Source organism: Fulvivirga imtechensis AK7, from assembly GCF_000331535.1.
GTDB classification, from domain to species: Bacteria; Bacteroidota; Bacteroidia; order Cytophagales; family Cyclobacteriaceae; genus Fulvivirga; species Fulvivirga imtechensis.
This window is the reverse complement of the sequence record NZ_AMZN01000047.1, coordinates 1-57,671: the sequence shown is the minus strand read 5'-3', so window position 1 is coordinate 57,671 and position 57,671 is coordinate 1. Positions and strand designations below refer to the sequence as shown.

56 protein-coding genes (1 of these 56 running past the window's edge) are annotated in these 57,671 nt (G+C 42.6%); 27 read left to right on the top strand and 29 right to left on the bottom strand.

The window, feature by feature from the left end:
* The 4 genes from C900_RS31025 to dnaK form a co-directional block, all read right to left on the bottom strand.
* Positions 1–5 carry the 5' portion of a pinensin family lanthipeptide gene (locus C900_RS31025; RefSeq protein WP_221408136.1) on the bottom strand. 199 nt of this gene lie to the left of the window's left edge, so the window shows 5 of its 204 coding nt (coding positions 1–5); the start codon lies at positions 3–5; the stop codon falls past the left edge of the window.
* Positions 6–341: 336 nt separating this feature from the next.
* Entirely contained in the window at positions 342–1,673 is a 1,332-nt protein-coding gene (locus C900_RS13940) for an aspartate kinase (RefSeq protein WP_009580619.1), read from the bottom strand.
* Between the two features lie 98 nt (positions 1,674–1,771).
* On the bottom strand, positions 1,772–2,692 hold the full coding sequence (locus C900_RS13935; RefSeq protein ID WP_040496798.1) for a DUF4382 domain-containing protein: 921 nt from the start codon (positions 2,690–2,692) through the stop codon (positions 1,772–1,774).
* A gap of 426 nt (positions 2,693–3,118) precedes the next feature.
* Positions 3,119–5,041 (bottom strand): molecular chaperone DnaK, encoded by a 1,923-nt coding sequence (gene dnaK, locus C900_RS13930; RefSeq protein ID WP_009580617.1) that lies wholly within the window; start codon positions 5,039–5,041, stop codon positions 3,119–3,121.
* 233 nt (positions 5,042–5,274) lie between these two features.
* Between dnaK and C900_RS13925 the strand changes: the two genes are divergently transcribed.
* The 3 genes from C900_RS13925 to C900_RS13915 are packed head-to-tail and all read left to right on the top strand — an operon-like array spanning position 5,275 to position 7,848.
* Positions 5,275–6,855 (top strand): peptide chain release factor 3, encoded by a 1,581-nt coding sequence (locus tag C900_RS13925; RefSeq protein ID WP_009580616.1) that lies wholly within the window; start codon positions 5,275–5,277, stop codon positions 6,853–6,855.
* A 7-nt stretch (positions 6,856–6,862) separates the two neighbouring features.
* The gene (locus C900_RS13920; protein WP_009580615.1) at positions 6,863–7,543 is read left to right on the top strand and encodes an RluA family pseudouridine synthase; all 681 of its coding nucleotides are present in this window, start codon (positions 6,863–6,865) and stop codon (positions 7,541–7,543) included.
* Entirely contained in the window at positions 7,543–7,848 is a 306-nt protein-coding gene (locus C900_RS13915; RefSeq protein WP_040496797.1) for a DUF6787 family protein, read from the top strand. The genes C900_RS13920 and C900_RS13915 overlap by 1 nt, the downstream gene beginning before the upstream one ends.
* Positions 7,849–7,926: 78 nt before the next feature.
* Here the strand turns inward: C900_RS13915 and atpC are convergent, their stop codons facing one another.
* From atpC to C900_RS13855, 12 genes are all read right to left on the bottom strand, one after another.
* On the bottom strand, positions 7,927–8,181 hold the full coding sequence (gene atpC, locus C900_RS13910; protein ID WP_009580613.1) for an ATP synthase F1 subunit epsilon: 255 nt from the start codon (positions 8,179–8,181) through the stop codon (positions 7,927–7,929).
* A gap of 58 nt (positions 8,182–8,239) precedes the next feature.
* Entirely contained in the window at positions 8,240–9,748 is a 1,509-nt protein-coding gene (gene atpD / locus C900_RS13905) for a F0F1 ATP synthase subunit beta (protein ID WP_009580612.1), read from the bottom strand.
* Positions 9,749–9,859: 111 nt separating this feature from the next.
* Entirely contained in the window at positions 9,860–11,074 is a 1,215-nt protein-coding gene (locus tag C900_RS13900) for a sensor histidine kinase (protein WP_009580611.1), read from the bottom strand.
* 102 nt (positions 11,075–11,176) lie between these two features.
* Positions 11,177–12,454 (bottom strand): ABC transporter permease, encoded by a 1,278-nt coding sequence (locus C900_RS13895; protein ID WP_009580610.1) that lies wholly within the window; start codon positions 12,452–12,454, stop codon positions 11,177–11,179.
* The gene (locus tag C900_RS13890) at positions 12,451–13,362 is read right to left on the bottom strand and encodes an ABC transporter ATP-binding protein (protein WP_009580609.1); all 912 of its coding nucleotides are present in this window, start codon (positions 13,360–13,362) and stop codon (positions 12,451–12,453) included. Before C900_RS13890 ends, C900_RS13895 begins: the two co-directional genes overlap by 4 nt.
* A gap of 181 nt (positions 13,363–13,543) precedes the next feature.
* Positions 13,544–14,437, bottom strand: a complete 894-nt coding sequence (locus C900_RS13885) for a hypothetical protein (RefSeq protein WP_040496796.1) — start codon at positions 14,435–14,437, stop codon at positions 13,544–13,546.
* Between the two features lie 109 nt (positions 14,438–14,546).
* The gene (gene dnaJ, locus C900_RS13880) at positions 14,547–15,656 is read right to left on the bottom strand and encodes a molecular chaperone DnaJ (RefSeq protein WP_009580606.1); all 1,110 of its coding nucleotides are present in this window, start codon (positions 15,654–15,656) and stop codon (positions 14,547–14,549) included.
* Between the two features lie 179 nt (positions 15,657–15,835).
* Complete coding sequence (locus C900_RS13875) at positions 15,836–16,462, bottom strand: nucleotide exchange factor GrpE (protein ID WP_009580604.1); 627 nt, start codon at positions 16,460–16,462, stop codon at positions 15,836–15,838.
* 86 nt (positions 16,463–16,548) lie between these two features.
* Positions 16,549–17,556, bottom strand: coding sequence for a GTPase ObgE (obgE, locus tag C900_RS13870; RefSeq protein WP_009580602.1), 1,008 nt, complete (start codon positions 17,554–17,556; stop codon positions 16,549–16,551).
* A complete protein-coding gene (locus C900_RS13865) occupies positions 17,557–18,144 on the bottom strand; it encodes an adenylate kinase (protein WP_009580600.1) in 588 nt (195 codons plus the stop codon).
* 46 nt (positions 18,145–18,190) lie between these two features.
* Positions 18,191–18,718, bottom strand: coding sequence for a hypoxanthine phosphoribosyltransferase (hpt, locus tag C900_RS13860; protein WP_009580598.1), 528 nt, complete (start codon positions 18,716–18,718; stop codon positions 18,191–18,193).
* A gap of 87 nt (positions 18,719–18,805) precedes the next feature.
* Positions 18,806–19,717 carry a M20/M25/M40 family metallo-hydrolase gene (locus C900_RS13855; RefSeq protein ID WP_009580596.1) on the bottom strand — a complete coding sequence of 304 codons (912 nt, stop codon included), beginning with the start codon at positions 19,715–19,717 and terminating at the stop codon, positions 18,806–18,808.
* Between the two features lie 139 nt (positions 19,718–19,856).
* Here C900_RS13855 and upp point away from each other — a divergent pair, with 139 nt between their 5' ends.
* The 3 genes from upp (at position 19,857) to C900_RS13840 (ending at position 21,952) form a co-directional block, all read left to right on the top strand.
* Complete coding sequence (gene upp, locus C900_RS13850; protein ID WP_009580594.1) at positions 19,857–20,501, top strand: uracil phosphoribosyltransferase; 645 nt, start codon at positions 19,857–19,859, stop codon at positions 20,499–20,501.
* A 7-nt stretch (positions 20,502–20,508) separates the two neighbouring features.
* Positions 20,509–21,462, top strand: coding sequence for a calcium/sodium antiporter (locus C900_RS13845; protein WP_009580593.1), 954 nt, complete (start codon positions 20,509–20,511; stop codon positions 21,460–21,462).
* Positions 21,463–21,541: 79 nt separating this feature from the next.
* The gene (locus tag C900_RS13840) at positions 21,542–21,952 is read left to right on the top strand and encodes a hypothetical protein (protein WP_245558435.1); all 411 of its coding nucleotides are present in this window, start codon (positions 21,542–21,544) and stop codon (positions 21,950–21,952) included.
* Here the strand turns inward: C900_RS13840 and sdaAA are convergent.
* The 3 genes from sdaAA to rho form a co-directional block, all read right to left on the bottom strand.
* Entirely contained in the window at positions 21,942–22,856 is a 915-nt protein-coding gene (gene sdaAA, locus C900_RS13835; protein ID WP_009580591.1) for an L-serine ammonia-lyase, iron-sulfur-dependent, subunit alpha, read from the bottom strand. The genes C900_RS13840 and sdaAA overlap by 11 nt on opposite strands.
* A gap of 118 nt (positions 22,857–22,974) precedes the next feature.
* Positions 22,975–23,784: a sulfite exporter TauE/SafE family protein gene (locus C900_RS13830; RefSeq protein ID WP_009580590.1), complete on the bottom strand. Its 810-nt coding sequence runs from the start codon at positions 23,782–23,784 to the stop codon at positions 22,975–22,977.
* A gap of 199 nt (positions 23,785–23,983) precedes the next feature.
* On the bottom strand, positions 23,984–25,636 hold the full coding sequence (gene rho / locus C900_RS13825; protein ID WP_009580589.1) for a transcription termination factor Rho: 1,653 nt from the start codon (positions 25,634–25,636) through the stop codon (positions 23,984–23,986).
* Between the two features lie 324 nt (positions 25,637–25,960).
* Between rho and serS the strand changes: the two genes are divergently transcribed.
* The gene (gene serS, locus C900_RS13820) at positions 25,961–27,235 is read left to right on the top strand and encodes a serine--tRNA ligase (protein WP_009580588.1); all 1,275 of its coding nucleotides are present in this window, start codon (positions 25,961–25,963) and stop codon (positions 27,233–27,235) included.
* Here the strand turns inward: serS and C900_RS13815 are convergent.
* Positions 27,228–27,962, bottom strand: coding sequence for a tryptophan-rich sensory protein (locus tag C900_RS13815; protein WP_040496795.1), 735 nt, complete (start codon positions 27,960–27,962; stop codon positions 27,228–27,230). The two genes, serS and C900_RS13815, sit on opposite strands and share 8 nt — an antisense overlap.
* A gap of 371 nt (positions 27,963–28,333) precedes the next feature.
* On the opposite strand from C900_RS13815, the gene C900_RS13810 reads away from it, so the two are divergent.
* Positions 28,334–30,475 carry a prolyl oligopeptidase family serine peptidase gene (locus C900_RS13810; protein WP_009580585.1) on the top strand — a complete coding sequence of 714 codons (2,142 nt, stop codon included), beginning with the start codon at positions 28,334–28,336 and terminating at the stop codon, positions 30,473–30,475.
* A 79-nt stretch (positions 30,476–30,554) separates the two neighbouring features.
* Positions 30,555–31,004, top strand: coding sequence for a GNAT family N-acetyltransferase (locus tag C900_RS13805; protein WP_009580584.1), 450 nt, complete (start codon positions 30,555–30,557; stop codon positions 31,002–31,004).
* A gap of 16 nt (positions 31,005–31,020) precedes the next feature.
* On the opposite strand, the gene C900_RS13800 is transcribed toward C900_RS13805, so the two are convergent.
* Both C900_RS13800 and C900_RS13795 read right to left on the bottom strand, forming a co-directional pair.
* Positions 31,021–31,398: a DUF1987 domain-containing protein gene (locus tag C900_RS13800; RefSeq protein ID WP_040496794.1), complete on the bottom strand. Its 378-nt coding sequence runs from the start codon at positions 31,396–31,398 to the stop codon at positions 31,021–31,023.
* 133 nt (positions 31,399–31,531) lie between these two features.
* Entirely contained in the window at positions 31,532–31,837 is a 306-nt protein-coding gene (locus tag C900_RS13795; RefSeq protein ID WP_009580582.1) for a DUF4286 family protein, read from the bottom strand.
* Positions 31,838–31,943: 106 nt separating this feature from the next.
* On the opposite strand from C900_RS13795, the gene C900_RS13790 reads away from it, so the two are divergent.
* Positions 31,944–33,422: an MltF family protein gene (locus tag C900_RS13790; RefSeq protein WP_245558434.1), complete on the top strand. Its 1,479-nt coding sequence runs from the start codon at positions 31,944–31,946 to the stop codon at positions 33,420–33,422.
* A gap of 51 nt (positions 33,423–33,473) precedes the next feature.
* A complete protein-coding gene (locus C900_RS13785; protein WP_009580580.1) occupies positions 33,474–33,923 on the top strand; it encodes a hypothetical protein in 450 nt (149 codons plus the stop codon).
* On the opposite strand, the gene C900_RS13780 is transcribed toward C900_RS13785, so the two are convergent.
* From C900_RS13780 to C900_RS13765, 4 genes are read right to left on the bottom strand one after another with little or no spacing between them, the layout of a single operon-like run.
* Positions 33,912–35,252, bottom strand: a complete 1,341-nt coding sequence (locus C900_RS13780; RefSeq protein ID WP_009580579.1) for an FAD-dependent oxidoreductase — start codon at positions 35,250–35,252, stop codon at positions 33,912–33,914. The two genes, C900_RS13785 and C900_RS13780, sit on opposite strands and share 12 nt — an antisense overlap.
* Positions 35,252–36,541, bottom strand: coding sequence for a kynureninase (gene kynU, locus C900_RS13775; protein ID WP_009580578.1), 1,290 nt, complete (start codon positions 36,539–36,541; stop codon positions 35,252–35,254). Before kynU ends, C900_RS13780 begins: the two co-directional genes overlap by 1 nt.
* Positions 36,542–36,546: 5 nt before the next feature.
* The gene (locus C900_RS13770; RefSeq protein WP_009580577.1) at positions 36,547–37,029 is read right to left on the bottom strand and encodes a methylated-DNA--[protein]-cysteine S-methyltransferase; all 483 of its coding nucleotides are present in this window, start codon (positions 37,027–37,029) and stop codon (positions 36,547–36,549) included.
* Positions 37,030–37,557 carry a 3-hydroxyanthranilate 3,4-dioxygenase gene (locus C900_RS13765; protein ID WP_009580576.1) on the bottom strand — a complete coding sequence of 176 codons (528 nt, stop codon included), beginning with the start codon at positions 37,555–37,557 and terminating at the stop codon, positions 37,030–37,032.
* Positions 37,558–37,726: 169 nt separating this feature from the next.
* Between C900_RS13765 and C900_RS13760 the strand changes: the two genes are divergently transcribed.
* Together C900_RS13760 and C900_RS13755 are read left to right on the top strand one after the other, a co-directional pair.
* A complete protein-coding gene (locus tag C900_RS13760) occupies positions 37,727–38,515 on the top strand; it encodes an SDR family oxidoreductase (RefSeq protein WP_009580575.1) in 789 nt (262 codons plus the stop codon).
* Between the two features lie 68 nt (positions 38,516–38,583).
* A complete protein-coding gene (locus tag C900_RS13755) occupies positions 38,584–40,026 on the top strand; it encodes an aldehyde dehydrogenase (protein WP_009580574.1) in 1,443 nt (480 codons plus the stop codon).
* A 79-nt stretch (positions 40,027–40,105) separates the two neighbouring features.
* Here C900_RS13755 and C900_RS13750 read toward each other — a convergent pair whose 3' ends face one another.
* Both C900_RS13750 and C900_RS13745 read right to left on the bottom strand, forming a co-directional pair.
* On the bottom strand, positions 40,106–40,852 hold the full coding sequence (locus C900_RS13750; protein WP_009580573.1) for a tetratricopeptide repeat protein: 747 nt from the start codon (positions 40,850–40,852) through the stop codon (positions 40,106–40,108).
* A gap of 1 nt (position 40,853) precedes the next feature.
* Positions 40,854–41,432 carry an RNA polymerase sigma factor gene (locus C900_RS13745; RefSeq protein WP_009580572.1) on the bottom strand — a complete coding sequence of 193 codons (579 nt, stop codon included), beginning with the start codon at positions 41,430–41,432 and terminating at the stop codon, positions 40,854–40,856.
* A 283-nt stretch (positions 41,433–41,715) separates the two neighbouring features.
* Between C900_RS13745 and C900_RS13740 the strand changes: the two genes are divergently transcribed.
* From C900_RS13740 to C900_RS13715, 6 genes are all read left to right on the top strand, one after another.
* Positions 41,716–42,534, top strand: a complete 819-nt coding sequence (locus tag C900_RS13740) for a hypothetical protein (RefSeq protein ID WP_157494028.1) — start codon at positions 41,716–41,718, stop codon at positions 42,532–42,534.
* Between the two features lie 30 nt (positions 42,535–42,564).
* Entirely contained in the window at positions 42,565–43,548 is a 984-nt protein-coding gene (locus C900_RS13735; RefSeq protein ID WP_009580569.1) for a collagen-like triple helix repeat-containing protein, read from the top strand.
* A 79-nt stretch (positions 43,549–43,627) separates the two neighbouring features.
* Complete coding sequence (locus C900_RS13730) at positions 43,628–44,221, top strand: hypothetical protein (RefSeq protein ID WP_040496792.1); 594 nt, start codon at positions 43,628–43,630, stop codon at positions 44,219–44,221.
* On the top strand, positions 44,221–46,614 hold the full coding sequence (locus C900_RS13725; protein WP_009580567.1) for a tetratricopeptide repeat protein: 2,394 nt from the start codon (positions 44,221–44,223) through the stop codon (positions 46,612–46,614). The genes C900_RS13730 and C900_RS13725 overlap by 1 nt, the downstream gene beginning before the upstream one ends.
* Positions 46,544–47,212: a CHAT domain-containing protein gene (locus tag C900_RS13720; RefSeq protein ID WP_157494027.1), complete on the top strand. Its 669-nt coding sequence runs from the start codon at positions 46,544–46,546 to the stop codon at positions 47,210–47,212. The genes C900_RS13725 and C900_RS13720 overlap by 71 nt, the downstream gene beginning before the upstream one ends.
* Before the next feature lie 85 nt (positions 47,213–47,297).
* A complete protein-coding gene (locus tag C900_RS13715) occupies positions 47,298–48,377 on the top strand; it encodes a hypothetical protein (protein ID WP_009580565.1) in 1,080 nt (359 codons plus the stop codon).
* 121 nt (positions 48,378–48,498) lie between these two features.
* Here the strand turns inward: C900_RS13715 and C900_RS13710 are convergent, their stop codons facing one another.
* On the bottom strand, positions 48,499–48,918 hold the full coding sequence (locus tag C900_RS13710; protein WP_040496791.1) for a nucleoside-diphosphate kinase: 420 nt from the start codon (positions 48,916–48,918) through the stop codon (positions 48,499–48,501).
* 191 nt (positions 48,919–49,109) lie between these two features.
* Between C900_RS13710 and C900_RS13705 the strand changes: the two genes are divergently transcribed.
* The 8 genes from C900_RS13705 (at position 49,110) to C900_RS13665 (ending at position 57,535) form a co-directional block, all read left to right on the top strand.
* Entirely contained in the window at positions 49,110–50,138 is a 1,029-nt protein-coding gene (locus C900_RS13705) for a DHH family phosphoesterase (protein ID WP_009580563.1), read from the top strand.
* Positions 50,139–51,092: an FKBP-type peptidyl-prolyl cis-trans isomerase gene (locus C900_RS13700; RefSeq protein ID WP_009580562.1), complete on the top strand. Its 954-nt coding sequence runs from the start codon at positions 50,139–50,141 to the stop codon at positions 51,090–51,092.
* On the top strand, positions 51,079–51,939 hold the full coding sequence (locus C900_RS28480) for an FKBP-type peptidyl-prolyl cis-trans isomerase (RefSeq protein ID WP_009580561.1): 861 nt from the start codon (positions 51,079–51,081) through the stop codon (positions 51,937–51,939). The genes C900_RS13700 and C900_RS28480 overlap by 14 nt, the downstream gene beginning before the upstream one ends.
* A gap of 8 nt (positions 51,940–51,947) precedes the next feature.
* Positions 51,948–52,532, top strand: a complete 585-nt coding sequence (locus tag C900_RS13685) for a non-canonical purine NTP diphosphatase (protein ID WP_009580560.1) — start codon at positions 51,948–51,950, stop codon at positions 52,530–52,532.
* Complete coding sequence (locus C900_RS13680) at positions 52,533–53,153, top strand: uridine kinase family protein (RefSeq protein ID WP_157494029.1); 621 nt, start codon at positions 52,533–52,535, stop codon at positions 53,151–53,153.
* Positions 53,154–53,204: 51 nt separating this feature from the next.
* The gene (locus C900_RS13675; RefSeq protein WP_009580558.1) at positions 53,205–53,567 is read left to right on the top strand and encodes a hypothetical protein; all 363 of its coding nucleotides are present in this window, start codon (positions 53,205–53,207) and stop codon (positions 53,565–53,567) included.
* A 102-nt stretch (positions 53,568–53,669) separates the two neighbouring features.
* A complete protein-coding gene (gene secDF, locus C900_RS13670; RefSeq protein WP_009580557.1) occupies positions 53,670–56,729 on the top strand; it encodes a protein translocase subunit SecDF in 3,060 nt (1,019 codons plus the stop codon).
* A 245-nt stretch (positions 56,730–56,974) separates the two neighbouring features.
* Positions 56,975–57,535: a transposase gene (locus tag C900_RS13665; RefSeq protein ID WP_245558433.1), complete on the top strand. Its 561-nt coding sequence runs from the start codon at positions 56,975–56,977 to the stop codon at positions 57,533–57,535.
* Positions 57,536–57,671 lie beyond the last annotated feature (136 nt).

Here is a 57,671-nt window from a genome sequence, read left to right as displayed (position 1 = left end):
TTCATTTTTCTTACGTTTTGGTTGTTATGCGTCAGAAACAAAATTGGTTGTTAAAGCTTTGTAAGTAAATCCCCATTCAGAGCTATATTCAAATTTCACTGAAAACGGCCATTCTCAAAACGGCAGCTCAGCTTTCATTTTTGATTATCAGAAAGGGGCAGGGGAGTGTGGACTTAAGAAGGAAACTAAAAAATTGGCATGACAGGCTTATTTGGTGTTGAAAAGAAATGGTTAATGGGGAGATTGGGAGTTCATAAAATTAATAGGCGGTAACCGACTATAAAAAACAGGCTCAATGCTCCGAGCCTGTTTTTTAGTCCTTTTTTAAATCACCTTTAGTTTTACACTACTTGTTTTTCAAAAACACTGTCATTAAGACTGATCAACGCCTTTTCCTTATACTGTGTGTCTACAAGCAGCGAAATATTATTTTTGCTGCCACCGTAAGATACCATCCTAACAGGGATATCCGCCATAGCATCAAAGATCCTTACCAGTACACCTTTTTTAGCAGCCACCATGCTGCCTACAAGGCAGATGATGGTCTGGTTTTTATCTACTTCCACAATGCCAAAGTGCTCTAACTCCTCAACGATCTGATCCAGATACCTGGGTTGATCAATAGTGACAGATACAGCTACTTCCGAAGTAGTGATCATATCGATTGAGGTTTTATATTTTTCAAAAACCTCGAACAGCCGTCTCAGGAAACCATGGGCGAGAAGCATCCGTGTGGACTTTATTTTGATGGCGGTAATACCATCCTTAGCTGCAATAGCCTTGATGTCTATATCGCCACTCACATTGCTGATGACGGTACCAGGAGCGGCATGATCCATGGTGCTTTTTAGCCTAACAGGAATACCATATTTCTGGGCTGGCAATATAGAAGAGGGGTGCAGTATCTTTGCTCCGAAATAAGCCAGCTCAGCAGCCTCATCAAAGGTAAGCTCCGAGATTGGGAAAGTGTTCTTTACTATCCGGGGATCATTGTTGTGCATCCCGTCAATGTCTGTCCAGATCTGCACCTCGTCTGCGTTAATGGCTGCCCCAACTATAGAGGCAGTATAGTCACTACCTCCCCTCTGGAGGTTATCGGTTTTCCCTTCATGGTTGCGACATATATACCCCTGTGTGATGTACAAAGGCACTTTTTCCGATGTCTCAATGATATTTTTGAGTTTTGTCGATATTTTTTCTATTTCCGGCTCCCCATTTTCATCAATAGACATGTAGTTCAGCGCTGGTAAGAGCATGTTCTTTAGACCAGCCTCTGTCAGATAATGATGAAATAGATTCGTGGACAGTATTTCACCGTAAGCCAGCAGGGTTTTGTTGTTTCCCTGGTTGAAATCGGGAATATCGGTAAGCGTGTTAATCTCCTTAAAATAAATATCTACTACTTCTGAACCCCTTCTCTTTCCTTCTGCTGTGCTGTACAATCCGGCAGTGAACTCATCATAATGTTTCTTAAGATTCTTTACCTTAAATTTAGCTTCTTCCTGTTTTCGATCGAGTAATAGCTCACCAATCTCAACAAGGGTATTGGTTGTACCTGAAATGGCAGATAAAACAACTATTTTTGTTTTGTCATCTGCAGTAATAAGTTCCGAAACTTTGTGCATGCGCTCCGGCATGCCCACGGAAGTCCCACCAAATTTGTAAACAATCATTTTTTTATCTTAATGTAAATTCAAAGCACAAATTTATAGTCTGTATAATTAAAAAAGCCCTGAATAAGGGCTTTTTTAATAGAAAGGGTATTTTTTTATTAATTCAATAAATTCAGCTCCAATTGAAGGCTCACTTTTGCGCCAGCTTCAACGGATACATCTTCATAGGATCCGATCAGGTTGAGGAATTCTCCATTTTCGTCATGGTATACCAGGTAGAGATCATAAGTGCCGGCATTCATGAAAGCCAGCGTAAATTCTCCACCTTCACCCACTACACTGCTGGATACTGCATTAGAGAATCTTACCTCGCCCTCAGCGGGCTCATCCATTTCACTTTCTTTGAATTCACCATTTGCATAGGCATATACAATTACTTTTTCATAAGTATCAGCCTCGGCAAACTTACCTTCGATAAGCCCCGCTTCTTCATTAGCCACCAATCTGATTGTCGGTTTCAGTATATACTTATCACTACCTGTCTTTACAACAGCTTTTCGCACATCGAAATCAAGCGTTACAGCAACTACACCATCAGTAGGGAGTGCAAACTCTCCTTTAGCTTTGTAGCCGGATTGTCCACCACTGGGAACGAACAGGGGTTTTTTACTTCCATCTTTAAATTCTATATAGCATCCGGGATTCTGAAGCTCACCATCTATCTCTTCCTGGATATTCAGCTTAAGACGTACCTCCGTATAAACGCCTGCCTCAATTACCTCTTCTGTCAGTAGATACGCTTCGCCATTTTGGTAACTTAACAGATCAATTTTTACTGGTTCTTCAAATTCTTTGATCATTTTCCATCCGTCAGGGCCGTTGGCTTCTACACCAGCAATAGAGATAACTACTGTTGAAATATTTACATCATCTACAGGTGCATCAGTTATATAAATATTGGCCTGACCCTGGCCTTCATAATCAGGTCTGTCTGCATTAATTTTTTCATCATCATCGTTACAGGCGGTAAATATCATTAGTGATAACAATACCGCACTCCACATTTTTAACATTTTCATAGTTCATCGTTTAGTTGAAAAAAATTAAATAACTTCTCTACAAACGCTCCTCATTATCAGTTAGATATGTATGATCCTGTGAAGATGTTCTTTCTCCAGATGAAAGGTGTTATTTGCCGGTGAATGAAATAATTTCAGGAACTTATGTCATGTCACCTCTAAGCTATCTTCTTCTAAGATATTGGTGCAGTCATGTGAAGGTAAGTGCCACGAAAGAGCGGTAAGGTAGGGTAGGGAAATAGTAAAAGGTATTATGCCCAGCCCGGATAGGGTTGCCAGGGAAGAAAGGATGAGATTAATGATGAAAAGTGTGGTGAGTCTTCTATGACAACACGGAAGGGATGCCACTATTTACATGATGATGTACAAATACAAAAAAAGACTGCCTTTTCAGACAGCCTTTTCTTTTTTTATGTTTTAAGTGAATTATTTTTTGTTGTTGTCATCCACTTCTTCGAATTCAACGTCAGATACGTCATTATCTGCTCCGCCTTCGGCCTGACTACCTGGCTGATCTGCACCGCCCTCAGCTCCCTGTCCGCCAGAAGCAGCGTACATTTCCTGAGCGGCACCTTCCCATGCTTTGTTCAGTCCTTCCATGGCGGTGTCTATGGCAGCCACATCTTGCGATTGATGCGCTTTCTTCAGTTCTTCAAGTGCACCAGTGATCTTCGACTTATTGTCCTCAGAAAGCTTGTCACCGTATTCTTTCAGTTGCTTTTCAGTCTGGAAGATCAATGAGTCAGCAGAATTGATCTTATCGATCTTTTCTTTCGCCTCCTTGTCAGCCTCAGCATTAGCCTGAGCTTCCTGCTTCATCTTCTCGATTTCAGCATCTGTCAAACCGGAAGAAGCTTCGATTCTGATCTTCTGCTCTTTGCCGGTACCTTTATCTTTGGCAGATACGTTCATTATACCATTAGCATCGATATCGAAAGTTACTTCGATCTGAGGCACGCCTCTTGGTGCTGGTGGAATTCCGTCCAGGTGGAATCTACCGATAGTCCTGTTGTCTTTTGCCATTGATCGCTCGCCTTGCAATACGTGGATCTCCACAGAAGGCTGGTTGTCAGCAGCAGTTGAGAACACCTCAGACTTCTTGGTAGGGATAGTGGTGTTAGATTCGATAAGCTTGGTGAATACACCTCCCATAGTTTCGATTCCTAATGAAAGCGGAGTAACGTCCAGTAGAAGTACGTCTTTCACTTCACCTGTAAGTACACCACCCTGGATCGCAGCACCGATCGCCACCACTTCGTCAGGGTTTACACCTTTTGAAGGCTTCTTGCCAAAGAATTTCTCAACTTCTTCCTGTATTTTAGGGATCCTTGTTGAACCACCTACTAAAATAACTTCGTCAATTTCAGAAGCATTCAATCCTGCATCTTTCAAAGCAATTTTGCAAGGCCCCATAGTTCTTTTAACCAGGTCGTCAGAGAGCTGCTCGAATTTAGCTCTTGAAAGCTTCTTAACAAGGTGCTTAGGCACACCGTCAACAGGCATAATATATGGCAGGTTGATCTCTGTTTCTGTTGAACTGGAAAGTTCAATTTTAGCCTTTTCAGCAGCTTCTTTTAATCTTTGAAGTGCCATAGGGTCTTTTCTAAGATCTACGTTCTCATCTTTTTGAAACTCTTCCGCCAGCCAGTTGATAATTACCTGGTCAAAATCATCACCACCAAGGTGAACATCACCGTTTGTAGATTTTACTTCAAATACACCGTCTCCTAATTCGAGGATAGAAATATCAAATGTACCACCACCAAGGTCATACACCGCTATTTTCATATCTCTGTCCTTCTTGTCAAGACCGTAGGCAAGGGCAGCGGCAGTAGGCTCGTTGATGATCCTTTTCACTTCAAGGCCAGCGATCTGTCCGGCTTCTTTCGTAGCATGACGCTCCGCATCGTTGAAGTAAGCAGGTACGGTAATTACAGCCTCTTTCACTTCAGTTCCCAGGTAATCTTCAGCAGTAGACTTCATTTTCTGAAGGATCATGGCTGATATTTCCTGAGGAGTATAGTTTCTGTCACCGATTTTAACTCTTACAGTGTCATTATTTCCTTTTTCGAGAGCATAGGAAACAGTTTTTCTTTCTTCAGTTACTTCGCTGAATTTCTTTCCCATAAATCTCTTTACCGAACTAATGGTATTTTGTGGGTTGGTTATGGCCTGTCTTTTTGCAGGATCCCCCACCTTTCTTTCGCCCTTTCCTTCATCCAGGAAAGCGACTATCGAAGGAGTTGTTCTTCTTCCTTCGCTGTTAGGGATCACCACAGGCTCATTACCCTCCATCACCGCTACACATGAGTTGGTAGTTCCTAAATCAATTCCGATAATTTTTCCCATGATAAATTCTTATTTATTAACTATTCTATTCAAATATTTTTTCTGTCATTATCAGAAGTTTATCAATGGTTATGCCAAATGGAATTGTGTGACATATTGGCAGACGTATTTCAGTTTTGAGTTTATAGTTTCCAGTTCACAGTTTATAGTTTGATGGTGAACGGAGAACTGTGAACCGAGAACTAAGAACTGAGAAAACTATTCCCTAAATTTGCACCTTATTTTGAAATACCATGTCATTGAAACAGGAAATAGAGAAGAGAAGAACATTTGGGATTATTAGCCACCCGGATGCGGGAAAGACCACACTCACGGAGAAGCTCCTGCTTTTCGGTGGGGCGATACAGACGGCAGGTGCGGTGAAGTCTAACAAAATAAAAATGCATGCCCGATCCGATTGGATGGAGATCGAAAAGCAAAGGGGTATTTCGGTGGCCACGTCAGTGATGGGTTTCAACTATAATGGGAAAAAGATCAATCTGCTAGATACCCCCGGTCACCAGGATTTTGCCGAAGATACCTACCGCACGCTGACTGCCGTGGACAGTGTGATCATGGTGATAGATTGTGTGAAGGGGGTGGAGATACAAACAGAAAAGCTGATGGAAGTGTGTAGAATGCGAAACACACCGGTGATCTGCTTTATCAATAAAATGGATCGTGAAGGACGTGATCCGTACGACCTGCTTGATGAAATCGAGGAAAAGCTTAGTATTAAAGTGAGGCCGTTAAGCTGGCCGATAAGTATGGGCAAGACTTTCAAAGGGGTATACAGCCTGTACAATAAAAGCCTTCATCTCTTTCAGCCGAGCAGGGCAAAGATAGAAAATGATGGGTTGAAAATAGAAGACATCAACGATCCTCAAATTGACCGGGAAGTAGGGGAGAGCTATGCGAAGCAGTTGAGAGAGGACGTGGAATTGATCGAAGGAGTATATCCTGAATTTGATGTCAATGAATATCTGGCGGGGAATGTAGCGCCTGTCTTCTTTGGCAGCGCTGTTAATAATTTTGGTGTAAAGGAACTGCTCGATTGCTTCATAGAGCTTGCGCCACCTCCCAAGCCCAGAGAAACCGAGGAGCGTCTGATCACACCCGAAGAAAATAAATTTTCAGGCTTTATCTTTAAGATACATGCCAATATGGATCCCAATCATAGAAACAGGATTGCATTTATTCGTGTGTGTTCGGGAAAATTTGAACGCGGAAGCAACTATTACCATGTACGGGCGGATAAAAAGATCAGGTTTTCCAACGTCACTGCTTTCATGGCCCAGGAAAAGGAGCTTGTTGATGAGGCCTGGCCGGGAGATATTGTCGGATTATACGATACTGGCAACCTGAAAATAGGAGATACCATATCGGAAGGTGAGAAAGGCATGTATAAAGGCATCCCGAGCTTTTCACCGGAAATATTCAAAGAGGTGATCAACAAGGATGCTATGAAAACGAAGCAGTTGGATAAAGGATTACACCAGTTGATGGAGGAAGGTGTGGCACAATTATTTACCTACGAACTCGGAACCAGAAAAGTGGTAGGAACTGTTGGAGCTTTGCAGTTTGAAGTAATACAACACAGGCTGAAGCATGAATATGGCGCCTCCTGTGATTTTATGTCAATGAACCTTTATAAGGCCTGCTGGATCAGTAGTAAGGATAAAAAGAAGCTCAATGAGTTCGTAGATTCAAAATACCGTCATATTGCAAAAGATAAGGATGGCAAGCTGGTATTTATGGCAGAATCGCGGGCCTGGCTAAGCATGGTTCAGGACAATTTCCCGGAGATTGAATTTCATTTTACGTCAGAGTTTTAAGGGATCAATGTTAAAGAGGGAAAATATTGTCTACGAAGATAACCACTTGCTCATTGTTAATAAGCCTGCCGGTTTGTTAGTGCAGGGAGACAAATCCGGAGATATTACCCTGGCAGAGCAAGCCAAGCTTTACGTAAAAGAAAAGTATGACAAACCCGGAGACGTATTTCTCGGGGTGGTCCATCGGTTAGACAGGCCGGTTAGCGGGGCTGTCATTTTAGCACGTACATCAAAAGCTCTGGAGCGCATGAACAAACTGTTCAAGGAGCGTAGGATAGATAAAATCTACTGGGCTATTACCACACATCGACCGCCTAACACAGCGGGAGAGTTGGTGCATTGGCTGAAAAAAAATACTAAGATCAATAAAACCACAGCCTTCAACAAAGAAGTGTCGGGTTCGCAAAAAGCGGTGCTGAGCTATAAGCTGATAGGCCGGATAGGCGAACATTATTTGCTGGAGATAAAATTAATGACGGGTAGACCACATCAGATCCGGGCGCAGTTAGCAAAGATGGGCTGTCCGATACTTGGCGATGTAAAATATGGATATAATCAGCCCAACAAAAGTGGAGATATTTATTTACATTCACGGTCGGTGAGCTTTGAACACCCAGTAAAAAAGCAAAAAATGAGTTTCACAGCTCCTGTGCCTAATGATCAGATATGGAGATTATTTAAAAGCTGATGAAAAAGCCAAATTGGTTGGACAAACTTGAAAAGCGTTGGAATGTAACTACGGGGCAGGCTATCATTATTCTGGTGGTGTTTGCCTGTACTGGTACTACAGTGCTTCTTTTGAAAGAGCCTGTGCTATCACTCTTTGGCCCTGAGGAGGCTAGAAGCTGGATTTTCACATTGCTATACTACATCTTTATACTGCCCATTTACAATGTTATACTCCTGATCTATGGCTTCCTTTTCGGGCAGTTTCGTTTCTTTTGGGAGTTTGAAAAGCGGACCTTTCGCAGGATGTTTAAACCGAAAGAATAGTATTCTATCCAAACCATATTATATATAAAAAAAGGCCACATTTTTAATGCGGCCTTTTGAGTTGTATATTTTTATAGCCTATACTTCCTGGCTCACCAGTCCGTCAGCTAATAAAACAATTTTATTATTCAGTACCTCTACTACGCCTCCGGTAATTTCCACCTCGTGTTGCCCATCCCTGTTTTTATAAATCACAGTACCTTCTTTCAATGTGCTTACCATGGCAGCGTGATCGTTCATTACCTGAAACGAGCCATCAACACCTGGAAAAGTAACTATGCTTACCTCTCCTCCATATACTTTTTTAACAGGCGTAACTATTTCTAAAAACATATGACAAAAATTTAAGTGATCAGCCATTCAGGACAGGCTGATCACCATAAGTGTATATTTATTTCTTAGTTTCAGCAAGCATCTTCTCACCTTTCTGTATTGCATCTTCGATAGATCCTACCAGGTTGAAGGCCATTTCAGGAAGGTGGTCCAACTCACCGTCCATGATCATGTTGAAACCTTTGATGGTATCTTTAATATCTACCAGCACACCGGGGATACCTGTAAATTGCTCAGCAACGTGGAATGGTTGAGAAAGAAATCTTTGTACCCTACGTGCTCTGTGTACTACCTCTTTATCTTCATCTGAAAGCTCGTCCATACCCAGGATAGCAATGATATCCTGAAGTTCTTTATACCTCTGAAGAATCTCTTTTACTCTTTGTGTACAGTTGTAGTGTTCGTCACCCAGGATCTCAGCGCTCAAAATTCTTGAAGTAGAATCCAATGGATCCACTGCAGGATAGATACCTAACTCAGATATTTTTCTTGAAAGTACCGTAGTAGCATCAAGGTGGGCAAATGTAGTAGCTGGGGCAGGGTCTGTCAAGTCATCCGCAGGCACATAAACCGCCTGTACAGAAGTAATGGATCCCTTTTTAGTCGAGGTAATTCTTTCCTGCATAGCACCCATTTCAGTTGCCAATGTAGGTTGGTAACCTACCGCTGAAGGCATACGTCCGAGTAGTGCAGATACTTCAGATCCGGCTTGAGTAAAACGGAAGATATTATCAACGAAGAAAAGAATATCTTTACCCTGACCTTCACCGTCACCATCACGGAAATACTCGGCAATGGTCAGCCCTGAAAGTGCCACCCGTGCTCTTGCACCAGGAGGCTCATTCATCTGTCCGAATACGAAAGTAGCTTTTGATTCTTTTAGCTTTTCTTCGTCTACTTTTGTAAGGTCCCAACCGCCTTCTTCCATAGACTTAAGGAATTCTTCACCGTAAGTAACGATGCCAGACTCAATCATTTCTCGAAGCAGGTCATTTCCTTCACGGGTTCTTTCTCCTACACCGGCAAATACTGATAAACCTGAGTATGCTTTAGCAATGTTATTGATGAGCTCCTGGATAAGTACTGTTTTACCCACACCGGCACCACCGAACAAACCGATCTTACCACCTTTTGCGTAAGGCTCGATCAGGTCAATTACTTTAATACCTGTGTAAAGTACTTCCGTAGAAGTGGAAAGGTCTTCAAATTTCGGAGCGGGTCTGTGTATAGGAAGGCTTGTTTTTCCTGAAGGTTGTTTAATACCGTCAATCGCCTCACCCACCACATTGAATAAGCGGCCTTTGATATCTTCACCAGTAGGCATTTTTATAGGTGCACCGGTGTCGGTTACAGCCATGCCTCTCACCAAACCTTCGGTACTTTCCATGGAGATAGTTCTTACTCTGTCTTCTCCAAGGTGTTGCTGGCACTCTAATACCACTTTCTGACCGTTGTCTTTGGTTACTTCTAATGAATCAAGGATATTAGGTAATTTAGCACCCTCAGCATCAAAGCTAACGTCTACTACGGGGCCGATTACCTGGGTAATTTTACCAATATTTGCCATTTTTTATTGTTTTATAGAAATGTTTATTGCCTCGATAATTTCAGACCGCAAAACTACATCTAATTTCCTTAAAGCAAAAGTAAGGCGCGTTTTTTGTTGCGTAAAACTTGGTTATTCCGTGGGAAGTATTATCCTGAAGGTAGTGCCCTGGCCCTCTTCTGACGATTTCACAAAAATTTTACCCTGATGGTAGACGTCAATGATCCTTTTAGCCAGTGTAAGGCCCAATCCCCACCCTCTTTTTTTGGTAGTAAAGCCGGGATTAAAAACCTGCCTGATCTTTGATTTTGGTATGCCTTTTCCGGTATCGCTAATGTCAATGAATACCCGATGTTCACTGCCCTTAAGAATAAATATATCGATAGACCCTGACCCTCCCATGGCGTCTACAGCATTTTTACAGAGGTTTTCAATCACCCATTCGAAGAGTGGGGGGTTCACTTTTGCTGTGATTCCGGGTGTCAGCGAATCGACACTCATATGTACCTTTGGAGAAATGCGTGGCTTGAGGTAATCAATAATGTTTTTGATCAGCTCGTCAATTTTTTCCTCGGACAAAACGGGCACGGAGCCAATATTAGAAAAGCGCTCCGTAATTACCTGAAGCTTTTTAATATCCTTATCTAATTCATCGAATAGTTGTTTGTCCTTGATGTCAGCCTGATCCCTAAAATATTCCACCCAGGCCATAAGGGAAGAAATTGGGGTACCCAACTGGTGGGCAGTTTCTTTGGCAAGACCTACCCAGACCCTGTTTTGCTCAGCGGCTTTGGAATAATTGAAGATCAGGTAAACGATAAAGGCGAAAATCGCAATCAGGGATAGCTGCACATATGGGTAATAGATGAGCTGTGTTAATAAAAAGCTATTTCGGTAGTAGACGTAGTTGATGTAGTATACTTCACCTGTAATTTTATCCCTATCTATGACTTCTATGGGTTCATAGGTTTCAGCCATGCGATTAAGTTCCTTCTGTAGTACCTTATTTTGTTCGTATGTACTCAGACTTGAATCAACCTCGACATTTCGCCAGTTGATGATCTGGCCTTCTTCCGAAACAAGTATGGTAGGAATAGAGTGGTTTTGAACAAGAATATCACTAACAAATAGAATATTTCTATCCAGGTCTTCCTGGATGGTATACTGAAGGGCTTTGGCAAAGAGTTCAATTTGCTGGCGTTCCCGCTCCTTCAACTGGTCGACAAGCACATCGGTATAGAAAATGGACCCCGCACTGATCAGCACAGACACTACCAATACCACCCATTTGATCTTGGATTTGTTGTAATAGATGTCTATACCTACAGTTTTGTTGGATTGCGCCATGAATAAACTACGAACGGATCAAATTAAAACAAAAAAACCGGATAGAAAAACACTATCCGGTAACGATCCAACGATCAGTATGTTATAAAAAGTTCTTAACGATCAGTTCTTCATCATAAACCACTTGGCAAGCGTTTTATAGTTCACCTTCACTCCATGCATCAAAATACCCACTCTATAGATCCTTCCTGCTATCCAGGTGGTAAAAATAAAGCCGAGCACCAGTAGCGCCATGGACAATGCCAATTGCCAGACCGGCACACCAAATCCGATCCTTCCCATCATAGCTATGGGTGATGTAAACGGAATGATAGAGAGCCAGAAGCTCAGGTTACCGTCAGGGTTGTTGATAATACTACCCATACCGATGATCCCGGCTATGAGTGGGATCATTATTGGGAACATGAATTGCTGTGCCTCTGAAGGAGAATCCACTGCTGAGCCGACAGCCGCGAAAAGAGCTCCATACAGCAAATAGCCTCCGATAAAGTAGAAAATGAAAGTCAGTACGATTTTTGTAAACGGAATATTCGCCAGCAGTCGTAACATTTCATCTGCCTTTTCAGGATCACCAGCTTGCTCTACAGAACCCTGAGGGACTTCCAGGCCAAAAAAGCCGAGGACCATACTTGAAAGGACACCAATAAGAACTACCCAGATAATTACCTGGAAGAAGCCCACCGATGCTACTCCAAGGATCTTTCCAAGCATAAGTTGAAAAGGTTTAACGGTAGATACTATCACCTCCACTATTTTATTGCTCTTTTCTTCCATTACTCCCTGCATTACCTGGCCACCATAGGCAAACATGAAAATATAGATCAGAAAACCTGTCACATAGCCGATGCCAAATGATATTCCCGCATCACTCTCTTTTTCCTGCTTTTCGCTAATGTTTACCGATCTAAGACTGATATTGGTTTTTAGCTTATCAAGTACTTGTTGATCAATGTTATATTCCCGCAGTTTTTTATCTTTTATTACCTGCTCTACCTCTTTTTCCAGTGACCCAATAACGGAGAAGTTAGGGTTGCTTTTGGCATACAAGGTAAAGCCTTCCGGGTTTTCAATATCAAACTTTGGAACATACAGTAATCCATAATCATCAGATTCTCTGAATGCTGTTTTAGCGGATTCCAGGTCTCCACTGACCTTTATAAATTCGTATTTGTCTGAATTTTCCACATTGAAAGAGCCCTCCTCATCCAGCACATGTACCACTTTCGCTTTGGCATCCTTCTCTTCTTTTACCATCATGTAGGTGATCCCGCCGATGAGGGCCGGGAATATCAGAGGTACCACTATAGTTGCTATAAGGAAAGATTTCTTTTTTACCCTGCTTAGAAATTCCCGTTGAATGATTAATAGTGTCTTGCTCATTTTGTGCCTCCTACTTTTGAGATGAATATTTCACTTATACTTGGGATCTTCTCTACAAAGGAATGTACTTCAGTGATCCCGATCAGGTTGGTCAACAATTCGTTGGGGCTAATGCCTTCGGCAGTTTTTATCGTTGTCTGATAAAAATTCTCATCCAGGGTCTGGTTTTCCAGCGTAGTGAATTTATCAGGAAGGGAGCCGTTTAGCTGTCCTGCATGCTCAACCAGATAGGTGTTGGAGCGGTATGACTGCTTGATCTGTTTTTTAGAACCGTCCAATATCAGTTTCGATTTGTTGATCAGTGCAATATGATCGCACAGCTCTTCAACGGACTCCATTCGGTGAGTTGAAAAGATAATGGTGCTGCCTTTCTCACGCAGTTCCAGGATCTCGTCTTTGATCAGGTTGGCATTTACGGGGTCGAAACCCGAAAAAGGCTCATCTAGTATGATCAGTTGAGGTTCATTGAGTACAGTTGCAATAAACTGGATTTTCTGGGCCATACCTTTGGAGAGATCTTCTACCTTTTTATCCCACCATTCGTAAATGTCTAATTTTTTCGTCCATGCCTTGCTTTTCTCTACAGCATCTTTTCTTGACATATTCCTGAGCTGCCCCAGGTATACCAGTTGCTCGCCTACTTTCATTTTTTTGTATAGTCCGCGCTCCTCAGGCAGGTAGCCTATAATGGAAATGTGTTCAGCGTTCAGCCGTGTACCGTTGACTAATACTTCCCCTTCATCGGCATCTATGATTTGGTTGATAATACGGATCATCGTTGTTTTTCCGGCACCATTTGGGCCAAGTAAACCAAAGATACTTTGTGAAGGAATACTAAGACTTACATCATCAAGCGCAGTATGGTTGGCATACCTCTTGGTAATGTTTTTTGCTATAAGTGCTTCCAATTTTGTAAGGTTTAGTTTTGATTGTTCTGCAAAATAACGTGAATGTTACCGGATTACCGATAATTTCAAATTCGAAAATAGCATATAAGCAGAAAAGAATGTAAGAAGAAAGTAAGAACGGTAATTTAGGTGTCTAAAGGAGCATATGGGGCGATGGGCTAAGCGCTGAGCGGGAAATGGTTTACTTTTTCTCTTTGAATACGATACTGCCCATGCTTACATCCAGATCAAAGGTGAGCAAATTATCGGCTCCTTCTTTATATGCCTTGTTAACAAAGGTATTATCTGTTAGCTGCTTAAATGATTTGGTAAGTTTTACCCTGCATAACCAGGAGTCATTAACTTTTACGATTACCGGGGTTTCTTCTGATGGTAACATTATCATCAGGTTGCCTGCACCTACGCTACCTTTAATATCACTGCGCACCTGTGGCTGGTCACTGAAATCAAGTAGCAGGTTCCCAAAACCAATATCGGCCACCACATGTTTTGCCTTCGAGAGGTTGAGTTTTTTTACATTAACAGAACCCAAATCCACTTTTACGTGAAAGGTGTCCATAACAACCGGATTATGTTCGCCTGCCAAATATCCAATATTTACATCAGCGCTTCCGGTATAGATCTTTAACTTTTCTATGGATAATCCTGATAAGTCGATATCTGCATGGCCAATTCCATAGGTCAGGTTAAGGTCGTAGCGTTTGTTTTTGGTGAGATATACCTTCCAGATCTTTTTAGTGGTATTGCTCGAAGTGCCAAACATGCGGTATGAAATAGAGCGGCTAATGCCTTCCGACCGGTCATCCTCGAGCGCAAGTTTTATCTGACAGATTCCCTTTTTTATAGATTTGTCGAAGGAATGGGAATAGCTGTCGTGGTCTTGGTTGCTGTATACGTTCAGCAATTCATCATTTTCACCGGGTTTTATCAGGCAAGTGCCATTGTTGACCTTAAAATTAAGATCTACCTTTTCTACGCTGTCATAGTTTTCAACAGAAAACTGTTTCTTTACTTGTGAAAATGACAGGGTGCTGCTAACTATTCCTACTCCCAATAAAAAAAATCTTCTCCGCATGGTTTTTAAATACGGCATTTGTACTGTTGAGTTGCAACACTAAGGAAAATTCTCAATAAAAAAAGCGGCAAATTAGCAATTTGCCGCTTTATTAATATTTGCTCTCTGATTATTCAAAAAACTCACGCATTTTGCCGAAAATACTCTTTTCACTTTTCCCTGGCTTAGGTTGGAAGTTGGCCGATTCGCGCATGCTTTCAAGCATAGTTTTTTCATCTGCAGACAGGTGTTGTGGCGTCCATACATTTACATGTATAAGCTGATCACCTTTTCCGTACCCATTCAGGTCTTTTATACCTTTACCTCTCAGACGGAGTATTTTTCCGCTTTGAGTACCCTGATCTATTTTAATACGTGCTTTGCCCGAAATCGTAGGTACCTCTACCGAGGTGCCCAAAGCCGCATCAATAAAGCTGATGTACAGATCATATACCACATTGTTGCCTTCGCGGATCAGTTGCTCATCTTCTTTCTCCTCAATAACGATGAGCAGGTCACCTGCAGGCCCTCCTCCGGGCGCCTCGTTACCTTTACCCGACATAGACAATTGTATACCATCACTTACACCCCCGGGTATCTTCACGCTGATTACCTCTTCTTTAGGAACCAGACCGGAACTATCCACTCCGGGAGGACGATGATCGATCATCTGGCCCGAACCACCGCAGGTTGGGCAAGTGCTTGTAGAAACCATTTGCCCAAGCATGGTATTCACTGCTTTTCTCACCTGACCAGTGCCATGGCATGTTGGGCATGATTTAAAGGTCACGCCTTCAGCTTTTACAAGCCTGTTTACTTTTATCTTCTTTTCAACGCCCTCTGCAACCTCTTCCAAAGTGAGCTTCAACTTAATACGCAGGTTGGATCCTCTTCTTTGCCTTCTGCGGCCACCACCGCCAAAAAAGCTTTCAAAAGGACTTCCGCCACCACCAAAGATATCTCCGAATTGAGAGAAAATGTCTTCCATGTTCATGCCACCACCGAAGCCACCTCCGTTCATGCCGGCATGTCCGAACTGGTCATATCTTTGCCTTTTCTCAGGGTTGCTAAGTACCTCATAGGCTTCAGCAGCCTCTTTGAATTTCTCTTCAGCCTCAGCATCATCCGGATTTTTGTCCGGGTGAAATTTAATAGCTACTTTTCTGTAGGCTTTTTTTATTTCTTCCTGAGAGGCTGATTTGCTTACCCCAAGTATCTCGTAATAATCTCTCTTCGCCATAAATTTGAAATTTTCTTAGTGTCTAGTGTGGTGATCACTAAATTTCATTCACTATTTTTACTCCGCTTTTTCCCTTATACTGTGTTGAAATTTGAAACCATAGCGCTGCTATGCTTTCAAATTTTGCCTTGATAAAACAGCAGCAAAAATTTAGTAAACCAATTTAAATGATCACCAAACTAGTTGCCAATAACCACTTTGGCATACCTGATCACTTTTTCCTTGAGCATATATCCCTTCTCCACAACATCCACGACTTTACCCTTCAGATTTTTCTTAGGAGCCGGAATTTGTGTGATAGCTTCATGGAATTCAGGGTCGAAGTCCATGCCTTCTTTTCCCTCCATAGCCTTTAGGCCTTTTTGCTCTAAAACTTTTTTAAACTTATTGTAAATGAGTTGAACACCCTCTTTAGCCGCTTCTAAATCTGTTTTTTCGTCTTCAAAAGATTTCTCAGCCCTTTCAAAGTCATCGATTATTGGAATCAATGCCTGCATAAGGTCTTCGTTGGCCGTCTGAACCATCTCCAGTTTTTCTTTGGCGGTCCTCCTTCGAAAGTTCTCAAATTCTGAATAGAGCCTCAGGTACTTATCCTTACTTTCTGCCAATTCGTCTTCAAGGCGCAGTAATTTCTTCTCCGTTTCTGACGCTTCTGCCTGGTCGTTTTGTTCAGACTTACTTTCCACTCCCTCTTTTATCTCGTCCAAATTATCAGGTGTGTCTCCCATTTCGGCTGCATTATCATCAGATTCAGTTGATTGTTGGGTATCTTTTAGTTCTTTTTCGTCTATATTCTCCTTATTCATAGCTAAACTATACTTTTACCTATTTGCATTATTCTTTTGGTTGGCAATTACTCTGCCAAAAGAGATGTTATGCCAAAATGACACCTTTATACCAGATCGCTTGGGTTATTCAAAATTTTCCAGAGTAAGTCCTTTAGTTCTGTCAGGCCGGTCTGCGTAACAGAAGAAATAAATACAGTCGACAGATCGGTGGGCAATTCCTTCTTCATTTCTTGTATTAGCTCTTCATCGAGTAGGTCAGACTTTGAAATAGCCAAAACTCTTTGCTTATCCAATAGTTCCGGGTTGTATTTCTTTAATTCGCCCAATAGTATGTGATATTCTTTGCGAATGTCTTTAGCATCTGCAGGAATAAGAAAAAGCAAGATGGAATTACGCTCAATATGTCGTAAAAATCTTATACCCAGTCCTTTACCTTCTGCTGCTCCCTCTATGATCCCGGGGATATCAGCCATTACAAAAGACTTATAGTCTCTGTACCTGACTACCCCCAGATTGGGTGTAAGGGTGGTGAACGGATAATCGGCTATTTCCGGCTTGGCCGCAGATAGCACCGAAAGCAGGGTGGACTTGCCGGCATTGGGAAATCCTACGAGCCCCACATCGGCCAACAGCTTCAATTCCAGGACGATCCACTCTTCCTTTCCGGCTTCACCGGGCTGAGCAAAACGAGGCGCCTGATTTGTGGCTGTTTTAAAATTTTCATTACCCAGTCCGCCACGGCCGCCTTCTGTCAATATTCTTTCTTCATCATGCTCTGTGATCTCAAAGAGCTTTTTACCGCTTTCAAAATCTTTGGCCACTGTACCTAATGGTACCTCCAGAATAATATCCTCACCCTGGGCTCCGGTTCTCTTTCCTCCTTCTCCGGGCTTTCCGTCACCGGCTATTACATGTTTTTGATATTTGAGATGCAGCAGAGTCCAGAGCTGTGCATTACCTCTTAAAATAATATGACCTCCTCTTCCTCCATTGCCACCGTCAGGCCCTCCTTTTGGCACATGCTTTTCCCTTCGGAAATGAGCAGACCCTGCCCCGCCGGCACCTGACCTGGAGCAAAATTTTACATAATCAATAAAGTTTGATGAGGCCACTTAGTTTTTCTCCACTTTCACCGAGTCGATCACACTACAAATATTATTAAAGATATCTTCTATCGATCCCACTCCATGAATAGCATTGAACTTACCCTGACGCTCGTAGTATTGAGATACGGGTAATGTTTCATTTTGGTAAACAGCTATTCTCGTATTAATTTTATCTTCATTTTGGTCATCAACCCGCCCCGAGCTCTTTCCTCTTTCCAGGAGTCGTTTCTTAAGCTCCTCTACAGGTACCTCCATGGAGATCATGCCGGAAATAGGGGTGCCTTTACCGTTCATAAGGGTGTCGAGAGCTTCGGCCTGGTTAATGGTTCTGGGAAACCCGTCAAAAATAAAACCGTTGGCATCGGGGTTGTTTTTGATGGTGTCATCCACCATTCCTATCACAACTGCATCGGGTACAAGGTTGCCTTCATCCATGTACTTTTGAGCGGCCTTCCCCAGTTCGGTTCCTTCGCTAAGGTGCTTCCTAAACAGATCTCCTGTAGAGATGTGCTTGAGGTTATATTTTTTGATAAGCTTTTCGCTTTGCGTGCCCTTGCCAGCACCCGGAGGTCCAAATAATACAATATTTAACATCACATAAATTTTTAAGGGTCTAAATATAATGGAAAAATGGGACGGATTACTCTTTGAGCTGATAAATGTCTTTGAGATTTCTCCCTAATCCATCATAGTCAAGCCCATAACCAACGACAAACTTTTCAGGGATATCGAATCCTATGTATTTTAACTTTTCACCTGATCGGTTTGCTTCTGGTTTTTGCAATAGGGTTACTACTTCTACCGAACTGGCACCCAATGATCGGAATTCTTCCAGTATTTTTGCTATTGTTCTTCCCGTGTCTATTATGTCTTCTATAATGATCACATCCTTGTTGAAGATATTTTCATTCAGACCTATAAGCTGCTTTACGTTGCCAGTGCTTTCCATCTCTTCATATGAAGCCACCTTTACGAAAGAAATTTCGCAAGGAATTTTTACTTCCTTAAACAGGTCCGCAGCAAACATAAATGAGCCATTTAAAATAGCGATGAATAATGGCTTTTTGTCTTTATAGTCATTATTGATCTGTTCCGCCAGAATTTTTATCTTCTGATGTATTTCTTCACTGCTTATATATTTCTGAAACTCCTTGTCCTTAACTACCATAGCTTAACAATAAAAAATGCCTTCTGGATTATCAAAAGGCCTGCAAATATAGAAATTATATTCGAATCGATTTTCAAAATTACCCATCTAAAGAGTTTTCATAAGTACCCGGTAAAGCTCAAGCATACATTCTATGTCGTATTTATGCACCTTTTCTTGCGGTGAATGCACATTTTCTTCAGGAGCGCCAATAAAGCACCAGTCCATAGGGTATGGCGATGTTTGTAGCTCCCGGCCGTCACTGGAGCCACTGCCCTCCACTTCCAGTTGATAGTCTATTTGGTGTTTTTGAGCAATATCAATGATTTTGTTGATGTATGATTTGCGCGGAATATTCCTGTCTCTCATAGAAATTACAACTCCTTTTCCCGGCTGCACGCCATCCGTAACCCAGGTAATATCAGATATTAGCGCATTTTTTATCTGCCAGCGTTCATAGATGTACCTGATCAGGTAAGGTACTGCGCCACCGCCATGTTCTTCCCAACAGCTAAAAACCAGCACCCCATTATCAAGCGTTTCGGCAAGCCTGAGGGCATTGTAAACCCCCAACCTGTTATCCAGATAGCAGGAGGTTACGTAAGTTTTGGTCGCTTTAAAATCACATTTAAATACCAGGTCGGTGCCGGTATCTATAGCTCTGCCGAAATTATAGAACAACTGATGATCCTTATTCACTTCCAGTTCGCACTCAATAGGACCAAGGCTATCAGCGCCCACCAGCTTATACCCACTGTGCGCATCAGGCCCGCCGATGGGTACAAGCTGATTTTGATACCGTACGGTAAAGCCTATGCTATCCATATGGGCAAACACTGCTGTACGGGGCTTTCCAAAGGCAAGTATCAGGCAGTCCTGAAATTCCGGACCATGGATAATCTCCGGCTGGGAGGACCACCGCGCCATATTCTCGCCTACATGATGGAGGATAAATTCCTTCATTTTAATCTCATTTCCCGAAGGGGCATGTATTTCACACAACTTTTTTAATAGATCCATGTTACTGCTGTATAAACTTGCACTAATAATTTATGTTAACCCTGTAGCCTTTAAATGATGTAATTTTTTATTTTTAATTAGATAAAAAAACTAATATTGTTATTAGCTTTTATTTTTTAATCTGCTTCTTCGGCTTTTAATGGTAAACATACTAAATCAAACACACTCGATTGCCAATCATTTTCTGTACGAAATGAGGCATAAAGATATTCAAAAGGATCGGGGTAAGTTCAGAAATAACCTCAAAAGGTTGGGGATAATAATGGCTTATGAGGTTTCTAAAGTATTGGATTATAAGAAGAGCAATGTTTCTACCCCATTGGCAGACCTGGATGTGGAATTGCTGACCGATCAGCCGGTGATCATTAGTATATTAAGAGCTTCCATGCCCTTTATGGAGGGTTTTATGGAAGTATTTGATCAGGCGGATGCCGGATTTATAGGGGCCTACAGAAGGGAAGGAGTGGATGAAGTAGATGTAAACCTGGAATATCTGGCAAGCCCACCGCTTGAAGGAAGGAATGTGATTGTTGTAGATCCCATGTTGGCGACCGGTAAGTCTGTTATTAAATCACTGGATCATCTTATGAGTCATGGGTCGCCAGATCACATCCATATCGTTGCTGCTGTTGCTGCACCAGAAGGAATTGATTATATTTCGAAATCTTTGAAAACTCAATTTACCATTTGGACGGGTGCTTTAGATGAAAAATTAAATAGCAACGCCTATATTATTCCCGGATTGGGAGATGCGGGGGACCTTTGTTTTGGACCGAAATTATAAGTAATACATGCTGCTCAATATTCTGATGTTAGTTGTTGGCCTCTTCGTCCTTATTATAGGGGGCGATTTCCTTGTGAAGGGGGCTTCCAGCATAGCATTGAGGGCACACATTTCGCCACTGGTAGTCGGACTTACCATAGTAGCTTTTGGTACTTCGGCTCCTGAGCTGCTGATCAGTATTAAGGCGGCTTTGGATGGCAGCCCTGATATGACCATGGGCAATGTCGTAGGTTCGAACATCTGCAATCTTACGCTTATCCTGGGTGTAACTGCGTTGCTTGGCTCTATTCGAGTTCAGGCAGATAGCATCAAAATAGACTGGCCCGTAACCATGGGGAGCTCCCTTTTATTATACTTTATGGTGAAAGAAGAGACTGCCATGATCAAAACCTATGAAGGGATCACTTTTCTTGCATTGCTTATAGTTTATACTGTATTTATAATAAGAAAATCGCGTAAAGAAACGAAGGCAAGGCGGGCATTGGAAGAGGAGTTGGAGCTTGAGGATACATCAAAAAATATAGTTAAGGATATTGTTTACATTATTCTGGGAGGAGCCGGATTGTACTTTGGTGCAGACTGGTTTGTGGGTGGCGCTAAAGACCTGGCGCTCTTTCTTGGTGTAAGCGAACGTGTTATTGGCATTACTGTGTTGGCTTTGGGAACAAGCCTTCCTGAACTTGTGACTTCAGTAGTGGCGTCCGTCAAAAAAGAAACTGATCTGGCCTTGGGTAATCTTATGGGCTCCAATATTTTTAATATCCTCTCCATACTTGGAATAACCAGCATAATCAAAGACATTCACGTAAGCGAGCAGATCATACGCTACGATATGCTCACCATGATTGGCGTTACCTTACTCATATTGCCAATGATGCTTTACAGACGTATGATTGGCCGGGTAGCCGGGGCGATACTATTGCTGGTTTACATTGTTTATACCTATACAGTGATCGTGTAGGTTATTATTTACTAAAAGTTTGCTACATAACGCGATGAGCGAGGAGATAATAAAGGTGATTACCATCATTCTTTTAACTATGCTAAAATTCATTGCCGGCCCCACCCTCGGGTATGCTGGCGGATTTAGCCTTCCCGGAACTATAGCAATCACTACCACCGGAATGATGAGCAGTGTTTTACTCTTTACTTTTTTGGGCAAACTCTTACGGGAAAGAGTCCTGGTAAGATTTTTCCGGAACAGAAAGCGCTTCACCAAACGCAATCGAAGGTTTGTGGCCATTTGGAGAAGGTACGGATTGTTGGGAGTGGCATTCCTTACACCGGTGATACTCACTCCCATTGGCGGTACTATTGTTTTGACCAGTTTTGGGAGTTCAAAACGGGAAATCGTTATATCTATGTTGCTCAGCGCTGTTTTTTGGTCTACCGTGATCTCAACGATAATTTATACACTTGGCCCGAAGGTGTTGCCCGATTTTATGAGTTAGTTGGCTCATCCTGATCGGGAAGAACCTCGATATCCTGGATCAATACGCTTTTTGAGATTTTTTGGCCGGTAGTAGTTGCTGCCAATCCTCCGAGGGCAGTCTCTTTGTATCTGCTCTCCATACTTTGACCTACTTCACCCATAGCCTCTACACATTCATCAACAGGTATTACGCCACTTACATTGGCAAGGGCTATCTGGGCAGAGGAATTAGCTATAGCGGCAGCGCTGGCATTGCGCACAACGCACGGCACTTCCACAAGTCCGGCCACGGGATCGCATACCAGGCCCAGTGTGCACTGTATGGTGATGGCCACAGCATTAAATACCTGGTCAATATTTCCTCCCAGGCAATATACAATAGCGCCCGAGGCCATGGCTGCAGCACTGCCTGTTTCAGCCTGACAGCCTCCGACAGCGCCTGCCAGCGATGCTTTTTGTTCTATCACCAAAGCTATCCCAGCACCTATTAAAAGACCCTCCAGAATTTTTCTATCCGTCAACTGGTGTATCTCCTGCAGGGTGTATAGTGTGCCCGGCAGGATACCGGAAGCGCCAGCCGTTGGGGCAGCCACAATCCGGCCCATGCATGAATTTACCTCTTTCGCGGCCAGAGCCCTTGAGATCAGGTTTTGAAATTCTTTTGAGAGCACGGGCAGGTCATGCTGGTACACCTTTTTTGCACCATTGTTGATCATCCCGGATCGGGAGGTCATATCTTCTTCAAGTCCGGTTTTTACGGCATTTTTCATTACTTCATATGCCTTCGCTAAACCTTCCCAAATCTGGTCTGCACTACGCCCTTTCTGTTCCTGCTCGTATTCCAGCACAGTTTCATATAAAGTCATATTGTGCGCTTCGCAGTAGGCTTTCCAACCTTTGAAATCTGAAAATAAAAAGCTCATATTGATAAGGTATTTTATTCAAAGTTAATAGTCCGCGCTACAAAAACAGCACATTCGTTTAAAAGGTTTTTGTAGTGAGATAAGAGCATTGAGACTTCCGTCTATTCGTCTTCACATTTTAGCCCCAAAGCTCGAAGATCTTTCTAAGCAAGACCGCGGAAATGACTATGAGAAAAATGATGGTGATGGTTTTTGATGATAATTTATCACTCAGGCCTGTACCTAACGGGGAAGCGATGATCACTCCTATGGAAAGTGGGAGAGCAACTGGGATAAGGATATATCCCCAGTGGGCATAGTGAATGTTTGCCACAGGGGTGTTCAGCAGGTTAATAATCGTTAGCATCAGAGAGATGCTAAAAATAGCTCCAAATGATATAGATTTAGCCTTTTTGATATCCATTTTAAGCCATAAGTTCAGCATAGGTATGATGATTGATCCACCACCCAATCCGGTAAGGGCAGACACCATACCTGCCGACATGCCTGTAAGGGTCAGCTTAATACGGCTTCTGTCCTCTTCATAATGGATGGCATGTCGAAGTTTGTTTATGGTCCTGTAAATGATATATGATAGGAAGATGATTAAAACAGTATTATAAATATTGGTGGGGTAACTTTCTTTGAGGACAAAAAATTGCAAAATCACTCCTGCGAAAATCACTGCGACAAGTGATACCAGGGCAGTTTCTTTGATATGCAATTGTCTGGTCCTCCACATTGAAATGTTATTTACAAATGCGGAGCACATCGTTGCAAAAACGGTGTTGGCAATAGTAAACCGTACTATTTCTTCACCAGGTATACCTAAGTAGTTGAGGGCAATGGGAATTACAACGACCATAAGAAACCCGGTGCCTATGCCGGTAAGACCTGCGATAAAACCTCCAACCAGTCCGGCAAGAGATAAGAGTAGATAGGTCGTCATGGTAATACTGAATTCTCGATTATCCTTTTAAATAAAAAAAATGAGTACATCTAAAAAGTCAATTCGTCATTCCAAACTTGATTTGGATTCCCCTAAAGAATGCGTAGAAACTAATCAGGAGATCCTGAATCAAGTTCAGGATGACGTCAGAAGGAGACTTTTGAGACGTCCTCATTTTTCATTAGGAATTTCAAGAAATTTATCCGTTCATAGAGATCAGGAATTCTTCATTGTTCCTGGTGCCCTTCATTTTGGAAAGCAGGAACTCCATGGCTTCATTCGAATTCATATCTGACATGAACTTGCGCAGTATCCATACTCTTTGAAGCTCCTCTTCAGACATCAACAGGTCTTCTCTACGAGTACCCGATGCAGGAACATCAATAGCAGGGTATACACGCTTGTTGGAAAGTTTTCTATCCAACTGAAGCTCCATGTTGCCCGTGCCTTTAAATTCTTCAAAGATCACTTCATCCATTTTGGATCCTGTTTCGATCAACGCTGTAGCGATGATGGTAAGCGATCCTCCGTTTTCTACATTTCTGGCAGCACCAAAAAACCTCTTGGGCTTATGCAGGGCGTTGGCATCCACACCACCTGACAATATTTTTCCTGATGAAGGTACTGTAGTGTTATAGGCACGAGCCAGTCGGGTGATAGAATCCAGCAGGATAACCACATCATGACCGCACTCTACCATTCTCTTTGCTTTTTCCAATACCATACTAGATACCTTTACATGTCTTTCAGCCTGCTCATCAAAGGTGGATGCTACCACTTCGGCTTTTACACTTCTTGCCATGTCTGTTACCTCTTCCGGGCGCTCATCGATCAGGAGGATGATCAGGTAGCATTCAGGGTGGTTTTCAGCAATAGCATTTGCGATGCTCTTTAGCAATACCGTTTTACCGGTCTTTGGCTGTGCTACGATCATACCTCGCTGGCCCTTTCCAATAGGAGAGAAAAGATCCAGGATACGTGTAGAATAGTTGTCCGGTCTGGTGCTGAGCTTAATTTTTTCTTCAGGGAAAAGCGGAGTCAGATATTCGAAAGACACCCTGTCTCTGATCTCTTCGGTAGTTTTTCCGTTTACGTTTTCTACCCTTAACAGAGCGAAATACTTTTCACCTTCTTTAGGAGGTCTGATCTGTCCTTTTACAGTGTCACCTGTTTTCAGGCCAAATAGCTTTATTTGAGAGGGCGACACGTAGATGTCATCGGGGCTGGCAAGGTAGTTGTAATCTGAAGATCTCAGAAAGCCATAGCCGTCTTGCATGATCTCAAGTACGCCTTCGTTTTCGATGACACCGTCAAAATCCTTTACATTGCTTTCCTTCTTCTTAGTGCGGTCGTCTTTTCTTCTGTCATCTTTATCTTCACCACGATCTTTCTGCTCCCTTCTTCCACGGTTCTCGTCTTTATCTTTAGGGTCTCTCCTTTCACGGTCCCTTCTGGGCTCTCTGTCCTTATCTTCAGAATTTTCTTCTTTTTTTGGTTTGTCAGCGTTAAATGAAGAGACACTTTCTTCTACCTCAATATTAAATGACTCCAATAGTTCCTCAGAAGAAAGATTCTCTTCTTTTTTATCTTGTTTCATTTTTACGTTTTCTCTTTTTCGCGGCTTAGATTTTGTTTGCTCAGCCTTGTTTTTTTGATCTGATTTTTGATCGGGTTGTGCTTCCGGGGCTTTCTTCTTAGGTAGTTGATTTTCGGGTGTGACGGCTTGCTGATCGAGTATTTTATATATTAACTCCTGCTTTGAAAGCTTTTTGTAGTTCTTTAGGCCCAATTCTTCTGCTATCTCCTTCAATTCAGAAAGAAGCCTGACATTCAATTCTTCAATCGTGTACATAAATTATTCAATTGTGAATTCTTTTTTTTAATTAATGGATTATAAGTAGTGATTAACATGTGCGTATATCAAAGAGATATAAAATATCTCGCAGCCATGAGCGGCTCGCTAGGTTTATTCAAGATGGTATCTGATTATGAAAATAAAAGCTTAAATGAAGTCGGAATGAGTTCTAAAGCTTTTTAACAACGTTTTGATAATGCAATAATATGCTAACCTCGGCCAATAGTCAAATTTTTGTTTATAAATAATCAATCTGCCTTTTAAAAAGTTCAGTTTTACTTTAAAAATGCATTATTTTGCAGCGATTTTAATAAGAACAATATGCTACAAGTTGCTTACATCCGGGAGAACAGAGAAAAAGTGGTCAGTGGGCTTAATAAACGCAGGTTTGGCAATGCTGCCGAAACTATAGACAAGGTAATGGAGCTGGATGACCTCAGAAAAAATACCCAGTCAAAACATGATCAGGTACTGGCCGAATCGAACTCCCTGTCTAAGCAAATAGGAGGGCTGATGCGAGAAGGGAAGAAAGAGGAAGCTGAGGAGATAAAGAAGAAGACGGCAGACCTTAAAATGGAAAGCAAACAGCTCGGTGAAGAGTTAAGCAGGTGTGAAGAAGAGCTGAAGCAGTTGCTTTACACTATACCGAATATACCCAATGATAATGTTCCCGAAGGCGCAGGTGCGGACGATAACCAGGTAGTATATGAGCATGGTACTACACCTAAGCTTTCCGAAAATGCATTGCCGCATTGGGAGCTCATAAAAAAATATGACATAATAGACTTTGAGCTTGGCAACAAAATAACGGGTGCAGGATTCCCTGTGTATAAAGGACAAGGCGCCAGGCTTCAGCGTGCCATGGTCAATTTCTTTCTGGATGAAGCATTGAAAGCAGGATATGTAGAAATACAACCTCCGATCGTGATTAATGAAGACAGCGGCTATGGTACCGGGCAGCTCCCCGACAAAGACGGTCAGATGTACCATATTTCCGAAGAGAATTTTTTCCTGATCCCCACTGCTGAGGTACCGATCACCAACCTGTACCGCGATGTTATTCTGGATACGGGGGCATTGCCGGTAAAGCATGTGGGTTTTACACCATGTTTTCGCAGAGAGGCCGGCTCATGGGGCGCTCACGTGAGGGGGTTGAACCGCCTGCATCAGTTTGATAAAGTTGAGATCGTAGAGATCCACCACCCTGACAATTCTTATGCTGCGCTTGAAAGGATGTGCAAGCATGTACAGGGCTTGCTGGAAAAGCTCCAGCTTCAGTACAGGGTGCTTAATCTATGTGGTGGCGACATGGGATTCACTTCAGCGCAGACGTTTGATATGGAGGTGTTTTCCGCTGCACAGCAAAAGTGGCTGGAGGTAAGCTCGGTCAGTAATTTTGAAACCTTTCAGGCCAACAGGCTTAAGCTGCGGTATAGAGGAGAAGATAATAAGATGCATCTTTTGCATACCCTGAATGGGAGCGCCCTGGCATTGCCCCGAATACTAGCTGCCATTCTGGAAAACAACCAGTCTGATGAAGGAATAAAAATTCCTGACGTACTCGTGCCTTATACTGGCTTTGACACGATCAGGTGAGGGATTTTCGGTACCGGTAGTGGATGGTGATCCAAAGTGTAATGACAATTGCAACCGTGCAGGTAGTCACGATGGGGCCGAATTGCAACTCTGTAGCTGTTCTTTTTAATATTATACCCAACAGAGCCCACACTATAACGAGTGAGTAGGCCACATCCCCGAATTTTTTGTTGATAAGGTATACTATCAATAATAATGCGATGGCCATAGCTATCATCCAATTCTGAGGTGATGGTGGTGAAAAGTCATAGTGAACCAACAGCGCTGTAATGTTCGCAACCGTAGCTACAGTGATCCATCCCAGGTATACACTGAAGGGTTTGTATACCAGCCATTTTTCTCGCCTGGAATCTGGGGGACTCTTATGTAGCTTGACATAGATCACACATAAAGCGAACAGCAGTAGCATCATAACCACAACCGAGCCTTCTATGAAAAGATAGTGCCACGCCAATATCCAACTACAGTTTAGCAGACATGTAACTACAAACAATCCGGATACTGAGATGGCATGCTTTGCGTTTTCTGATATGAACGGATATATGCAGTACCCGGCCAGAAGCATATAAATAAGGCTCCATATGGAGAAGGTAATGCCGGCAGGCACAAATAAATTTGGGTATAAAGCCGCCACTTCCCCTGTGGTCATTGCATTTATGGGTAAGATATTGGCCAAAGCGTTAACGGCTATTGCAGCCGCCAGTGCTATGATGTTGAGCCACTTCATATTTTATGGTTTTCCTCATTGATACTAAATAGTGCCTCTAAGAAAACGCCAATGTCTGCGTTACGCTCGTTCCAAAAATGCTCTCGTACTCAGTATGTTCCGCTTTTTGGAACTTCGCAAGCCCTTGCTCTGCCGAAGCGCTACGCAAAGGCGAGCTTGACCCTTGACCTTTTCTTAAAGCCACTTAGAGTTTGCTTACAAACACTAACTATGTTTTGAAGCTTCCACTTATACCCGCTAGTTTATTAGAAAGTTTGCAGATAAAAGTTTCTAATGCAAGTTTTATAAAAGTCATTTACCACCCATCATTATTTCAGAGGAAGTAAATAACTATTCCTTTAGCTTTAAATTACCAGAATAACATTACTTCGATGAAACAGTTAACCGCATTTATATTTTTGGCAATTATTTTTATTGCTTGTGAGAAAAAGGAGAAAGAAACCCAATCTTTCACATACCCGAAAACCGCGAAGGTAGATACCGTAGATATTTATTTCGATACGGAAGTGCCGGATCCGTACCGGTGGCTGGAGGACGATAGGTCCGAGCAAACAGCCCAGTGGGTAAAGGCGCAGAATGAGGTCACTTTTTCATATCTCAATAATATTCCTTTTAGAGATAATATTAAACAACGCTTGCAGGATGTTTTCAACTATGAACGTCTTTCTGCACCCAACAAACACGGAGATTATTACTATTTCTATAAAAATGACGGCCTCCAAAATCAAAGTGTGCTTTACAGGAAAAAGGAACTTGAAGGTGTGCCTGAAGTATTTATCGATCCAAATAAATTTAAAGAAGATGGCACCATCTCACTTGCCGGGACCAGCTTCACGAAAGACGGCTCCTTATTCGGCTATCTGATATCTGAAGGCGGCTCAGACTGGCGAAAGGCAATTGTGATCAACACCGAAACCATGGAGCAGGTAGGCGATACGTTGAGAGACATAAAGTTCAGCGGGCTATCCTGGAAGGGTAATGAAGGCTTTTTCTACAGCAGCTATGACAAACCCAAGGAAGGGTCGGTGCTGTCAGGAAAAACGCAAATACACAAAGTTTATTATCACAAGCTTGGTACGCCGCAGAGTGAAGATCAATTGATATTCGGAGGAGAATCGCAGCCCAGGCGATATGCGGGAGGATATGTTACTGAAGATGGACAATATTTGGTGATAACGGCAGCGCAGAGCACCAGTGGCAATGAGCTTTACATAAAAGATCTTAGCCGTCCTGCCAGCAAGATCATAACCATTATAGGGAATGATGAAAATGATCACTACGTACTGGACAATGAGGGTTCGCGCCTTTTGATACACACCAACCTTAATGCTCCTAACAACAGAATTGTAGAAGTGGATGCTTCAAACCCTACTCCGGAAAACTGGAAAAATGTAATCCCCGAAACGGAGAATGTGTTAAGTGCCAATACTGTGGGAGGAAAAATATTTGCAAACTATACCATTGATGTTAAAACGGCTGTCAAGCAATACGACATGAAAGGCAAGCTGGAAAGAGAGGTCGAGCTGCCGGGTATTGGTACTGCCTGGGGCTTTGGAGGTAAAAAGGAGGATAAGGAGTTGTATTATAACTTCACCTCCTTTACATATCCACCTACTATTTTTAAATATGATATAGCATCAGGAGCCTCAGAACTTTACGAACAACCGAAGATAGATTTTAACCCTGATGAATACGAAACAAAGCAGGTATTTTATGAAAGTAAAGACGGAACAAAAGTGCCTATGTTCATCGTCCACAAAAAAGGAATAGAACTCAATGGCAAAAATCCTACATATCTATACGCATATGGCGGATTCAACGTCAGTCTGAATCCAACATTCAGCACTTCCAGGATCGTGTGGCTGGAAAATGGTGGAATATATGCACAACCAAACCTTCGCGGTGGTGGCGAGTATGGTGAAAAGTGGCATAAAGCAGGAACAAAAATGCAAAAGCAAAATGTATTCGATGACTTTATAGCTGCCGGTGAATACCTGATCAAAAACAATTATACGTCAAGTGATTATCTGGCGATAGCCGGTGGTTCTAACGGAGGTCTTTTGGTAGGAGCCACTATGACCCAACGACCAGACCTGGCCAAGGTGGCATTTCCGGCAGTAGGAGTTATGGATATGCTACGATATCATAAGTTTACCGCCGGTGCGGGATGGGCTTCGGATTATGGCACTGCCGAAGATTCAAAAGAGATGTTTGAATATCTGCATGCCTATAGCCCCGTTCACAATCTGCAGGAGGGAGTGGCATATCCTGCTACCATGGTGACAACTGCTGACCATGATGATAGAGTGGTGCCTGCGCATTCGTTTAAGTTTGCAGCCACCCTGCAGGAGAACCATGAAGGAAACAACCCGGTGCTTATACGGATTGAAACAGATGCAGGACATGGGGCAGGCACTCCCATATCCAAAACTATTGAGCAGCAGGCTGATATGTATGCGTTTGCCTGGTATAATATGGGAGTAATACCTCCTTTGGCCAAAGATGAACAGTAATTTTGCAAATTCAGGACAATGACTTACATACCATTTCTATCTTTGATATGATGGACTTGCTTAAAAATAAAAGGAAGAGATGACCATAAGAGAAGGAAAAAAAGAAGACCTCCCACGTGTGCTGGAGTTGATCAAGGAACTGGCTGCTTACGAAAAGGCTCCTGAAGCGGTAACCAACACCGTTGAAATGATGGAGAAGGATGGATTCGGAGAAAACCCGGTTTTTGGTTTGTTTGTAGCTGAGGATGATGCGAAGGGGATTGTGGGAATATCTATTTATTATTACCGTTATTCTACCTGGAAAGGAAGGCGCTTATACCTTGAAGATATTGTGGTTACGGAAAGTGAAAGAGGAGGAGGGATCGGCAAACTTTTATTCGATCGAACGATACAAAAAGGTAAGGAAGACGGATGCTCAGGAATGGTTTGGCAGGTATTGGATTGGAATGAGCCTGCTATTAATTTTTATAAAAAGTATTACAATGCTACACTCGACCCGGAATGGATCAATTGTAGTATAGAGCTGTAGTATGTTTAAAAAATTTTCAGACCAAAACACCAAACTGGAAGGGGACATCAACCATTTCTTCGAGTTCATGTCCCAGATCTTCCATATCCTCGTCCTGTTGGTAGTATCTCCAGACCACGGTTACCTCGTTTCCAAAAATGTAAAACTTATTGAGTTCAAATAATATATCAATAAGCATTTTAGTGGAGGAGGTATTAAGGTAGTCTATCTCCAGTTCGAGAACGGTAGATTTTTGAGGTTCTTGAAAATAATTTCGTAGCCAACTAATAATTGCCTGATGAAAAGGAGTTGTATCCTCCATAAATGACCTCCCTTCAACGAGCAATCGACCTGAATCAGGATCCAAAAAGATTTTTGGACTGTCTTCCGTAGGTTCAAAAAATAGAGCTTTCATAACTTAAAAATAGCACTCTTGCACGAATAAATAGCTATGAAGTAAGGTTAAATGGCATATTTGCAGTTATTATGACAAATTAGCCCCTTCAGTTGACAGAAACCGGCTGTCAGCCAGATACATAAACGTAAGGTTATTGTACTTCCTCAAGCAGGGTGCGAAAGGCAACATGCCTGTCTTTATACCGGGCACGGTGTGCTTCAACAAGAGGTGGCGCGTAGCTATTCAGGTATTCCACGACCTTATCAATATTTTCAGCAAAATATTGGATAGAATAGGATACACTCTGCTCTTCTTCCTGGCTAAGTACTTTGAATATTTTGTGCTCTATGAACATGCCGGTGTTCATTACAGCCGGAATATGATGTTCCCGCATCCAGTTCAACCATTCTTCTTCAACATCTATATCTATACCTACGGTTACATTATACAATACCATTGATGTAATTTTTAAGTTGTTTATGAGCGAAAGTTTGTTGCTCAGAATAAGCCAAATTCTGATTTCTCTTTTATCAGACCAAAATTATCATTATTTTCATTAAATCATGATGTTTAAATTGGATAAAAACGGGGTAACAGGTTTTCTACAGGCAATTTTTCTTTTTATGAGCTTGCTTTCCGTTGTGGCCTGTCGCTCAGGTAATGAAAGCACTGGCCCCGAAGTGGTGGAAGAGGCCGCTGTGAACCCGGTGGCTCTTGATCTGGATAGGATCAGGGAACGGGGCTCGTTAATTGCAATAGTTGACAACAGCTCTACCGGCTATTTCTTATATAAGGGCCAGCCGATGGGCTATGAATATGATCTTCTGGCTCTTTTTGCAAAACATCTTAAGGTAAATCTGGAAGTAAAATCTACAGCAAGTATTGATAAGGCTTTTGATATGCTGAATAAGGGCGAGGGAGATGTAATAGCATACTCCCTGACAGTAACAAAAGCCCGGAAAAAAATCGTGTCGTTTACGGATAATCACTATACCACAAGACAGGTATTGGTACAGCGAAGGCCGGAGGGATGGAGGAATATGACACGCGAGGAACTTGATAAGGCTTTGATTCGCAATCAGGTCGATCTTATTGGAAAAGAGGTACATGTCAGGAAAAGCTCTTCCTATGTAGAACGTCTTCAGCATTTATCTCAGGAGATCGGGGGAGATATTGTTATCATTGAGGACCGGGATAGCGCAGAAACTGAAGAGATGATACGCAGAGTGGCTTTCGGGCATATTGAGTATACTGTTGCCGATGAATCAGTGGCATTTATCAATGCTGCCTATTATCCGGATATTGATGTAAAAACACCTATTAGCTTTCCTCAACAGATAGCCTGGGCAGTACGCAAAAACGCACCGGATCTACTCAGTGAAATGAACAATTGGATGGCTGACATAAAACGACAGCCGACATTCAATGTAATCTATAAGAAGTATTTTCAAAGCCCCAGGGCATCACTTAGAAGGGCGAAAAGTGATTTTTCTTCCTTAGGAGGCGAAAAAATTAGTGTTTATGATGACCTCATAAAAGTAGCGGCTGATTCTATCGGGTGGGACTGGCGGCTTTTGGCCTCTCAGATATACCAGGAGTCGCATTTTGACCCCAATGCAAAATCGTGGGCGGGGGCTGTAGGGCTCATGCAACTGGTGCCTGAGACCGGACAGCGGTTTGGAGCCAGGGATCTGACGAATCCCAGGCAGAGCATATTTGCCGGGATAAATCACCTGAAGTTTCTGGATAAGCTTTGGGCTAAAACTATTGACGATGAAAATGAAAGGATCAAGTTTGTGCTGGCAAGTTATAACGTTGGGTTGGGGCACGTTGTAGATGCAAGAGAGTTGGCAAAAAAGTATGGCAAAGATCCTAAGGTATGGGATGGTAATGTGGAATATTACCTGTTTATGAAATCAAAACCCGCATTTTTCAGAGATCCGGTGGTAAAATCAGGCTATTGCAGAGGCGAGGAACCTGTTAATTACGTGAAGGAGATATTAATTCGATATGATCAGTATAAACAACTAATTAATAGTTGATGTAACTATTATTTTTCTATATTTAGGTGAGACAACTTACTTAGAAAAAGAATGGCGAAGACGAAGATGGATGACCTGTATACGGAATATACTCAGGTCCGTTTTCTTGATATTAACAAAGAACAGTTTATTTACGTTGCGCACCTGCTGCCTTCCTGTCTTATAGTAATGAGCGATGGCTTGTTGGATCGTGAGGAGTGGGTAACACTAAAAAGATTATCAAAAATCTTAGGTAGCGAATTTGCCACAGAAGATTTGGGTACCGATGAGAAGGAAGAGAATCTGATGCTCATCTATAAAGCGGAGATCAGGTACCTGCTCAAAAATCGTGACAAATGGGAAGCGAAGTTCGTAGCCGCATTGCGGGATTTTCTGGCCGCCAGTGAAGCATCGAAGGATTTCGTCAGAGAAACGATGGACCTTTTTGCTTCTAAGGAGCAGGATACTGACAATATAGAACTACAAACTTATCAAAGGCTAAAGACAGCGTTAGACCTCTAGCATATCCACGATACTCCTGAAGTCTAGCAGTTCCCATTTCTGGTGTATGTCAGGTGTTTTCATTACCTGATCCATAATTGCCTGCTGCTTTTTGCCAATTTTCATAGCTTCGGAATACCTGATGCCTTCATTGAAGGTAACCATGGAATAAAGCGGGATCCACCGGTCGGGAAACAATTCGTGGAGTTTCGCTTCAATCTTTTTTCTGAGCAGAAAATCCTTGTCTGCTACCAGATCGCGCATCTCCACAAAATTTTGTAAAGCCAGGTCCGAAATAGCGTCCGCATCTATTTTACGTGTATTGCTGAATACTTGTAAAGTGGTTTTCCAGTCGTCACTATATTGGTCCAGAATTTGATTGAGAATTCTGCAGTCTTCAAACCCGCTGTTCATGCCCTGACCATAGAATGGCACAATGGCATGTGAGGCATCTCCAATAATGAGTGTTTTATTTTTTACCCACGGATAACTCTTAACCGTGACTAAAGAGGAGGTGGGGTTTTGCTGATAATCTTCCAGCAGCGTTGTCATCAGTTCTCGTGCGTCCGGGAATGTAGCTTTAAAAAATTGATCAACATCCTGGAGCGTACGAAGTTTTTCAAAAGAGGGATCGCCCTCAAAAGGAAAAAACAAAGTACATGTAAAGCTACCATCAAGGTTTGGAAGCGCTATGAGCATATAATTTCCCCTGGGCCAGATGTGCAGTGCGTTTTTCTCCAGCTTGAAATTACCGTCTGCGTCTGGTGGTATGCTCAGCTCTTTATAACCATGCTCAATATAATGCTGAGAGAAGTTAAAGCGATCAGTTTTTTGCATGATCCCACGAACCACGGAAAATGCACCGTCAGCTCCAATTATAATGTCAGCGGTTTCTGTCTTTTGAGCGCCATCTATATCAAAAAATAACTTACTGTTATCAAAATCTATATCTGTACATCGGTGATTGAAATGAATATTTACACCATTTTTTTCTGCTTCGTTCATCAGGAGCTCATTCAGGCCGCCTCTGGAAATGGAATTAATGGCCTGGTCTTCTCTGCCATAGGCCTGGAAGGTAAGTGCACCCTTTTCACTGTGCATCATCCGGCCACGCATAGGTATCACCATCTTTTTAGCCGCTTCGCCAAGGCCGACCTCACTCAGGGGCAGTAGTCCTCTATTGCTAAGCGCCAGGTTAATGGACCTGCCACCTTCTGCACCGGACCTTCGCATATCATGGCGTCTTTCATACAGGTCTACACCATAACCTCTTTTTGCTAAATAAATAGCCACTAAAGAACCTACTAGTCCCGCTCCTACAACAGCTATCTTTTCTTTTTTTTGCTTCATCAGAAGATTACTTTTTTAAGAATTTCGCAAAAGTTATACACGTCTTCAAAGGTATTGTACAGGGGCACCGGAGCTACTCTTATTACATCTGGCTCACGCCAGTCTGCAACTACGCCTGACCTCGTCAAATGTTCGAATATGGCTTTGCCGTTTTTGCTCACCAGCAAAGAAAGCTGGCAACCCCTGGCTGCGGGGTCGGTTGGGGTAATAATTTTAAGCACATCATCACCCAGGTTAAATCCATTTAGCAGATACTCCATAAATCCCGTAAGCCTGATGCTCTTTTGTCGCAAAGCCTCCATTCCTGCCTCATCATATATTTCAAGGGCTGCCAGGTGTGCAGCGCTGCTCAGGATATTGACATTACTTAATTGCCAGCCGTCAGCCCCGGACATAGGTATAAATCCTTTTTTCATCTTGAACCTTTCGCTTTCGTTGTGGCCCCACCAGCCTGCAAACCGAGGAAGTTCAGCATCACCATGTTTTTCGTGCACAAATATTCCACTTACCCCGCCAGGACCGGAATTAAGGTACTTATAGCTGCACCAGGCAGCAAAATCGACCTGATCGTTATGGAGGTTTAGAGGTACGTTTCCGGCCGCATGTGCCAGGTCAAAACCTACTATGGCTCCTGCCCAGTGTCCTGCGGCTGTTATGCTGCCAATATCAAACAACTGGCCAGTGTAATATTGAACACCACCGAAAAGGACTAGCGCCAATGAGTCTTTGTTTTCCTCAATTTTCGATAAGATATCCTCTGTGCGCAGGTGATATTCTCCCTCGCGTGGAGATATTTCAATAAGAGCATCTTCATAGTTATACCCATGAAATTTGATCTGGCTTTCTACGGCATACTGATCTGAGGGAAATGCTCCAGCTTCGATCATTATTTTGAAGCGCGAGGAAGTTGGGCGATAAAATGAAACCATCATCAAATGGAGGTTGACAGTGAGGTTGTTCATTGAAACTACCTCAGATGGTTTAGCCCCTACAATTTTGGCAAGCGCCTCTTTACTGAATTTGTGATAATAAAACCATGGCCTCTTTTGAGAGTGAAAATGTCCGTCAACACCTAATGTGGCCCAACCTTCCAGTTCTTCTTCAATATAAACCCTGGTGTTTTTAGGCTGTAATCCCAGTGAATTACCGGTAAAATAGATAACATCCTTATCATTAAGCTGTGGGATGTGAAACTTATTTCTAAAATGGCGAAGCGGATCATCTCTATCCAGATCTTGAGCAAATGTCAGAGAATTTTCGTAGGTCATGTGCAGAATATCTTTTGCCATCAATATTAGGCAAAAATTTTCATCTGTTCACTGCGGATCACACCTTCGTGCCTGAGCAGCCACTCCTTTTTGTCAAGTCCTCCGCCAAAGCCTACGAGGCTTCCGTCTTTGCCTATCACTCGATGGCATGGAATAATGATAGGGATTTTGTTCCTGCCGTTGGCCGTTCCAGCAGCTCTTATACACTTTGGGTCTCCAAGTTTTGATGCCAGGTCGCTGTAGGTGATAGTTTTTCCAAAGGGGATCTTTGTCAGCTCGGTCCAGACCCGGTTCTGAAACGCTGTACCTGTCAGCTTAATATTAACTGTAAAGCGCTTTAATCTACCTGAAAAATATTGTTCCAACTCCCCGATACATTGCCGGATAACCGGAGACTTCGGGGTGCCGGAAGAAGCTTCTCTACCTGAAAAGGTGCATTCAATAATGGCATCTTCTTCTGCGATTATTTGCAACTCACCTATAGGTGACGGGTAAATAAAAGTTTCCATTTATACGAACCTTTCATCTACTTCCATTACATGGCTGCAGTTGTCGCATGTACGTAATTCCCTTGATCCATAAAATTCTCTAAAGCGCGACAGAAAGTCTTTTTCAATATTTTTTAGTGGAAAGTAGGTTTCATGCAGCTTATGATTACAGTTATCGCAGAACCACATCAACCCATCGGTATGATCTGCCGTACGCACCCTCTCTATTACAAGACCTACCGAATTAGCGGGCCTGATGGGGGAGTGTGGTACCTTTGCGGGGTGAAGGTATATGTCTCCTGCTTTGATGGGCACCTCTACTGCGTTGCCATCTTCCTGTATTTTTACAATGATGTCACCCTCTAGTTGATAGAACAGTTCTTCGGTTTCATTATAGTGGTAATCCTTCCGGGCATTAGGGCCACCCACTATCATCACTATAAAGTCGCCGGCTTCAACATAAAGATTTTTATTTCCTATTGGGGGTTTTAATATATCGCGATTTTCCTCGATCCATTTTTGCAGGTTAAAAGGTCTCTTAATAGCCATGGGAATGATTTTTATTTTTTAAACGCATTTTCTTAAAGATTCGGGCTTACCATGCCGTCTTTGTAAAATACTGTGCTAATGATTTGCACAAGACTGGCATTGTAGACATTTCTCTTTAAATTTAGCGAAAATTAAAAACGATACAACAACACCATTTTAACAAATCCAAATGGATCTTAAGATAAAGGAAAAAAGAGCAATAGTGTGTGGTAGTACCCAGGGGATAGGCAGAGCGATAGCCCTGGAATTGGCGCTACTTGGCGCCAGTGTCACTTTAGTAGCCAGAAATGAAGAAAAGCTGAAAAAAGTAGCCGAACAATTGCCTGCGGATAAGGGCCAGCAGCATGACTATGTGGTGGCCGATTTTGATGAGCCCAAAAAGTTAAAGAAAGCCATAGATAGTTATCTTGCACAGGAACAGAATGTCCATATTCTCATCAACAATACTGGCGGTCCTGCGGGGGGTAAGATCATAGATGCCAAGCTTGATGAGTTCCATGCGGCTTTTAACCGGCATTTGATTTGCAATCAGATATTGATACAAGCGGTTACGCCTTTGATGAAGCAGGTGGGCTATGGCAGGATCATCAATATTATTTCTACTTCAGTGAAGGCGCCGCTACCGGGTTTGGGTGTTTCCAATACCATCCGTGGTGCGGTGGCCAGTTGGGCTAAGACGTTGGCCACGGAACTGGCGCCTTATGGTATAACTGTCAACAATGTACTTCCCGGAGCAACGAGCACCGCGCGTCTGGAAAGCATAATACGCAGCAAAGCAGAAAAAACGGACATTACAGAAGAGGATGTGATGAAAGCGATGAAGAAGGAGATCCCGGCCGGTCGCTTTGCCACCCCCGAAGAGGTAGCCGCGGCGGCAGCTTTCCTTGCCACCCCGGCAGCAGCATATATCAACGGCATCAACCTGCCTGTTGACGGTGGTCGCCTGGACTGCTTGTAAACCTTGTGATCAGATGACTCGAAGTCATCAGATCACTGAACACAGGGGATATATTTAGAACAGAATCAATGAAGAAAATACAAAACTATATCAACGGAGCATTAGTAGCTCCTCAATCAGGTCAATATCTCGACAATTACAATCCGGCAGAGGGTAAAGTGTATAGCCTGATCCCGGATTCGGACAAAGCTGATGTGGAGGAGGCTGTGGAGGCTGCGAAAAATGCTTTCGAAGGTTGGTCTTCTATGCCAGTACAGAAGCGTTCGGATATCATGAATAAAATTGCCGACCTCATTGATAAAAATCACGATAGGTTGGCTGAGGCAGAGTCCGTTGATAATGGAAAGCCGCTAAAGCTTGCACAACGTGTCGATATCCCCAGGGCATCCAGCAACATGAGGTTTTATGCTACAGCCATTCTGCACTTTTCTTCCGAATCGCACATGCTGGATGGTGAAGCCGTGAATTATACCACTCGTACTCCTGTGGGTGTTGCAGGCTGCATTTCGCCATGGAACCTGCCCTTATACCTGTTTACATGGAAGATAGCTCCCGCTTTGGCCGCAGGCAATACAGTGGTGGCCAAACCATCAGAGGTGACCCCGATGACGGCTTACCTGTTTTCGGAGATGTGTATCGAAGCAGGCTTGCCTGCCGGAGTTTTGAATATCGTACACGGATTGGGAGCCAAAGCCGGTCAAGCTATTATTGAGCATCCTGATGTACCACTGATATCCTTTACCGGGGGTACTGCCACAGGAAAAAGTATCGCTGCTACTGCTGCTCCTATGTTTAAAAAGCTTTCCCTTGAGCTGGGAGGAAAGAATCCCAACATCATTTTTGAAGATTGTGATTTTGAACAGGCATTACACACCTCTGTCCATTCTTCTTTTGCCAACCAGGGGCAGATCTGCCTGTGTGGGTCCAGGATGTTTGTGCAGGAGTCGATCTACGATAAGTTTGTAAATGCATTTGTAGAAAAAGTAAAAGAACTTACCGTGGGCGATCCTTTGGAGGACGGAACAAAAGTAGGTGCGGTAGTTTCCGAGCCTCATATGAATAAGGTGATTTCGTATATCAGGCTAGCTCAGGAAGAAGGTGGAGAAGTACTCACCGGAGGCCATAGAGCCAAAGTAGCTGGAAGATGTACTGATGGCTATTTTATTGAACCAACAGTAATTACAGGCCTTAAGCACAACTGCCGGACCAATCAGGAAGAAATTTTTGGACCTGTCGTCACAATCATGCCTTTTAAAGAGGAGAAGGAGGTGATCGATTATGCAAACAGCACTGCCTATGGCCTTTCAGCCACCATCTGGACTGAAAATCTTAAGCGGGCTCACAGGGTGGCTCACCAGTTGAAAAGTGGCATTATTTGGGTCAATTGCTGGCTAGTGAGGGATCTGAGGACTCCTTTTGGTGGGATGAAGCAATCAGGGGTTGGGCGAGAAGGTGGTTGGGAAGCTTTGAGATTTTTTACTGAAACCAAAAATATTTGCATTAAGCTATAAATGCCACAAAGGCACGAAGGCACGGAGAGATTTTAACTTGCACTTACTTGTGCCTAAATCCAATCTATTTTCAAAGAGCCTAATCGATTTTCTGCAATAGTTCTTTTGCTTTGCTGTAGTACATGTGGTCAGGCTGCGAGGTGATGTTGTTAAACTGGTCTTTTGCCCGGTTTTTTTGGTTCAGATCCAGATATGCCAGCGCCAGATACCATTCCGATACTTCTTTAAATAAACCCGATGCATTTTGCGTAACGTCTTTTAATATGCTTTCTGCCTTTTCAGGTTCATTTGAGGCCAGGTAGGCAATGCCGAGGTAGGTTTTACTCCCGTTGTTCTCCGGGTTTTCTTTCACAAAACCTTCTAAATAAGTAATGGCCTGCCTGTAGTTTTCCTGATTATAAGCACTTAACCCTTGTTCTAATAATCCTGAACTCTCGGATCTCTCTGATATAACATCCTCATAGGGCTTGAAATAAGCTGTATAGAGTTCCTGTGGCCCTTGTTGTGTCTGATCAGACATGAGTAAATATCCTATGGGGATCAAGATGATAATGATAGCAGCGGCTATTGACAATATTGTTTTTAGAGGGATCACCTTTGCCTCTTTTTCACCGGCAATATCTTTTTCCCAGGAGTGCAGCTTTTTCATGAAATCACGTTCGCCAAATGTGCGGATCTCGCTCATGATATGTACGTAGTCCTCCACCTTACGATCGAAGTCTTCGTCTTCAGCTCTTCTCTTTTCAAACGCAGCAATCTCATCTTCGCTAAGCGTTCCCTGATGGTAAGCCTCTATCAGTTCAATATCTTTTTCTTCCTGCTCCATTTTACAAATCGTTTTGGTACTCCAGCAGTTCTTCTCTGATCTTCTTCAGGCAAAGACATTTTTTCTTTTTCGCCACGCCTTCATTTTTATAACCAAGGTTGGTAGCAATACTTTCCATAGAGAAGTTCTTAAAATAATACATCAGCAGGATGGACTTACATGGTTCTTCCAGTTTATCCAGTATCTTTTTGACCAGTCCCTGTTGATGGGCTTCTTCCTCTAATGTTAAAAATTCATAGCTGGCAGTCTCTATTTCAGACACATCGTCAAGCTGCACTTGTTGCTTTTGTTGCCTGAATAGCTCCCTTACAAGGTTTTTGCCTATCCCGAAAAGATAGGTGCTGATATTGCTTTTCAGCGTTGTGATTTTGCCATCTTTCACATTAAAATAGAAAATGGTGAATGTCTTTTGATACAAATCAATGGCTTCATTTTCAGTGATACGATGATGCTGCTGAAACCACTTGATGAACCTTGTTCGGTTGGTTTCATAAAGCTGTCGCAGGAAGTGATCGTCTCCCTGTCTGACCTGCTGAAGCGCATCGTCTACCGCAATACCATGTCTTTGTACGTCTTCCATTCGTTAGTGTAGGCTGGCGCCAAAAGGTTACCGTTTTCTATTAACCGGCCAAGATAGACAATCTTTTGATGGCTGAAAAGGGGTAAATTACCCATTCCCATTTTTGTGATGCTAAAATACTGAATTTTTGGATTTTATGACTTTAGATAATGTCTGACATCCCAATCTGACAATAAAAATCCTTTTTCTTACACATTAATAATATCAGGATTTGTATAAAAATTTTTTTCCGATTTGCCGGTAACCTCCTGATAACAGTGGTCACCAAGGCAAAAAGAAGGAAATGTTTAAAATTAGATTTACCCATTGTTCTATAGTGGCTTTAATTACTGTGGGAAGTTTATACTTGTCGGCCTGCTGTTCAGATGGCGTGCGCCGGGAGGTTCGTACACTGCCGGAGTCGGAGTGGATCGGTATGCTCAACGGTTTGTTTGCTGAGATTGACCTAAGACTGAATAACTACACGCCTAACGATCATGAATTTGATCCATCGGATGAAAGAGCATTCTACAAACCGGATGACAGTTTCTTTCGCCTTGAGGCGCTGGGAGTGAACCTTGTTTTTGATATCCCAGTTCAGCGGCAGGATCCTTACTCCCTCTATATCAACGATGTTAATTCTGTGAGCTTTACCCCGGGTACACGTGGAGGAAAGGCTCTGATTACCATTGATCTCGAGGATGAAGGACATGAGGTGATCGGCAACTGTGTTAACAATGCCTTTTGTTTTTGTGGCGACCCGCGTGTTCACTTAAACGACATGAAGCTTGATGTGTTGTTGTCGTTTGGCACCAGGGCAGGGAGGTTAACCATCACTGAAACCGTGGTGAAGATGTCATCAACTTTTGAAGAAGAGGGCCCCTGCCATGACAATGCCTGCGCCTTTGCTTGCGACCTCTTAGCTCCCAACCGGGAAAACCAGGCCAAAGAACAAATAGAACAGCAGGTAGCCGCCTATTTTATGAATAACAGAGTGATAGTAGAGACGTTGTTCAATCAACATATTCAGTCTCTGGGAGTCACCGAAGACATTACCTCGGTACTGATCGGTGGCAGTGGGGACCTTATCCTTACCGTTGAGTATGAGGATTCTTGTGAGTAAAAGAAAAATTACAATAAACATTTTTTAAAAATGAAAAGTATACTTATAATATTATTGATCGGGGTAATGCCCATGATGGCATGCGAAGGTGACAAAGGCGATCCGGGGCCTCAGGGCACTCAGGGTGAGCAAGGATTGCAGGGGGAACAAGGGGAGCAAGGAGAACCTGGAACACCAGGAACGGATGGAAAAGACGCCAACACAGCGTCTTTCTACTTCCAGAATGGATATAAAGGGTATAACGGTACTACTGATGCTACTTTGTATAACACAATAGATATTTTTTCGAGTCCTCCGACACCTGGAGGGGAGTTTATTTATGCTGTTACACAGGAAAACGGAGCAGACCCAACGCAAGTAGACAGCGCTACCGCTGTATTGAGATTTGATGGGTTGGCTGAAGTAATTGAAGAAGAGTTGGGGGCAGGCGTCTGCTCAGGTCAGTTATACATTAATGACGCTACACTTTTTATTAACGGATTATATCTTACTCTTGGAGCAAGTGAAGCGCTTCTTCAAGTGGGTATTTATGGTGATGATTCGCCATTATTTAACGAAACAGAAGTTACTTGGATAGCTGCTAACAACAGTGAAGAATGGGGTCGTGCGGGCGGAGAGGAAACATGGGCGGTAAATGATCCTTACTTTGAGTTAAAGGGCCTGGTAAATATGGGCTATCCCGTTAATCTTCAAACAAGCAACGATATAAGGTCTATGCGACCTTTGCCTGTTTTTATACCACGGGAAATCATTGAAAAGTGGCTCTGTGAAGAGGGAATGAATAAAGGCCTCCGCCTGGCAGTATTTGCCGGAGAAGCTCAGGTGATAATTTATTCCAGCGAAATGTCACAGGCATCGCTAAGGCCCGTGCTCTATATTAACGTTGAAAGGTCTGCTGCATCAGACAGGAAAGCACGGCCTTCATCAAAAGAGGCCTGGGAAATATGGCACGCGAAGAGTTATGAAGAGAAAATGAAGCCGTTTTATAGCCTGTACCCGGATGAGAAGCAATAAATAGTTCCTGTGGAAGTATTTGCTTTAACCAAAGAGTTACTATTTTTAAATATTAAATTAACCATTAATAAACCAACCGATGCAAACCAAGCTAAACCAACTAGTTTTAATATTTATTGCGATCGTTGCCCTTAGTGGCTGTGAACCGGCAGAACCCACCACTACAAATTATTTTGTGCACACCTGTAGATCACAAGAAGATGCTAAAGCGTGCGATTTGAATGGTGATAGGTATTGTGAATGCTCAAGCGATTCGCAGTGTGAAAAGTATTGTGGCAATCATGAACTGGTCACGGCCTTGCTAAGTGTAGGAAGAGGAGGACGTATTTGTGGGATCATTCAGGGATGTATTCCTCCAGTTGATGTACGGATATTGAGGATCATATATTTTACTACATATCCGGCAGAATCCACGAGTGCCATAAGGAGTATGCAAACTTTAGCCGCAACTCGAAGCAATGGCGATGATATATTTGCAAAAGGAGTACTGGAAAAATATGATAAAGAAAGGCAGGAAGCCACCTTTAAATATGAGGTGGTTAATCCTCATCTTGCTGAACAGGAGTTGGTAATTGATTTCAAGGCTTTTATTACTGATGAAAAAGAGCAGATAAAAACACTGAACATGCAGACCGATCCTTTTCCAAAAGGCCACTTTATTGTAAAAAAATAATGATTTTCAATGTCAAATCAGTTAAATGTGGATATGATATCTACAAAAAGTCCGTGCAGTACGGACTTTTTGTCTTTTTAATATTTATCTCATCATTAGGCGTCAACGCTCAGGATTATTCAGATGAGAACACATTTATTGATGATGTGAATGCCATGATGGATCGGCATTATTTTGAAAATCCTGATAGTGCACTTTACTATCTAAATTTTTTTTTAAAAGAGGCCTATGAAAATGATTGGGAGAGGGGGTATCTGTTCGCATTAATTAATAAGGCCTATGTAGCTGAGCATCATTTCATGATCGATTCGTTGAATTCTTACCTGGACGAAGCGGATAGTATCGTGTATCATTATCAAAATGCAGGGGATAGCACCATCCTGGGTAACGAATTGGTGCGGGAGGTCTCGTACATGAGAGGTATGTACTACTACTACCAGGGTGATTTTTCAAATGCACTTGGTAACTTCAAACAGACAGTTTTTGATAATGGCGTATTGGTAATTTCTGATTCTCTACAAACCTTTAATAGCCTGGTAAATATATGTCAGCTCTCCATTATGGATGGCGACTATCAAAATGCTTTACAATACGTTGTGATGGCACGTCATGTACTTCCCGGATTTAATCCCAGTTATAATTCTGTACGGGATCATAGCTATCAATTGGCATTTATTGAGTCCGTACAGGCTAAGATATTATACCATCAAAATACCATACTACAAGAAGCCGAGGTATATCATGATGTAATAACGATTCTTAAGAATTCACTGACAAAATTAAATGGCAAAGAAAACACCCCGGGGGCTCATAATCTATATCTGAAGATATATACGCAACTGGCAGATGCATACATGGGTCTAGGTAGTTACGAGCGTGCATTGTCTGCTCTGGAAAAAGGTTTGAAATTGAGTAAACAGGCTGACCCTGAGCAGCAGATGAAGCTTCTGTTTGAGACAGCCAGCATCTATTTAAAAATGAATAACACAGACGCAGCACTGAAATACATTGAAAAGGGACAATTATTAGCCGGAAAGGGGGTTGACGGAGGCAATAGATTTAAAGCCCGTGCTTCATATGAAAAAGGTAATGTGTTTATGCTACAAAAAAAGTGGGAGAAAGCGCTGACAGCTTATCAAGATGCTCTGCAGTATCTGGCAGGAAGCACAGAAAGCGTAGGTATCTATGAAACACCACAGATAGGTACGGAGACGCTCGAGAGTGAATTTCTGAAAGTGATCCTTCTAAAGGCAGACAGTTTCTATGATTGGTATGTTAATGAGGGTGAGCCAAAGTATCTGCTTGCATCCATAGAGTCGTATGAACAAGCAGTCCGGCTCATTGACCATATCAGAATGGGTTTTCAAAGTGCGGAATCCAAGCAGTTCCTTGCCTCGGTAACGCTATCCACCTTCGAACGTGGACTTCAAGCCACTTTTGAGGCTTATGAAATCACCTCTGATCCCCTTTATCTGGAAAAGGCATTTTATTTTTCCGAAAAAAGCCGGGCCAGCCAGTTAATAGAGGCGGTAAGAGACATGTCATCAAAACTTTTTGCAGGTGTTCCTGATGCGCTTATTCATGAAGAAAACCAACTGAAGGGCCGAATTTATTACTGGCAACAAAGCCTGTTGGAGTTAAGCAATGAATCTGCGGTGAGAAAAGAAAGGCAACACCAACTACTACAAGCCCGTGAAAGATACCATGCACTTATTGAAACACTTGAAGCAATGTATCCGGAATATCATCGGTTGAAATACAAATCTTCAACATTAAGTACGGATCAGCTACAAAATGGATTGGAACCTGATGAGACGGTAATCGAATATTTTTATGGGGATAACGACCTGTACGTTTTCGGTATATCCAGGGATAAATCGATATTAAGGAAGATGTCCAATAAGACCCTGGATCAGCAACTTTTAGTCGCATTGAATGAACTTAAAAATCCACCTACTGCTGATTCGGCTTATCAGCATTACCTGAAAGTTAGTCATGGATTGTACCAAACACTGATTGAACCCTTAAAGGAGGTATTGCCAGCTTTAGGTGGGCGATTGCTCCTGATTAGTGACGGCTTACTTGGCTATTTTCCTTTTGAGACGCTCGTGGAATCCGAAAATGTGGATAAAGAAGGAACCCAGCCTGTTATGCTTTTAAATAAATATAGTGTTGGTTATGACTATTCTGTGTCTTTGATGAAGGAGAAGGAAAACATGACCAGGAGTAAAGGCAGTAATGACTACATGGGTTTTGCTCCCGAATATAGTGAGGGCCTACTTGCCATGAATGACAGGTCTTTTCTTTCAAAGCTTAAGTTTAATGACCAGGAGGTTAAGCAGGCTTATGCGTACTTTGGAGGCAAGATATTTTTTAAATCAGTCAGCCACTGAAAATAGCTTTCGCGACAATGCGGCTGAGGCCGCCATTTTGCATCTGTCAATGCACGCCCGTGTTGACGATTTGAACCCAAATTCTTCGGCCTTCTACTTTGCAGGCACTGAGGTCAGTACCGGTGAGGAAAATTACGGCAACGATAATATTTTACATCTATATGAGCTCTACAACATGCCGCTGAAGGCTAACCTGGTGGTGTTAAGCGCGTGTGAGACGGGTATTGGCAGGTACGCCAGGGGAGAAGGGATCATGAGCCTCGGCAGAGCATTTCAATTTGCAGGATGTCCGAGTGTAACCATGAGCTTATGGTCAGTGAATGACAGGTCATCAGCGGGTATTATGGAGAATTTCTTTTTTAATTTAAGTGAAGGCATGCGCAAAGATGAAGCCCTCCGGCAGGCCAAACTTTCTTTTATTAAAGACCCGCAGAATAAATACTTCGCACACCCATACTACTGGTCTGGCTTTACGCTGATGGGAGACCCTACACCCGTTGTAGAAAAGCATTATCCTACCTACACATTCCTTATAATAGCACTTCTGGCCCTGGTACTTATAGCAACAATGGCTTTTCGAAGATATCGCAGAGCATAGCATTTTCTTTTTTCAAAAACAGTTGGAATGCGGTAACGAAGTGCACTGCCGTTACACTAATCATAAACGCTAAAACCAATTTATTATGAAAAAACGAAATAAAAGATCGCTGAATTATTTGCCAGGCTTTGTTATGGCAGTGCTTGTTCTCTTTATGAATGCATGTCAGGAGGAGGTGTTCGACCGGCCAGGAGATAAACCGGTGAGCCAGGAAACGCACCAGGTAATCAAAGGCTCAGATGATACCAGATTTGGAAGGGGGATATGTTTTCCGGTGGTAGACCCCGGGCGTATTGTCAGAGGCCCTTTACACATAGAATGTGTTAACCAATGGGGGGCATGTAATACTTATTATGAAAAGTGTATCCCGTGGCTAGACCCATGTGCTATCGTGCCTTGTGGTATCGAGTGGAGAGATCCGTGGATCATATATGAAAAATTTCATATCAATCCTGAATTATTTGGTTCATTACGCGATGCTGCCCAGATACAGATCGATCCTTCAAGCACGGCAGCTTATTTCCCGGTAAATGCCGATGTGCTGGGCGTTCAGTTTTACAAAGAATGGTCGCATATGGTGTCTAAGGGAAATCTGCATCTTCGCACTACTATGCTCCTGGACGAGGAGAGTGTGAAAGATTATGAGCTCAATGGAAATGCTATTCCTGCGGGTGTATATCCTGTTGTGTATAATGAAAAGAATGGCACTTTCAATGCCTTTACCTCAGTCATGAAGTTTCCTTTAAAGTATGAAAATCCAGTGGCTAAGATCATTCCTGAATATTTTAAAGGCTCGCTGAACGAAATGTTTGCTCAGTTTCAATTGGAAGAGCAGGTCAATTCGGTTGTGGTAGAAACCGAGATAGAAAGAAGGTATATTGAGCCAAATTACTCAAACAAGAAGTATGGTACATACATTTTTTCCGGTAATGGATTCGATTTGGACATGATCTTTTATGGAGACCCTGATCCGGAACCGAATATTGCTTATGGAGATCCCACGCCTCAACCCAACAAGGTATGGCTCGATAAGTCGGTATGGCTGGATGCTAAAATTGCGGATTACGTAGGTATTAAACCCTTTGAGCTGAAGCCGGAAAACCTGCACCAGGTTTTTGATGAGAAGGAGAATGTATTGAGGGTGACGATCTTACGTGCTAATTAGTGTTTGTAGAAAACTCTAAGTGGCGTTTTCTTAGAGACACTAATTAGCAGTTAAGGTAAAGATATCATTTCGGCCAAAGGAAGTTTCCCTGAGGTCGAGATGATACCTTAATAGAAGCTTCTTAGAATTTTTCTACGTCAGCGAAGAAAAATCTGCCTTCGATCTCTGCATTCTCATCAGAATCAGAGCCGTGGATGGCATTAGCCTCAATAGATTTTGCAAAAAGTTTTCTGATAGTGCCCTCTGCGGCATCCTGAGGGTTAGTGGCCCCGATCAGCTTCCTGAAATCTTCAACAGCATTGTCTTTTTCCAGGATCATAGGCACAATCGGTCCTGATGACATATAGTTAGTAAGATCCTGATAGAAAGGGCGTTCTTTATGAACAGCATAAAACTGTCCTGCTCTTTCTTTAGACATATAGGTTTTTTTCATTGCTACAATTTTAAAACCTGCTTCTTCTATCATTTTTATGATAGCGCCCGTATTTCCGGCACCTACGGCATCAGGTTTTATCATTGTGAAGGTTCTGTTTCCAGCCATAATTTATTGCGTTTTTTGAATTTTCCGCAAAAATAGAAGAATATTTCTTAATTAATGGATCAGGCCGTGGTAAATGTTATGCATACAGATAATCTGACACCCCGCTTTTGTATTTGATATATTTTATTATCAATTTTGCCGTTTATTAAAAACGGAAGCCTCCCTTACAGAGGGTGGCAGTTAATGAAGGAATGCAGAATCTGGAAGCTTTTAAAACGCTCATCAGTAGTCCTAAAAAAGTGGTGATCACAACTCACCACAAGCCGGATGCCGATGCTTTGGGATCCTCGCTGGGGCTGGCGGGTTATTTGAAGAAAAAAGGGCACGATGTGGCAGTCATAACCCCAACTGATTATCCCAATTTCCTTGCGTGGATGAAGGGAAATGATGAAGTGATCATTTTCAACGAGGGGAATGAAGATAAATCCGAAGGACTTGTAAATAATGCAGATATGATCTTCTGCCTTGATTTTTCAAGCCTGAACCGGATCAATGAACTGGGAGAGATGGTGAGAAATACCGAGTGCACTAAAGTGCTGATAGACCATCATCTTGAGCCGGAAGACTTTGCTGATTTCATTTATTGGAGTACCGGCGCAGCGGCTACAGCCGAACTGGTGTATGACCTGATCGTGGATCTGGGTGACAAAAATCTGATCGATAAAGATATTGCAGAGAGCCTTTATGCGGGAATAATGACCGATACAGGCAGCTTTAAGCACCCCAACACCACACGTAATGTATTTATGGTATGTGCTGAACTCACAACCCTCGGAGCTGATACGGCAAAAGTATCTAAGCTGGTGTACGACACCAACTCATTAGATAAGGTGAAATTCCTAGGCTTTGCTCTGAATGAAAAGCTAAAAGTACTGGAGGATTATAATACTGCTTATTTTGCTATATCTGCAGAAGAACTCAAGAGGTTTAACTCTAAAACCGGTGACACTGAAGGGTTAGTGAACTATGCTTTGTCAATAGAGGGAATAAAATTTGCAGCGGTGATCATAGACCGCACGGAATCCGTGAAGATGTCGTTCCGCTCTATTGGTGATTTTTCAGTGAATGAATTTGCCAAAAAACATTTTGAGGGAGGGGGACATAAAAATGCAGCCGGAGGTAAATCAGACACGACCCTGGAGGAAACAGTAAATAAATTTGAGAGTGTTCTCAAAGAATATAAAAGTGAATTAAGTACGAAAATTAAAACCTACGCATAAATGATCAACACATTAAGAATTTTTGTTGCAATAGCTATAGTGGCAGTTTTGCAATCGTGCGGCAGCAAGGAGCGCAAAACAGAATCAGGCCTTGCTTATACCATGATAAAAGAAGGTGAGGGTGGACCTGTGGAAGATGGCCAGTACATATTAATGAACATGCAATATAAAGATGAAACCGACTCTGTATGGATGAATACCGCCGATAATGGTATTCCGGTAATAGTACCCAAAAACGATTCCGTATGGAAAGCCAATGAGGGAAGTATTGAGCAAATTTTCAATGAACTAAAAAAAGGAGACAGTGTCACTTTTAGCATTAGTGTTGAAGATTTTTTCGCCAATTCCGTGAAAGCTGATCTGCCTCCAAATGTAAACAAGGAAAGCACGCTTACTTTTAACCTGGGGGTAGCTGACGTGCTCAACCAGGATGAAATAATGGCGTGGCAGCAGGAAATGATGAAGAAGCAACAACAAAAACAAGAGGCTGATGCTACCAAACAACTGACTGAAGATGTAGCTATCATTGAAGAGTACCTGAAGGAAAATGGCATTGAAGCTCAGAAAACAGAATCTGGTATATTTTATACCATGGAGAAAGAAGGCACTGGCGAGCAGGCTGCTGCAGGTGATATGGTAAAAGTAAACTACGTAGGAAGAATACTTAACGGCCCATACTTCGACACCAGCTACAAAGAGGTGGCTCAGAAGGAGGATATTTATGATGAAAGAAGAGAGCCTTATGAACCACTTGAATTCAAACTAGGTCAAGGGCAGATGATCAGAGGCTGGGATGAAGGTATTCCCCTTTTAAAAGAAGGCGGTAAAGCTACTTTGTATATTCCTTCACCCTTGGCATATGGACCTCGTCAGAGAAGCGCTGAGATCGTGCCTAATTCTATTCTTGTATTTGATGTGGAGTTGGTGGATGTTGTAAAAGATGAAAACAATTAAGCAATTATTACTTGTCATAGCGCTTGGCTCCGTATTTTTTCTGTTAGGATGTAATTCCGATGACAATGCTTTTAATGAGCAGGATCAATATTTTAAGGAACTGAAGGATATTGATGCTTACCTTTCGGAAAATGGCATTCAGGCAAATACGGATGAGCAAACAGGTATAAGATATGTAATAGAAGATCAGGGAGAAGGCTTAATGCCCTATATTCTGGATTCGGTCACAATCAGCTACACCGAAAAATTACTTGCGAATGGAACCGTGGTAGGTAGTGAGAGCAGTGTAAAAAGATCATGGGGCTCTTTAATAGCGGGTATCCAGCTCCCTCTTCTGAAAATTCAGGAAGGTGGCACAGCCACAGCTTACGTGCCTTCTTTTTATGCCTACGGTCAGGGCGGTACAGGGAATGTACCTGCCAATGCTACACTTATCATTGAAGTGGAACTGGTAGAGATCCACTCCAGGCAGTTGAAAAAGGACATTGCTATCATTGATGACTCACTTGATGCCTGGGGAATAACAGCCACCAAACACCCTAGTGGTATCAGATATATTCTTGATCAGGGCTCAGGAGATAGCCCGAAATACGAAAATAATGTGACGGTAAACTATCATGGGCGTCTGCTTGGAAGCAAGGTGAATTTCGATTCAGGAACCAACAAAACCTTCTCACTGAGAGGCCTTATAGGCGGCTGGCAGGTAATCTTACCTTTAGTCAAAGAGGGTGGTTCGGTTACCATGTATTTACCATCACCTTTTGGCTATGGAAAAACGGGCTCGGGGCAAAGCATACCTCCTAATTCAAATCTTATGTTTGAAGTGGACCTCATAGAGGTAAAATAGTAGCAATAATGAAGATCTGTTTTGCCACTAACAATGTCAATAAACTTAATGAAATACAACAGTTGTTGCCTGAAGGCTTAACCTTGGTTAGCCTTCAGGAAATAGGCTGTACTGAAGAGTTACGGGAGGATCAACTGACATTAGAGGGCAATTCACACCAAAAGGCAGAATACGTCTTCCAAAAATATAATATTCCCTGCTTTGCTGATGATACGGGCCTCGAGGTATTTGCCCTTGACGGAGAGCCGGGGGTGTATTCAGCACGATATGCCGGAGAGGGAAGAAATAATGAAGACAATATTTCACTGCTGCTCAAAAAGCTGGAATCCTTTGACAACAGGGGCGCTCAGTTCAGAACAGTGATCACTCTTATAGCAGAGGGCAACATAAAACAGTTTGAAGGCGTAGTGAAAGGAGAGGTCATCCGGGAAAAAGCAGGAGGTGATGGCTTCGGCTATGATCCGGTATTTAAACCCGAGGGTTATGACAAAACCTTCGCCCAGATGACCATGGCCGAAAAAAATGAGATCAGCCATCGCGGTATTGCCGTCAGGAAATTGGTCGACTATATATCAACCCATTATAAGAGTTAAATCGTGAATCCATTTGTTATTGGAATTACAGGAGGCAGCGCTTCCGGCAAAACAACTTTTTTAAAAAGCCTGCTCGACCATTTCAACCCTAAAGATATTTGCCTTATTTCGCAGGATAATTATTACCTGCCGCTGGAGCAGCAGATACTGGATGAAAATGGGATCAAGAATTTTGATACACCACAATCCATAGATGCTGCAGCTTTTGCCGATGACGTGAAAAAGATCAAAAACGGCCAGGCGTTCTCACGGTTGGAATATACTTTTGAAAATGCCGATCTGGTGCCAAAAATGCTCCATTTCAATCCAGCGCCTATTGTGGTGATAGAAGGCCTGTTTGTAATGCACTTTCCTGAGATCAGCGATCTGCTAGATTTAAAATTATTTATTTCTGCCAAAAACCATATTAAGCTTAAGAGGAGAATAGTAAGAGACCAGATTGAGCGGGGCTATGACCTTGAAGACACCCTATACCGGTTTGAAAAACATGTAATGCCTACCTATGAGCGCTATCTTGAGCCACTGAAGGACGAGGCAGACATGGTGATCCCGAATAACAGAAGCTTTCATACCGCTTTGGATGTACTTTGCGGCTTCCTTAAATCTAAGATTAATAAATAAAGTTCATTTCTTGTTTTGTAGGTGATTATCGCTACTTTTGTAGGCTCTGAAATGAAAAAGCTAGGGAAAATATCAAGATATAAGCAGACCATAGGTATATGCTTTGGCATATTAGCCGCTGTGGTTATTTTGGTATCCCAGTCATGCTATTACAACTTTCTTGCTAATGAAGAAGCCAAGGTGAACACCGAGGTAAACGATCAGAAAGGAGAGCCAAAGCATGACGTACTCACGATCAGCAAAGATGCGGTGGCCTCTGTAGTGCAATACACGATTTCACATGCCCTGCACTTTATTGCTGAGATCTATTTAGAAAACACAGACGAAGTAGAGATTGCTATTGACCAGGAAGTCGATTTCAATGCCTACTTTAAGACACTCTTTCGGTTGATCATAGCACCGAACGCTCCCTAATATTTCCTTTTTACTCCGGGAAGTTACTTTTATCACCCAGTGTATAGGTGTATGCCAATACAAAACTAATTCTAAAGACTTTAACTTAAATTTTTATTCAAAATGCGAAATAAAGGTGCGGTTGTTTTTTTAACAATCATCATTACATTGCTTTGCATCTACTATCTGTCGTTCACCTTTGTGGCACGCGGTATACAGCAAGATGCTATTAAGTTTGCTACCAGCGAGACTGGTGTTATAGATTTGCAAAAAAAGCAGGCTTATCTTGATTCTATTTATAATCTGCCGGTATATAATCTGTTTGGAGCAGAGTATACCTATAAAGAAGTGAAAGACACCGAGCTCAGTCTTGGTCTCGATTTGCAGGGAGGTATGCAGGTAACGCTGGAGGTTTCCCCTGTTGATATTATTAAAGGCCTGAGTGGCAACAGTCAGGACGCTGACTTTCAGAAAGCGCTCGAAATGGCCAAAGTAAAGCAAAAGACCAGCCAGACACGCTTTGGCGAATTGTTCCATCAGTCTTACCAGGAAGTAACGGACAAGCCTTTAGCGGGTATCTTTGCTACCGCGGCTAACCGTGGCCGCATCAGCAGAAGTGACAGTGACCAGGCGGTGATGGACATTATCAATAAGGAAATTGAAGATGCTATCGAACGTTCTTTCATTATTTTGAGAACCAGGATTGACCAGTTTGGTACATCTCAGCCTAATATTCAGCGACTGCCCGGTACAGGTAGAATTCAGATCGAAATTCCCGGTGCCGACAATCCTGAGCGTGTAAGAAAGCTTTTGCAGGGGGTAGCTAAGCTGGAATTCTGGGAAGTAGCAGAATTGAATGAGATCAACAATTCCCTGATGGCTATCAATGATATGCTGGTAAAGGAGCAGCAGGCAGCCAGGAAGCTGAAGGGATCAGATCTGAAAACAGAAGTAGAAAGTGAGCAGGGAGTGCCTCAGGACCAGGAAGAAGATCTTGCTGATGCCCTTTCGGGAGAAGATTCTGAAGTGGATACTACTGATGGAGATCTTGATGCAGCTCTGGGAAGCGATGCTGCAGATGGTGACCGACTGGATTCGCTGATGAATGATAATGTCTCCCCTTTATTTGCACTTACCAAGGCAGGCGGAGGACTGGTATATGATGTGCGAGACACTGCCGTAATAGGGAAAATACTGAGAAGAAGTGAAGTACGGTCTCTTTTGTCACGGACGGTGAAGCCCCTTTGGGACGTAAAACCTACTGTTAACGAGCAAACAGGAGAGGAGCTTTTACAGCTTTATTTTGTAAGAACAGGCCGTGGTGGCAATGCTAAGCTTACAGGTGAGGTGATCACAGATGCCCGTCAGGACCTCGATCAGTTCAGCCGTCCTGCTGTGAGCATGCAGATGAATGCTTTGGGCACAAGAGTATGGGCTAAAATGACTGCCGATGCTGCTAATCAGACACCGAAGGGAAGAATTGCTATTGTGTTGGATAACCTGATATATTCTGCTCCATACGTGAATGGAGAAATACCAAATGGTAGCTCTCAAATATCCGGTAACTTCACCATTGAAGAAGCAAAGGATTTGGCCAATATACTGAAAGCCGGCTCTCTTCCGGCCCCTACAAGGATAGTTGAGGAAGCTATTGTAGGTCCTACCTTGGGTAAGGTGGCACAGAATCAGGGTATCATTTCTATTGTATCAGGCTTAGTAGTGGTGGTGCTTTTCATGGTAGCCTACTACGCCAAAGGGGGCATTGTGGCCAATATTGCGCTGGTATTCAACATCTTCTTTATTTTGGGTATCCTGGCACAGTTCAATGCCTCCCTTACCCTTCCTGGTATTGCGGGTATCGTACTTACCATAGGTATGTCTATTGATGCCAACGTACTGATCTTCGAAAGGATCAGGGAGGAGTTAAGAAATGGAGTGAAGCTTCGTGCTGCTGTTACTGATGGTTATAAAAAGGCATTCAGCTCAATTGTTGATGCTAACGTTACTACATTCCTGACCGCTGTGATACTGTACGTTTTAGGGCAGGGACCTGTAAAAGGTTTCGCCATTACCCTGATGATCGGTATTGCCTGCTCGTTCTTCACAGCAGTATATATTACCAGGGTAATTGTAGAATGGATGGTGAGAAAAGGAGATGAGACGAAGGTATCATTCAGTACCCCATTCTCTTCTAACCTGCTGTCTAATCTGAATATCGACTTCATGGGCCGCAGAAGAATGGCTTACATGATATCCGGTATTGTAATAGTGATCGGTTTGGCGCTTGTAGCTATCCAGGGACTTAATATGGGTGTGGATTTCAAAGGTGGAAGATCTTATATTGTCAACTTTCAGAATCCTGTAGTGGCTACCGATATGAAACTGGCTTTGGGCAAAGTGTTTGAGGGCGCAGGTACCGAGGTGAAAAACTATGATGGTAATAACAACATAAAAGTAACTACGTCTTACATGGTGGATGATGAGTCAGATACAGCCGATGATGAGGTAAAAAATGCTTTGATCAGTGGGATTGAATCATTCACCGGCCAGAAGTATGTATCAACCGCATCACAGATGGGTGCCGAGCATTTCACTATCTCAGGCTCATCAAAAGTGGGAGCCACTATCGCGGATGATATTAAGACAGCATCTATGGAAGCGGGTATTTTCTCCGTTGTTGTCATCTTCCTTTACATCCTGATCAGGTTTAGAAAATGGCAGTTCAGTACGGGTGCCATTGTTGCTGTGGTACACGATACATTGTTCGTATTTTCTGCATTTGCTATTGCAGGGCTGTTGGGTATTAATTTTGAGATAGATCAGGTATTTGTGGCGGCCTTGCTGACCATTATCGGTTATTCTATCAACGATACCGTGGTGGTTTTTGACAGGATACGTGAATACCTGAACCTGGGGACCAGTAGCGACAAGATCAAGATCTTCAACTCAGCTATCAACACCACCCTGAACAGAACAATGATGACCTCTTTGACCACTATGATTGTGGTATTGATCCTTTTCATCTTCGGTGGAGAGGTGCTGAGAGGCTTCTCTTTCGCCCTGTTGATAGGTATACTAGTGGGTACTTATTCATCCATCTTCATCGCTTCTCCCGTGGTGATTGACCTGGATAAGAAGAAGCCCATTTCAGAATCTGAAAAGAAGAAAGCTGTCGTGGCATAAACTATTCTTATCTTAAATATTAAAAAGGGCTGCAACGAAAGTTGCAGCCCTTTTTCTGTGTGTCTCTCCCTTGGTACGTGTCCTCACGTACCAATTAAACCTTTACTACTACCTTGGTACGTGTCCTCACGTACCAATTAAACTACTACTACCAATTAAACATCCTCACGTATCCAATGCCTATACCTGGCCAATAATTCAACAAATTTTTTCAAAACCCATCTCATTTTTATACTTTCAAACATATGAATAATGATGTATCTGAATACAAACGAAAATCATATATAGAGCTTGACGTCATCTACTTTTGGACAGCCACAATAAATAAATGGCAGTGCTTAATGCATGATGACAGGTATAAGGATGTAATTATCAGCTCATTGGCCCATCTGAGTGGTAAAGGAAAAATCGATGTTTTTGCATTTGTAGTGATGCCCAACCACATTCATCTGATATGGAGGATGAATGAGATGAACGGGAAGGAAAGTGCTCATGGCTCGTTTTTGAAGTTTACAGCTCATGAATTCAAGAAGATGCAGAAAATGGAGAACCTTGGTGGATTGGCATCATTTAAAGTAGAGGCCATAAACAAGAACTACGAATTTTGGCAAAGAGATTCTCTTGCCGTCCCGCTGTATTCAAAAAAAATGGCTTTGCAAAAACTGGATTACATTCATAACAATCCGCTGCAAGAACGTTGGAATTTAGCTGCTGATCCATCCGATTACAAATATTCATCAGCCGCATTTTATGAAAAGGGAGAAAATACTTTTCCTTTTTTGAAGCATTTGCTAGATGAATTTTGATGTGGGTTAATGGTTCGTGAGGACACGAACCATTGCACAAGAAAGAATATAATGCTTTATCTTCAACCCCCTTGTTACCCCCCCCTTGGTACGTGTCCTCACGTACCAATTAAACTACCAATTAAACTACTCCTTG

What these genes read in the sequence shown, in the direction of transcription:
- atpD (WP_009580612.1), bottom strand. Translation starts at nt 9,748, where the DNA reads ATGGCAAATATTGGTAAAATTACCCAGGTAATCGGCCCCGTAGTAGAC.
- C900_RS13875 (WP_009580604.1), bottom strand. Translation starts at nt 16,462, where the DNA reads ATGAATAAGGAGAATATAGACGAAAAAGAACTAAAAGATACCCAACAA.
- C900_RS13845 (WP_009580593.1), top strand. Translation starts at nt 20,509, where the DNA reads ATGCTGCTCAATATTCTGATGTTAGTTGTTGGCCTCTTCGTCCTTATT.
- C900_RS13865 (WP_009580600.1), bottom strand. Translation starts at nt 18,144, where the DNA reads ATGTTAAATATTGTATTATTTGGACCTCCGGGTGCTGGCAAGGGCACG.
- dnaK (WP_009580617.1), bottom strand. Translation starts at nt 5,041, where the DNA reads ATGGGAAAAATTATCGGAATTGATTTAGGAACTACCAACTCATGTGTA.
- C900_RS13770 (WP_009580577.1), bottom strand. Translation starts at nt 37,029, where the DNA reads ATGGAAACTTTTATTTACCCGTCACCTATAGGTGAGTTGCAAATAATC.
- C900_RS13720 (WP_157494027.1), top strand. Translation starts at nt 46,544, where the DNA reads ATGACCAGGAGGTTAAGCAGGCTTATGCGTACTTTGGAGGCAAGATAT.
- upp (WP_009580594.1), top strand. Translation starts at nt 19,857, where the DNA reads ATGGTAAACATACTAAATCAAACACACTCGATTGCCAATCATTTTCTG.
- C900_RS13735 (WP_009580569.1), top strand. Translation starts at nt 42,565, where the DNA reads ATGAAAAGTATACTTATAATATTATTGATCGGGGTAATGCCCATGATG.
- C900_RS13855 (WP_009580596.1), bottom strand. Translation starts at nt 19,717, where the DNA reads ATGGATCTATTAAAAAAGTTGTGTGAAATACATGCCCCTTCGGGAAAT.
- C900_RS13805 (WP_009580584.1), top strand. Translation starts at nt 30,555, where the DNA reads ATGACCATAAGAGAAGGAAAAAAAGAAGACCTCCCACGTGTGCTGGAG.
- kynU (WP_009580578.1), bottom strand. Translation starts at nt 36,541, where the DNA reads ATGGCAAAAGATATTCTGCACATGACCTACGAAAATTCTCTGACATTT.
- C900_RS13915 (WP_040496797.1), top strand. Translation starts at nt 7,543, where the DNA reads ATGAAAAAGCCAAATTGGTTGGACAAACTTGAAAAGCGTTGGAATGTA.
- C900_RS13710 (WP_040496791.1), bottom strand. Translation starts at nt 48,918, where the DNA reads ATGGCTGGAAACAGAACCTTCACAATGATAAAACCTGATGCCGTAGGT.
- C900_RS13815 (WP_040496795.1), bottom strand. Translation starts at nt 27,962, where the DNA reads ATGAAGTGGCTCAACATCATAGCACTGGCGGCTGCAATAGCCGTTAAC.
- C900_RS13665 (WP_245558433.1), top strand. Translation starts at nt 56,975, where the DNA reads ATGAATAATGATGTATCTGAATACAAACGAAAATCATATATAGAGCTT.
- C900_RS13935 (WP_040496798.1), bottom strand. Translation starts at nt 2,692, where the DNA reads ATGAAAATGTTAAAAATGTGGAGTGCGGTATTGTTATCACTAATGATA.
- C900_RS13700 (WP_009580562.1), top strand. Translation starts at nt 50,139, where the DNA reads ATGATCAACACATTAAGAATTTTTGTTGCAATAGCTATAGTGGCAGTT.
- C900_RS13675 (WP_009580558.1), top strand. Translation starts at nt 53,205, where the DNA reads ATGAAAAAGCTAGGGAAAATATCAAGATATAAGCAGACCATAGGTATA.
- C900_RS28480 (WP_009580561.1), top strand. Translation starts at nt 51,079, where the DNA reads ATGAAAACAATTAAGCAATTATTACTTGTCATAGCGCTTGGCTCCGTA.
- C900_RS13795 (WP_009580582.1), bottom strand. Translation starts at nt 31,837, where the DNA reads ATGGTATTGTATAATGTAACCGTAGGTATAGATATAGATGTTGAAGAA.
- C900_RS13760 (WP_009580575.1), top strand. Translation starts at nt 37,727, where the DNA reads ATGGATCTTAAGATAAAGGAAAAAAGAGCAATAGTGTGTGGTAGTACC.
- C900_RS13725 (WP_009580567.1), top strand. Translation starts at nt 44,221, where the DNA reads ATGATTTTCAATGTCAAATCAGTTAAATGTGGATATGATATCTACAAA.
- C900_RS13940 (WP_009580619.1), bottom strand. Translation starts at nt 1,673, where the DNA reads ATGATTGTTTACAAATTTGGTGGGACTTCCGTGGGCATGCCGGAGCGC.
- dnaJ (WP_009580606.1), bottom strand. Translation starts at nt 15,656, where the DNA reads ATGGCGAAGAGAGATTATTACGAGATACTTGGGGTAAGCAAATCAGCC.
- C900_RS13715 (WP_009580565.1), top strand. Translation starts at nt 47,298, where the DNA reads ATGAAAAAACGAAATAAAAGATCGCTGAATTATTTGCCAGGCTTTGTT.
- C900_RS13750 (WP_009580573.1), bottom strand. Translation starts at nt 40,852, where the DNA reads ATGGAGCAGGAAGAAAAAGATATTGAACTGATAGAGGCTTACCATCAG.
- rho (WP_009580589.1), bottom strand. Translation starts at nt 25,636, where the DNA reads ATGTACACGATTGAAGAATTGAATGTCAGGCTTCTTTCTGAATTGAAG.
- C900_RS13705 (WP_009580563.1), top strand. Translation starts at nt 49,110, where the DNA reads ATGCAGAATCTGGAAGCTTTTAAAACGCTCATCAGTAGTCCTAAAAAA.
- C900_RS13685 (WP_009580560.1), top strand. Translation starts at nt 51,948, where the DNA reads ATGAAGATCTGTTTTGCCACTAACAATGTCAATAAACTTAATGAAATA.
- C900_RS13765 (WP_009580576.1), bottom strand. Translation starts at nt 37,557, where the DNA reads ATGGCTATTAAGAGACCTTTTAACCTGCAAAAATGGATCGAGGAAAAT.
- atpC (WP_009580613.1), bottom strand. Translation starts at nt 8,181, where the DNA reads ATGTTTTTAGAAATAGTTACGCCTGTTAAAAAAGTATATGGAGGAGAG.
- C900_RS13885 (WP_040496796.1), bottom strand. Translation starts at nt 14,437, where the DNA reads ATGCGGAGAAGATTTTTTTTATTGGGAGTAGGAATAGTTAGCAGCACC.
- C900_RS13900 (WP_009580611.1), bottom strand. Translation starts at nt 11,074, where the DNA reads ATGGCGCAATCCAACAAAACTGTAGGTATAGACATCTATTACAACAAA.
- C900_RS13920 (WP_009580615.1), top strand. Translation starts at nt 6,863, where the DNA reads ATGTTAAAGAGGGAAAATATTGTCTACGAAGATAACCACTTGCTCATT.
- C900_RS13830 (WP_009580590.1), bottom strand. Translation starts at nt 23,784, where the DNA reads ATGACGACCTATCTACTCTTATCTCTTGCCGGACTGGTTGGAGGTTTT.
- C900_RS13800 (WP_040496794.1), bottom strand. Translation starts at nt 31,398, where the DNA reads ATGAAAGCTCTATTTTTTGAACCTACGGAAGACAGTCCAAAAATCTTT.
- C900_RS13785 (WP_009580580.1), top strand. Translation starts at nt 33,474, where the DNA reads ATGGCGAAGACGAAGATGGATGACCTGTATACGGAATATACTCAGGTC.
- C900_RS13840 (WP_245558435.1), top strand. Translation starts at nt 21,542, where the DNA reads ATGCTAAAATTCATTGCCGGCCCCACCCTCGGGTATGCTGGCGGATTT.
- serS (WP_009580588.1), top strand. Translation starts at nt 25,961, where the DNA reads ATGCTACAAGTTGCTTACATCCGGGAGAACAGAGAAAAAGTGGTCAGT.
- C900_RS13740 (WP_157494028.1), top strand. Translation starts at nt 41,716, where the DNA reads ATGTTTAAAATTAGATTTACCCATTGTTCTATAGTGGCTTTAATTACT.
- C900_RS13925 (WP_009580616.1), top strand. Translation starts at nt 5,275, where the DNA reads ATGTCATTGAAACAGGAAATAGAGAAGAGAAGAACATTTGGGATTATT.
- sdaAA (WP_009580591.1), bottom strand. Translation starts at nt 22,856, where the DNA reads ATGAGCTTTTTATTTTCAGATTTCAAAGGTTGGAAAGCCTACTGCGAA.
- secDF (WP_009580557.1), top strand. Translation starts at nt 53,670, where the DNA reads ATGCGAAATAAAGGTGCGGTTGTTTTTTTAACAATCATCATTACATTG.
- C900_RS13755 (WP_009580574.1), top strand. Translation starts at nt 38,584, where the DNA reads ATGAAGAAAATACAAAACTATATCAACGGAGCATTAGTAGCTCCTCAA.
- C900_RS13780 (WP_009580579.1), bottom strand. Translation starts at nt 35,252, where the DNA reads ATGAAGCAAAAAAAAGAAAAGATAGCTGTTGTAGGAGCGGGACTAGTA.
- hpt (WP_009580598.1), bottom strand. Translation starts at nt 18,718, where the DNA reads ATGGTAGTTAAGGACAAGGAGTTTCAGAAATATATAAGCAGTGAAGAA.
- C900_RS13745 (WP_009580572.1), bottom strand. Translation starts at nt 41,432, where the DNA reads ATGGAAGACGTACAAAGACATGGTATTGCGGTAGACGATGCGCTTCAG.
- C900_RS13730 (WP_040496792.1), top strand. Translation starts at nt 43,628, where the DNA reads ATGCAAACCAAGCTAAACCAACTAGTTTTAATATTTATTGCGATCGTT.
- C900_RS13895 (WP_009580610.1), bottom strand. Translation starts at nt 12,454, where the DNA reads ATGAGCAAGACACTATTAATCATTCAACGGGAATTTCTAAGCAGGGTA.
- C900_RS13810 (WP_009580585.1), top strand. Translation starts at nt 28,334, where the DNA reads ATGAAACAGTTAACCGCATTTATATTTTTGGCAATTATTTTTATTGCT.
- C900_RS13790 (WP_245558434.1), top strand. Translation starts at nt 31,944, where the DNA reads ATGATGTTTAAATTGGATAAAAACGGGGTAACAGGTTTTCTACAGGCA.